General features: G+C 69.4%; 54 protein-coding genes and 5 pseudogenes (2 of these 59 cut by a window edge). 28 read left to right on the forward strand and 31 right to left on the reverse strand.

What is annotated here, in order from left to right; translation table 11 throughout:
• Positions 1–3006: the 3' portion of an NACHT domain-containing protein gene (locus tag LE181_RS02335; protein ID WP_225659184.1), read on the forward strand. 321 nt of this gene lie to the left of the window's left edge; the window shows 3006 of its 3327 coding nt (coding positions 322–3327); its start codon lies beyond the left edge, outside the window; its stop codon occupies positions 3004–3006.
• A gap of 385 nt (positions 3007–3391) precedes the next feature.
• On the opposite strand, the gene LE181_RS02340 is transcribed toward LE181_RS02335, so the two are convergent.
• Positions 3392–4231 carry an endo alpha-1,4 polygalactosaminidase gene (locus LE181_RS02340; RefSeq protein WP_263868353.1) on the reverse strand — a complete coding sequence of 280 codons (840 nt, stop codon included), beginning with the start codon at positions 4229–4231 and terminating at the stop codon, positions 3392–3394.
• A gap of 78 nt (positions 4232–4309) precedes the next feature.
• On the opposite strand from LE181_RS02340, the gene LE181_RS02345 reads away from it, so the two are divergent.
• Positions 4310–4504 carry a hypothetical protein gene (locus LE181_RS02345; protein ID WP_225659186.1) on the forward strand — a complete coding sequence of 65 codons (195 nt, stop codon included), beginning with the start codon at positions 4310–4312 and terminating at the stop codon, positions 4502–4504.
• A gap of 561 nt (positions 4505–5065) precedes the next feature.
• Here the strand turns inward: LE181_RS02345 and LE181_RS02350 are convergent.
• Positions 5066–6031 (reverse strand): alpha/beta hydrolase family protein, encoded by a 966-nt coding sequence (locus LE181_RS02350; RefSeq protein WP_225659187.1) that lies wholly within the window; start codon positions 6029–6031, stop codon positions 5066–5068.
• A gap of 167 nt (positions 6032–6198) precedes the next feature.
• Between LE181_RS02350 and LE181_RS02355 the strand changes: the two genes are divergently transcribed.
• The 4 genes and pseudogenes from LE181_RS02355 to LE181_RS02370 all read left to right on the forward strand — a co-directional run bounded on the left by LE181_RS02355 (position 6199) and on the right by LE181_RS02370 (position 9702).
• Complete coding sequence (locus tag LE181_RS02355) at positions 6199–6795, forward strand: TetR/AcrR family transcriptional regulator (protein ID WP_225659188.1); 597 nt, start codon at positions 6199–6201, stop codon at positions 6793–6795.
• 359 nt (positions 6796–7154) lie between these two features.
• A pseudogene (locus LE181_RS02360) lies at positions 7155–7458 on the forward strand (IS5/IS1182 family transposase); the annotation flags it as partial.
• 693 nt (positions 7459–8151) lie between these two features.
• Positions 8152–8919, forward strand: a complete 768-nt coding sequence (locus tag LE181_RS02365) for a dienelactone hydrolase family protein (protein WP_225659189.1) — start codon at positions 8152–8154, stop codon at positions 8917–8919.
• Between the two features lie 117 nt (positions 8920–9036).
• The gene (locus LE181_RS02370) at positions 9037–9702 is read left to right on the forward strand and encodes an MBL fold metallo-hydrolase (protein ID WP_372458217.1); all 666 of its coding nucleotides are present in this window, start codon (positions 9037–9039) and stop codon (positions 9700–9702) included.
• Positions 9703–9830: 128 nt separating this feature from the next.
• Here the strand turns inward: LE181_RS02370 and LE181_RS32055 are convergent, their stop codons facing one another.
• From LE181_RS32055 to LE181_RS32065, 5 genes are all read right to left on the reverse strand, one after another.
• Complete coding sequence (locus tag LE181_RS32055) at positions 9831–9962, reverse strand: hypothetical protein (protein WP_263868319.1); 132 nt, start codon at positions 9960–9962, stop codon at positions 9831–9833.
• A 458-nt stretch (positions 9963–10420) separates the two neighbouring features.
• Positions 10421–10795 (reverse strand): hypothetical protein, encoded by a 375-nt coding sequence (locus tag LE181_RS02375; RefSeq protein WP_225659190.1) that lies wholly within the window; start codon positions 10793–10795, stop codon positions 10421–10423.
• A gap of 360 nt (positions 10796–11155) precedes the next feature.
• Positions 11156–11551, reverse strand: a complete 396-nt coding sequence (locus LE181_RS32370; RefSeq protein ID WP_225659191.1) for a peptide deformylase — start codon at positions 11549–11551, stop codon at positions 11156–11158.
• A gap of 314 nt (positions 11552–11865) precedes the next feature.
• Positions 11866–12399, reverse strand: a complete 534-nt coding sequence (locus LE181_RS02385; RefSeq protein ID WP_225659192.1) for an NUDIX domain-containing protein — start codon at positions 12397–12399, stop codon at positions 11866–11868.
• Between the two features lie 87 nt (positions 12400–12486).
• Positions 12487–12612 carry a hypothetical protein gene (locus LE181_RS32065; RefSeq protein WP_263868320.1) on the reverse strand — a complete coding sequence of 42 codons (126 nt, stop codon included), beginning with the start codon at positions 12610–12612 and terminating at the stop codon, positions 12487–12489.
• A 150-nt stretch (positions 12613–12762) separates the two neighbouring features.
• Between LE181_RS32065 and grxD the strand changes: the two genes are divergently transcribed.
• Positions 12763–13137, forward strand: coding sequence for a Grx4 family monothiol glutaredoxin (gene grxD, locus LE181_RS02390; protein ID WP_225659193.1), 375 nt, complete (start codon positions 12763–12765; stop codon positions 13135–13137).
• Positions 13138–13607: 470 nt separating this feature from the next.
• Here the strand turns inward: grxD and LE181_RS02395 are convergent, their stop codons facing one another.
• Both LE181_RS02395 and LE181_RS02400 read right to left on the reverse strand, forming a co-directional pair.
• Positions 13608–15593 carry an NACHT domain-containing protein gene (locus tag LE181_RS02395; RefSeq protein WP_225659194.1) on the reverse strand — a complete coding sequence of 662 codons (1986 nt, stop codon included), beginning with the start codon at positions 15591–15593 and terminating at the stop codon, positions 13608–13610.
• A 350-nt stretch (positions 15594–15943) separates the two neighbouring features.
• The gene (locus tag LE181_RS02400; RefSeq protein WP_225659195.1) at positions 15944–16366 is read right to left on the reverse strand and encodes a hypothetical protein; all 423 of its coding nucleotides are present in this window, start codon (positions 16364–16366) and stop codon (positions 15944–15946) included.
• A 100-nt stretch (positions 16367–16466) separates the two neighbouring features.
• Here LE181_RS02400 and LE181_RS32070 point away from each other — a divergent pair, with 100 nt between their 5' ends.
• From LE181_RS32070 to LE181_RS02410, 4 genes are all read left to right on the forward strand, one after another.
• Complete coding sequence (locus LE181_RS32070; RefSeq protein ID WP_263868322.1) at positions 16467–16589, forward strand: hypothetical protein; 123 nt, start codon at positions 16467–16469, stop codon at positions 16587–16589.
• 24 nt (positions 16590–16613) lie between these two features.
• Complete coding sequence (locus tag LE181_RS02405) at positions 16614–16982, forward strand: hypothetical protein (protein ID WP_225659196.1); 369 nt, start codon at positions 16614–16616, stop codon at positions 16980–16982.
• A 20-nt stretch (positions 16983–17002) separates the two neighbouring features.
• The gene (locus LE181_RS32075) at positions 17003–17128 is read left to right on the forward strand and encodes a hypothetical protein (RefSeq protein WP_263868324.1); all 126 of its coding nucleotides are present in this window, start codon (positions 17003–17005) and stop codon (positions 17126–17128) included.
• A gap of 677 nt (positions 17129–17805) precedes the next feature.
• Positions 17806–18375, forward strand: a complete 570-nt coding sequence (locus tag LE181_RS02410) for a hypothetical protein (protein ID WP_225659197.1) — start codon at positions 17806–17808, stop codon at positions 18373–18375.
• A gap of 78 nt (positions 18376–18453) precedes the next feature.
• On the opposite strand, the gene LE181_RS02415 is transcribed toward LE181_RS02410, so the two are convergent.
• From LE181_RS02415 to LE181_RS02435, 6 genes and pseudogenes are all read right to left on the reverse strand, one after another.
• The gene (locus LE181_RS02415) at positions 18454–18738 is read right to left on the reverse strand and encodes a hypothetical protein (RefSeq protein ID WP_372458220.1); all 285 of its coding nucleotides are present in this window, start codon (positions 18736–18738) and stop codon (positions 18454–18456) included.
• Positions 18718–18876, reverse strand: a pseudogene (locus LE181_RS32570) (peptidase inhibitor family I36 protein); the annotation flags it as partial. The gene LE181_RS02415 and the pseudogene LE181_RS32570, both read right to left, overlap by 21 nt.
• Positions 18877–19002: 126 nt before the next feature.
• Positions 19003–19908 carry a Fic family protein gene (locus tag LE181_RS02420; RefSeq protein ID WP_225659198.1) on the reverse strand — a complete coding sequence of 302 codons (906 nt, stop codon included), beginning with the start codon at positions 19906–19908 and terminating at the stop codon, positions 19003–19005.
• Positions 19909–20155: 247 nt separating this feature from the next.
• Entirely contained in the window at positions 20156–21415 is a 1260-nt protein-coding gene (locus LE181_RS32375) for an SMI1/KNR4 family protein (RefSeq protein ID WP_225659199.1), read from the reverse strand.
• A gap of 88 nt (positions 21416–21503) precedes the next feature.
• Positions 21504–21884, reverse strand: coding sequence for a hypothetical protein (locus LE181_RS02430; RefSeq protein WP_225659200.1), 381 nt, complete (start codon positions 21882–21884; stop codon positions 21504–21506).
• 49 nt (positions 21885–21933) lie between these two features.
• Positions 21934–22086 carry a macro domain-containing protein gene (locus LE181_RS02435; protein ID WP_225659201.1) on the reverse strand — a complete coding sequence of 51 codons (153 nt, stop codon included), beginning with the start codon at positions 22084–22086 and terminating at the stop codon, positions 21934–21936.
• Between the two features lie 262 nt (positions 22087–22348).
• Here LE181_RS02435 and LE181_RS02440 point away from each other — a divergent pair.
• Both LE181_RS02440 and LE181_RS02445 read left to right on the forward strand, forming a co-directional pair.
• Positions 22349–23136, forward strand: a pseudogene (locus tag LE181_RS02440) (Tn3 family transposase).
• Positions 23129–23401: a hypothetical protein gene (locus LE181_RS02445; protein ID WP_225659202.1), complete on the forward strand. Its 273-nt coding sequence runs from the start codon at positions 23129–23131 to the stop codon at positions 23399–23401. The pseudogene LE181_RS02440 and the gene LE181_RS02445 overlap by 8 nt, the downstream one beginning before the upstream one ends.
• A 310-nt stretch (positions 23402–23711) precedes the next feature.
• Here the strand turns inward: LE181_RS02445 and LE181_RS02450 are convergent, their stop codons facing one another.
• Complete coding sequence (locus LE181_RS02450) at positions 23712–24101, reverse strand: hypothetical protein (RefSeq protein WP_225659203.1); 390 nt, start codon at positions 24099–24101, stop codon at positions 23712–23714.
• A 1056-nt stretch (positions 24102–25157) separates the two neighbouring features.
• Here LE181_RS02450 and LE181_RS02455 point away from each other — a divergent pair.
• Positions 25158–25670: a lactococcin 972 family bacteriocin gene (locus tag LE181_RS02455; protein ID WP_225659204.1), complete on the forward strand. Its 513-nt coding sequence runs from the start codon at positions 25158–25160 to the stop codon at positions 25668–25670.
• A gap of 841 nt (positions 25671–26511) precedes the next feature.
• Here the strand turns inward: LE181_RS02455 and LE181_RS02460 are convergent.
• Positions 26512–26622, reverse strand: a pseudogene (locus LE181_RS02460) (IS5/IS1182 family transposase); the annotation flags it as partial.
• Positions 26623–26897: 275 nt separating this feature from the next.
• Here LE181_RS02460 and LE181_RS02465 point away from each other — a divergent pair.
• Positions 26898–27416, forward strand: a complete 519-nt coding sequence (locus LE181_RS02465) for a hypothetical protein (protein WP_225659205.1) — start codon at positions 26898–26900, stop codon at positions 27414–27416.
• Between the two features lie 634 nt (positions 27417–28050).
• Entirely contained in the window at positions 28051–28269 is a 219-nt protein-coding gene (locus tag LE181_RS02470; protein WP_225659206.1) for a hypothetical protein, read from the forward strand.
• Positions 28270–28486: 217 nt separating this feature from the next.
• Here the strand turns inward: LE181_RS02470 and LE181_RS02475 are convergent, their stop codons facing one another.
• A complete protein-coding gene (locus tag LE181_RS02475) occupies positions 28487–29107 on the reverse strand; it encodes a DUF7691 family protein (protein ID WP_225659207.1) in 621 nt (206 codons plus the stop codon).
• Between the two features lie 1516 nt (positions 29108–30623).
• On the opposite strand from LE181_RS02475, the gene LE181_RS02480 reads away from it, so the two are divergent.
• Both LE181_RS02480 and LE181_RS02485 read left to right on the forward strand, forming a co-directional pair.
• Positions 30624–31190 (forward strand): hypothetical protein, encoded by a 567-nt coding sequence (locus LE181_RS02480; protein ID WP_225659208.1) that lies wholly within the window; start codon positions 30624–30626, stop codon positions 31188–31190.
• 236 nt (positions 31191–31426) lie between these two features.
• Positions 31427–32212, forward strand: a complete 786-nt coding sequence (locus LE181_RS02485) for a MerR family transcriptional regulator (protein ID WP_308103050.1) — start codon at positions 31427–31429, stop codon at positions 32210–32212.
• Between the two features lie 905 nt (positions 32213–33117).
• Here the strand turns inward: LE181_RS02485 and LE181_RS02490 are convergent.
• From LE181_RS02490 to LE181_RS02515, 6 genes are all read right to left on the reverse strand, one after another.
• Positions 33118–33207, reverse strand: a complete 90-nt coding sequence (locus tag LE181_RS02490; protein ID WP_308103054.1) for a DUF1905 domain-containing protein — start codon at positions 33205–33207, stop codon at positions 33118–33120.
• 204 nt (positions 33208–33411) lie between these two features.
• Positions 33412–33594: a VOC family protein gene (locus tag LE181_RS02495; protein ID WP_225659210.1), complete on the reverse strand. Its 183-nt coding sequence runs from the start codon at positions 33592–33594 to the stop codon at positions 33412–33414.
• Positions 33595–33679: 85 nt separating this feature from the next.
• Positions 33680–34612, reverse strand: coding sequence for an oxidoreductase (locus tag LE181_RS02500; protein WP_225659211.1), 933 nt, complete (start codon positions 34610–34612; stop codon positions 33680–33682).
• Entirely contained in the window at positions 34609–35214 is a 606-nt protein-coding gene (locus tag LE181_RS02505; RefSeq protein WP_225659212.1) for a TetR/AcrR family transcriptional regulator, read from the reverse strand. The genes LE181_RS02500 and LE181_RS02505 overlap by 4 nt, the downstream gene beginning before the upstream one ends.
• Positions 35211–35666 (reverse strand): ester cyclase, encoded by a 456-nt coding sequence (locus tag LE181_RS02510; RefSeq protein WP_225659213.1) that lies wholly within the window; start codon positions 35664–35666, stop codon positions 35211–35213. The genes LE181_RS02505 and LE181_RS02510 overlap by 4 nt, the downstream gene beginning before the upstream one ends.
• Before the next feature lie 575 nt (positions 35667–36241).
• A complete protein-coding gene (locus LE181_RS02515) occupies positions 36242–36670 on the reverse strand; it encodes a cupin domain-containing protein (RefSeq protein ID WP_225659214.1) in 429 nt (142 codons plus the stop codon).
• A 601-nt stretch (positions 36671–37271) separates the two neighbouring features.
• On the opposite strand from LE181_RS02515, the gene LE181_RS02520 reads away from it, so the two are divergent.
• On the forward strand, positions 37272–37511 hold the full coding sequence (locus tag LE181_RS02520; RefSeq protein WP_225659215.1) for a hypothetical protein: 240 nt from the start codon (positions 37272–37274) through the stop codon (positions 37509–37511).
• Between the two features lie 431 nt (positions 37512–37942).
• On the forward strand, positions 37943–38872 hold the full coding sequence (locus LE181_RS02525; protein ID WP_225659216.1) for an ADP-ribosylglycohydrolase family protein: 930 nt from the start codon (positions 37943–37945) through the stop codon (positions 38870–38872).
• Between the two features lie 80 nt (positions 38873–38952).
• Here the strand turns inward: LE181_RS02525 and LE181_RS02530 are convergent, their stop codons facing one another.
• A complete protein-coding gene (locus tag LE181_RS02530; RefSeq protein ID WP_225659217.1) occupies positions 38953–39507 on the reverse strand; it encodes a hypothetical protein in 555 nt (184 codons plus the stop codon).
• Positions 39455–40591: an ISL3 family transposase gene (locus LE181_RS02535; protein ID WP_225659218.1), complete on the reverse strand. Its 1137-nt coding sequence runs from the start codon at positions 40589–40591 to the stop codon at positions 39455–39457. Before LE181_RS02535 ends, LE181_RS02530 begins: the two co-directional genes overlap by 53 nt.
• A gap of 387 nt (positions 40592–40978) precedes the next feature.
• Here LE181_RS02535 and LE181_RS02540 point away from each other — a divergent pair, with 387 nt between their 5' ends.
• Positions 40979–41470, forward strand: coding sequence for a DUF2975 domain-containing protein (locus tag LE181_RS02540; protein ID WP_225659219.1), 492 nt, complete (start codon positions 40979–40981; stop codon positions 41468–41470).
• On the forward strand, positions 41470–41691 hold the full coding sequence (locus LE181_RS02545) for a helix-turn-helix domain-containing protein (protein WP_225659220.1): 222 nt from the start codon (positions 41470–41472) through the stop codon (positions 41689–41691). The genes LE181_RS02540 and LE181_RS02545 overlap by 1 nt, the downstream gene beginning before the upstream one ends.
• A gap of 74 nt (positions 41692–41765) precedes the next feature.
• Here LE181_RS02545 and LE181_RS02550 read toward each other — a convergent pair whose 3' ends face one another.
• Positions 41766–42428 carry a response regulator gene (locus tag LE181_RS02550; protein WP_225659221.1) on the reverse strand — a complete coding sequence of 221 codons (663 nt, stop codon included), beginning with the start codon at positions 42426–42428 and terminating at the stop codon, positions 41766–41768.
• The gene (locus LE181_RS02555) at positions 42425–43576 is read right to left on the reverse strand and encodes a sensor histidine kinase (protein WP_225659222.1); all 1152 of its coding nucleotides are present in this window, start codon (positions 43574–43576) and stop codon (positions 42425–42427) included. The genes LE181_RS02550 and LE181_RS02555 overlap by 4 nt, the downstream gene beginning before the upstream one ends.
• Before the next feature lie 294 nt (positions 43577–43870).
• Here LE181_RS02555 and LE181_RS02560 point away from each other — a divergent pair, with 294 nt between their 5' ends.
• The 4 genes and pseudogenes from LE181_RS02560 to LE181_RS02575 all read left to right on the forward strand — a co-directional run bounded on the left by LE181_RS02560 (position 43871) and on the right by LE181_RS02575 (position 51442).
• Positions 43871–45337, forward strand: a complete 1467-nt coding sequence (locus LE181_RS02560) for an alpha/beta hydrolase family protein (RefSeq protein WP_443742916.1) — start codon at positions 43871–43873, stop codon at positions 45335–45337.
• Between the two features lie 28 nt (positions 45338–45365).
• Positions 45366–45657: pseudogene (locus LE181_RS02565) on the forward strand (transposase); the annotation flags it as partial.
• A gap of 168 nt (positions 45658–45825) precedes the next feature.
• The gene (locus tag LE181_RS02570) at positions 45826–49755 is read left to right on the forward strand and encodes a WD40 repeat domain-containing protein (protein ID WP_225659224.1); all 3930 of its coding nucleotides are present in this window, start codon (positions 45826–45828) and stop codon (positions 49753–49755) included.
• A gap of 646 nt (positions 49756–50401) precedes the next feature.
• Entirely contained in the window at positions 50402–51442 is a 1041-nt protein-coding gene (locus LE181_RS02575) for a vWA domain-containing protein (RefSeq protein WP_225659225.1), read from the forward strand.
• An 88-nt stretch (positions 51443–51530) separates the two neighbouring features.
• Here LE181_RS02575 and LE181_RS02580 read toward each other — a convergent pair whose 3' ends face one another.
• The 3 genes from LE181_RS02580 to LE181_RS02590 form a co-directional block, all read right to left on the reverse strand.
• The gene (locus LE181_RS02580; RefSeq protein WP_225659226.1) at positions 51531–51947 is read right to left on the reverse strand and encodes a contact-dependent growth inhibition system immunity protein; all 417 of its coding nucleotides are present in this window, start codon (positions 51945–51947) and stop codon (positions 51531–51533) included.
• A gap of 427 nt (positions 51948–52374) precedes the next feature.
• Positions 52375–52977, reverse strand: coding sequence for a GNAT family N-acetyltransferase (locus tag LE181_RS02585; protein ID WP_225659227.1), 603 nt, complete (start codon positions 52975–52977; stop codon positions 52375–52377).
• Between the two features lie 674 nt (positions 52978–53651).
• The gene (locus tag LE181_RS02590) at positions 53652–54107 is read right to left on the reverse strand and encodes a hypothetical protein (protein WP_225659228.1); all 456 of its coding nucleotides are present in this window, start codon (positions 54105–54107) and stop codon (positions 53652–53654) included.
• Between the two features lie 504 nt (positions 54108–54611).
• Here LE181_RS02590 and LE181_RS02595 point away from each other — a divergent pair.
• Positions 54612–55955, forward strand: a complete 1344-nt coding sequence (locus LE181_RS02595) for a phosphatase PAP2 family protein (RefSeq protein WP_225659229.1) — start codon at positions 54612–54614, stop codon at positions 55953–55955.
• A 137-nt stretch (positions 55956–56092) separates the two neighbouring features.
• Positions 56093–56318, forward strand: partial view of a hypothetical protein gene (locus LE181_RS02600; RefSeq protein ID WP_225659230.1) — the 5' end (the start) only. Its footprint extends 263 nt past the window's final position; the window shows 226 of its 489 coding nt (coding positions 1–226); the start codon lies at positions 56093–56095; its stop codon lies beyond the right edge, outside the window.

The raw sequence follows: 56318 nt of genomic DNA on the forward strand, positions 1-56318 counted from the left end.
CGCCGCGGGCCGCTGCCCGAAGACCTCGACCGGGTGGCGGAGGACCTCGCGGCGGCGCTCGCCGACGAGTACGCGCGCGACGAGCGGCAGTCCCGGGTCCACGACCCCGTGCCCATCCCCGTCCGCTGGTCGGCCGCCGACCCGCGAGTGAGCGACCACGAGGCCAACATCCTGGGCGCGCCCGCGACCACCGATCCCGCACCGGCTCCGGCCCCCGACCGGGACGGCCGGTTCGACGCCATCGGCCACTTCTTCACCTCCCTCCCCAACGGCCGTCTGGTGATCCTGGGCGCGCCCGGCGCGGGCAAGTCGGCGCTGGCGCTGCGGCTCGCCCGTGCGCTCCTGGACGACCGGGTGCCGCTGACGGCCGTACCCGTGCTGCTGCCCCTGGCCTCCTGGAACCCCACCGAGCAGGACCCCTGGCACTGGGCGGCGCGCCGGCTGGCTGCCCTGCACCCCTCGGCGGTGCCCACCCACCACACCGCCCACGACCTCATCACCAGCGGCCGGATCCTGCCGATCCTCGACGGCCTGGACGAACTGCCCGCACCCACCCACGCCAGGGCACTCGCCCGGCTGCGGCGCAGCCTGAACGCCCCGGCCCGGCTCGTGCTGACCTGCCGGAGCGAGGAGTACGAGGCCGCCGTCGCCGACGCGGCCACGGTGCTGCCGGCCGCGACCGTCGTGCAGCTGACCCCGCTGGGCATCGACGACCTTCGCGCCTATCTGCCGCGCACCGCCCCGCGCACCGGTCCGGCCCCGGCCGCGCCGACCAAGTGGACGCCCGTCCTGGCCGAGCTGTCCGCCGGCGCCGGGCCGCCGCAGGCCGCCGTGGTGCGCTCGGTGCTGAGCACGCCGCTGATGGTGAGCCTGGCCCGCTTCGTCTACAGCGAGACCCACGCCGATCCGCGCGACCTCCTCGACGGCCGTCGCTTTCCCGACGCCTGCGCCGTCGAGCGTCACCTCTTCGACGCGTTCCTCTCCGCCGCCTACGAGGACTCCGCGGGCGGCCTGTGGAGCGGCGCCCAGGCCCGCCGCTGGGCCGGGTACCTCGCAGCGCACCTGCGGCGCGGCGGTGAGCAGGACATCGCGTGGTGGCGGTTGACGGAGGCGGTGCCCTGGTGGCTGCGCTGGCCGGGAACGGGGCTCGCGGTGGGCGTGGCGGCTCTCGCCGTGGGACTGACCGGTTACGACGATCCGTGGTGGCGGGAGTGGCTGCCGCTGCCCCCGTGGGCGGCGGTGCTCCTGCTCGGCTCGCTCGCGGCGCTCCTCGACTGGGTGCGCTCTCCGGCCGTCGATGCGCCGCGCCGGTTGCGGGTGCCGGCTCGGGAGGAGGTGCAGGGGTGGTGGCGGGCGTCGCGGTGGATGCGGTGGTCGTTGCCGGCCGTGTTGACGGCACTGGCCTTCACCGGCGTGTTCACCCGGCCCGGCTGGGTGCTGCTGCCCCTGGCCCTGCCGGCTCTGGCCCTGCTGCTGTGCCTGTCCATGGGCTTGCTCGCCCTGCTGAACTGCCGGGCCGATCCCGCCGAGGCGCCGGAACCTGTCGCGCTGCTGCGGGCGGACCGCCGTACCGAGCTGGTGCTCGGCCCCCTCGCTCTCGTCCGGCACCGGCGTCGGCGGACCGCGACCGAGGTGGTGCTCGGCTTCACCTTCCTGCTGGTGATCATCTGGCAGAAGGAGGTGGCGATGACGACCACCCTCACCTGGCTGCGGACGGCGGCGCTCGTGCTGTTCGCCTGGGCGCTGTGCGCATGGTCGGGGTCGGCCGGCGGCGGGCTGGCCGTGGCCCGCCTCTGGTTCTCCTTCCACGGCACGCTGCCCTGGCGGGTGATGACCTTCCTGGACGACGCGCACCGCCGGGGCGTACTGCGTCAGTCCGGCGGGCTTTACCGCTTCCGCCACATCGAGCTGCGCAACCGGCTCGCGGAGGCGAACGGCGTCACCGCGGACGGCACGGCCGCCCGCCCCGCCCACGAAGAGCCGCACCCGCCCTCGTTTATCGGCGTGTACGCCGTCAGCAGCTGTCTGATGTCGATGAGCCTCATGGCGTCCTCGATCGTCTCCCTGGACTTCACACCGAAACCCGAGCCCACCGCGTGCGAACTGCTCCCGGTGAAGCAGGTGCGGCAGGTGGTCACCGACCCGGTGCAGGACGACAGAGGACCGTCGATCTGTCGCTACGAGGAGAGGTCGCCCTTCCGTCCCGCGCGGGAGGTGTTGCTCGACCGGGACTGGGAAACCCCCGGACAGACGGACAAGGACGAGTGGAAGCGCATGCGGCGCTACATGAACATCCCGGGCACCTCCACCTCCGACCTCCCGCGACTCGGGGACGAGGCCCTGCTGCGGGTGTCCCCGTCCACGGACCCGTACGGCGCGCCGGAGGCCATGGTCGCCGTGTGGGCCGGGCACATGATCGCGCAGGTGACGTACAGCGAGGAATACGCCACGACCGGCAGGGTGAGCGCGGTGGCCCAGATCCTCGCCCGGTGGGTACTGCGAGCGGGCCATGTCCCGGACGACCGGATCGGTGCCGCAGGGCCCGCACTGGCCGACATCCCTCCGGCCAAGCTGCCGCGGCGGACGCGCACCGACGGCTACCGGCGTCCCGAGCAGTCGCTGTACGGCGCGGTCTGGGGTGCCGACGAGCACTCCGTGATCCAGGCACACCCCGAGCTGAGCATTCTTGTGCGGATGCCACCGGGCTCATACGGGTGCTGGCCGCAGATGGGAAAAGACAACGTCTTCCGGTGCAGCGGCAGGTCCCTGGTCGTCGACATCGTCGACCGCCCCGCCACCCAGCCGCCCGGCCCCGGTCCCGACCCGTCGTACACCGTCCGGGATCCTGGGGGCGGCCGGTACGAGATCTCGATCCGCGTGACGCATACCCCGGCGGGCCTCCGCGCGCGCGAGATCCAGGTGCGTGTTGAGGCCGACGCCGGGCAGGCCGAGGTGGCACAGAAGATCGTCAACAGCGTCTACACCCAGACGCTGCCGCGCGGCTGATCCGCCGAGAGACGAGCCGCGACCGGGCATATCGGGGTAATCAAATCATCGACCGCAAAAACAAGGATTTGGCTGGCTTACAGCGATGCGGCTACTGCGGGTTTCACGGGCCCAGGAAGTCCTGGTGCGCTCGCCCGAGTTGAGCTCGACCCGATCACGACCGTCGTTGCCGTCCCGGTACGGCCCGACCTGATGGTAGGTCATGGTGACGCTGTAGGTGCCGCAGGCAGTCGTCGAAAGCAAGGCGCTTGGAAGGCGGGAGACCCAGCGCCGTGCGGCGGCCGAGCAGCAGCGCGAACAGCTCGGCCGACTGGTTATACGGGGACCGGGTGGCTCAGTACATGACCGGGGGCAGCATCTCCCGCGGCGCCGCATCGGAAGGCGTTCAGCAGGACTCGTATACGTAGCCGCGCTTACCGGCAGGGCTGACTTCCCGATCGCGCAGGGTGATGGACAACTCCTTCCCCCACGCCCGGCAAGCAGCGGTGAAGTCCTTCCTCCCGTACTCGATGTCGAAGACCCTGGCACCGTAGGCGCGGCTGAATTCGGCACATTCCTTGTAGCGTCCGCATTCTTCGACGACGGCGAAGTCGAACCCGATGCGCGTGTGCTGGGGAAGGAGGTCAGTGGTGTTCTTCTGGCCGATGGCCAGGTTCCGCTTGTGTGCGCGGGTGGCCAGGAGACGAGCGAAGGCGGCCGCGTGCTGGGAGGTGAGTTTGCCGTCGGAGCGCTCGTAGGAGTCGAGGTTGTCCGCCTCGACCGCGTCGTAGTGCGCTGCGGCGCAGCCGTCGATCCATGGGCCGATGATGTTCATCAGGGCTTCGCGCTTGACCGGGGTCGAGATGTCCAGGAGGGGTTCGTCCCAGTCCTTGTCGACGATCAGGTGGCCATCGTCGTTCTTCAGGAGAAGGTCCGGATGCTCCTTCTTCCACCAACCGACGGCTTCGCCCGGTTGCGTCTGGAAGGCGTTGACGTAGCAAATGTTGTAAAGCCCGTCGGCAGGCCTGGCCTCACGGTCACGGGAGACAGCCCGCACCTTGCCGGCAGGCGGGTACGCGCCGCCGAGTTGGTAGTCGAAGACGGCGTCGGGGCTCGGTCGACGCACGTTCGCCGGGGCTTCGGCGTCCGGGCCCTCGGTAGTGGGGTGCGTGGTTTCCTGGGGGTCGTCGCCCCGGTCCGTTCCCGTGGCAGAACAGGCTGTGACAAAGAATGTGGACAGGACCATGGCAGCGCAAGCGGCGCGGGTGCGGAAAAGGAACACGAACGCACCCTATGTTGACACTGGCGTAAGCCTGCGGCTGCTGTGAAGGACACGTCGGCCGCCCGCACCCTCGGCGAAGCCCACGAGGCTCTTGCCGCCGCCCCGCACTTCGGGCAAGCCTTCGGCGAACTCCGCCGCACCGTCGCCGCCCTACGCCCCTACGCACGACGCGCCCCCGTCAGGGAACTGCGGCAGGGCCCTGACCGCGCTGCCCGTCTAGCCGGCCAGGAAGCGTGACGCGCCCGATGACCTCGGCCTGCCACTTCTGCGTCTGCAGGTGGAGGTGCTGCGGGGCCTCGTGGACCGCGCAGCCGTGCTCGGCAACGCGACCCGCCAGTCCCTCGACGCCTCACAGCAGCCGCTCGGGCGTCAGCTAGGTGGTCCGCCGCCCTGGCGTGAGATCGAGCCCCATGCGCCGGTGCCACGCTCCGGAGAATGACATGTGGCTGGTCCAGCAACAGACGGCCGAGCGCGACGGCCCCCTACAGGGGCGGGACCAGCCCGCCCCTGGGGCCTGATCCAGCTGAACCGGGCGGACGGACCCGGGATGGCTCTGTTCACGAGTACCAGCAGCAGTTGTTCACCGGTGTGAGCAGTGTGCGCGGTCGGCTGTGATTCGAACAGTGCGGGAGTCTGGGCAGCGCGGAGGCAGCCGACTATGTGTGAGGGCCTGGATGCCGAGGCACCTCACACCGTGGCGGTCAGCTGCCCAGACACGGTCGTCGAGTACGAGCCCGCTGACTGTCCCTATGCGCCCCTTCCGCCTCGCGCGGCGAGGGTGCTTTTTCAGGGGGAGGCTTACTTGGATTCGACTCGTCCCACCGGGTCGGGACCGGTCGTCAGTGCCTCGCACGTGGTCTGCCACGTGGGGGCGCCGGGGTGGAGTTGGGTGCGGAGGTAGGCCGCGGTGAGCCTGGCGAGGGCGGCGACTCGCTCGGGGTTCTCGTCGGTGGTCTCGGCGGCGTCGTATCCGGCGATCCCGCCGAGTCCATGCTCCGCGTCGAACAGGGTGAGCAGGGTCTTGGGGCCTGGGGCGAGGGTGTAGGGGTCTGCGTGCCAGTCCGGCCCCATGTCCGTGAAGTGCCGAGGGTCGTCCTTGTCGCCGGCGACCACCAGCGCGGGTGCGGTCATGGTGGAGAAGTCGACGGCCCCAATGATCGGCCACTGCTCGGCCATGGGCCCGTTGAGGACGTCGCCGCCCCTGCCGGGCGCGGCGAGCAGTACGCCCGCCTTGATCCGGGGCTCGACGAGGTGCACCACGTTCCCGGTGTCGGGGTCGGTGAGCCCGGCACCCAGCAGGAGGGCGGCGGTGAAGCCGCCGAGCGAGTGTCCGACGAGGGCGACCCTGGTGTGGTCGATCCGTCCGGCGAGTTGCGGCACGGCGTTCTCGATCACGTCGAGCCGGTCGAGGATGTGGGTCATGTCCTCGGCGCGGGAGCGCCAGAAGTCGGGTGCGCCGGGGGCGTCGGTGACCAGATGGCTCAGTGTCCTGGAGGTGAGGTGGGTGGGCTGGACGACGACGAATCCGCGTGCTGCCCAGAAGTTGGCGAGCGGCGCGTAGCCGTTGAGCGAGGAGAGGTTGTTCGAGGGGCCGTGGCCGTGGGAGAGGAGGATGACGGGGAGGCTGGTTCCGGTCTCGGGTGCGGAGACGCGCACCTGGAGGTCCACGGGACGTCCGGGCACGGAGAGGACGACGGGGCTTAAGGACAGGACCGGGGCGGGCGTGCCCAAGGCGTCGGCGGTGGTGGCGGTGGATGTGCTCACGATGCGGGTTCCCTTCGGTGATGCCTGCGGCCCGCCGGTCCCCTGCGACCGGCGGGCGTACGAGACGGTCAGGAGCGGCCGTTTCGACTAAGCTGAAACGGAACACTGCTCCACTTAATATCCGGAGCAGCGCTCCGCTTTGTCAAGCCGTATCGGAGGAGAACGTGATGGCCACCGAGAGCCCTGCAGGGGAGCCGTCGTCCCGGAGCAAGCGGACCGACGCCCAGCGCAACCGGCAGACGGTGCTCACCGCCGCCGCCGAGGTCTTCATCACCTCCGGCGTCGACGCACCGATCCGCCAGATCGCGGCCCAGGCAGGCGTCGGGATGGGCACGATCTACCGCCACTTCCCGACCCGGGCGGATCTCGTCACCGCCGTCTACCGCCACCAGATCGAGGAATGCGCTGGTGCCGGCCCGGATCTACTGGCCAGTGCCGACTCCCCGTTCGATGCGCTGCGCCAGTGGATCGACCTCTTCGTCGACTTCCTGGTCACCAAGCACGGACTTGCCGACGCCCTGCAGTCCGACAGCGACCGCTTCGCCGCGCTGCACGCCTACTTCCTCGACCGCCTGCTGCCCGTCTGCGCCCAACTGCTCGACGCCGCGGTGGAGGCTGGCGACATCAGGCCCGGCACGCAGCCGTACGAGCTGATGCGCGGCATCGGCAACCTCTGCATCGGGCGCGACAACGACCCCCGCTACGACCCCCGACGCCTGATCGCCCTCCTCCTCCAGGGACTCCAGCGACCTCAGGCGTCATGATGCCGACGAGCGACATCACGACCTGGTCCGTCCCCGACTTCGAGCCTCAGTGACGCCGGTAGGTTCTTGGCGGTGGCGTTGGTCGAGAAGCAGAGCCTCGTGTCGATGTCCGACGAGGCGCGGTTGCGCTGGATGGCGCTGGGGGATACGGCTCGGCAGCCGGCCGTGGTTCTGCTCCATGGCGGTCCGGGCCTGCCGGACTACCTGGGCGATGTTGCCCCCGTGGTCGCGGACCTCGCGCCTGTGTACCGGTACGACCAACGTGACACGGACCGACCCCCATGGCAGGGTCCCCATTCCTTCGCTCGGCATGTCGACGATCTCACCGGGCTGCTCGATGCGTGGGACGTTCCCAAGGCCGTGCCTCCTCATCTCGCCGCACCCGCTCCCACTTGCGCAAACGCGGCATCAAAGCAGTCATCCCCGGAGAAGAAGGACCAGGCCGCCAACCGGAAGAACAAGGGTGCCAGAGGCGGCCGGTCTGCCAGTCACGACACGGACCTCTACAAGGAATGGAACACCGTCGAGCGCCTGATCAACAAGCTCAAGGCGTGGCGAGGCATCGCCACCCGATACGACAGGACCCCGGACAGCCACCTCGCCGGACTCCACCTGCGCGCCTCGATGATCTGGATCAAAGTCCTAACCCAGGACGCCCGTTGATCACAACTCAATACGCCCCCTAGGGCTCCGACGGGTTCGCCGGCTTGCCACGGTCCCCGGCCGTACATCGCACACCAGAAACGTAAGCCGGCACGTTCCCGGTTCCCGCAGCGTCACCATCGATCCCGCCTCGTGCCTGGATGCCCAGCTATGGGCATCGCTATGGGCATCCAGGTTGCAGCCGAGCCCGCGTACCGCGCTTGCCGCCTACCTCGGCGACACCGGGCAGGGGCAGATCCTCATCGACCTGCTCACCGACATGCCGGCCGCGCGCCCGTGACGGGAAGATCGAAACGATCGTCCCGCAGTGCCTGCCGGCCGCCTCGCCGCTGGCCGCCCCCACGGTCGGCAAGCACTCGCGCTGGACACGGACCGGGGACGGCACGGCATTCCCGGCTCCCCAGTTAGGCGGCGGTTACACCTACGGGTACGGCGGCGGAGGGCCCTTCGCCTTGGCCCAGTTCATCGCAGTCCTGCTCGACGACATGACCAACGCCGGCCCCGGGTACGGCGACGCCAGGCCCCCGGCCGGTCTCAAGCACGGGTTTGCCCGAGGTACGCGCCAAAGGGACAACGAGATGATCTTGAAGCCCTGAGCACTTGGCCCTCGTATTTCAGAGGGACACGCGCGCTGTTCTGCCAGCGGCAGAACAGCGGCCGGACCGGGCTCGATGATCACTACAGTCCAGTCTCATGACGACGATTACGACGCGCACGGTCGAGTACCCGGCGGACGGTTTGACGATGATCGGGCACCTCGCTCTCCCGGCCGGTGTCGACCGCCGGCCCGCGGTGCTGCTCGGACCAGAGGGCATGGGGCTCAGCGACGTCGAGCGCCGCCGGGCCGATGCTCTCGCCGAGCTGGGATATATAGCGCTGGCCTTCGACCTTCACGGCGGGCGCTATTTGGGCGACCCCGAGGATATGCTGGCCCGTTGCATACCGCTGCTCGCTGATCCCGACCGGATGCGGGGCATCGGCCATGCGGCGCTCGACGTGCTGTGCACCGAACCGCGGACCGACCCCGACCGGATCGCCGCCGTCGGCTACGGCACCGGGGGCGCAGTCGCACTGGAACTCGGTCGCGATGGCGTCGACCTGCGCGCGATCGCGACAGTCAACGCACTGACCACGGGCCGACCGGGCGAGGCAGCGCGCATTCGCTGCCCGGTGTGGGCCGGGGTCGGGTCGGAAGACCCGATCATGCCGCCCGCGCAACGGAACGCGTTCACCGCCGAGATGCAGGCCGCGGGCGTCGACTGGCGCCTCGCGGTCTACGGCGGCGCCTTGCACGCCTTCCACCACCCGCCGGTCGACCATCCCACGGTCCCCGGCGTCGGCTACCACCCACAGCACGCACAGCGAGCCTGGCGCGACGTCGTCGACCTGCTCGCCGAGTGCCTGCCCGTGACGGAGGACCTGGGGCATGACCCAGGTAAACGTGCCGGCCCCGGGCACTGACAGTCGACTCCCCTCAAGTCCGCACAGCAGAAACGCATTCGGACGGTTACTCGATGGCGGAGACGCATTCACAACTGCTGCTGCAAATACCGGATTTTCTGCAGCAGGGCCCCTGCCGTGATCACCGCGACCTGCGGCGGACCAATCCGGCCGCCGGGGCGAGACGTACGCATTTGCTGCGGCAGTACCGAAAGGGCGGGACGGCGCGACAATCGAACCGCTGACCGAACTCGGGAGCTGGGGCGCACTTCGGTTGCCGCGCGCTCGGGTCGTACCTCTGCCCGCCCCGCCGTCGTCGTACACCGCGGCGGTCGAGCGGTACCTCACCCGGACGGCGGCGAACTGACCATCACCGCCGTGCCGGCCGTCCACGGCCCCGAGGACGGTGAGCGGGACGCGGACGGCGACGTCAACTGCCAGGTCGTCGGCTTCGTCCTCGCCGGAGACGGACAGCCCACCGTCTACGTCAGCGGCGACAACGCCTCCCTGCGCACCGTCACCGAGATCGCCCGCCGCACCGGCCCCATCGACGCGACCGTCCTGCACGCCGGCGCCGCCCGCGTCCCCGGCAAGTTCCGTCAGCGCCCGGTCAGCCTCGGCAGCGCCCGCGCCGCCGCGGCCGCCGCCATCCTTGGAGCCCCCGTCAACATCCCCGCCCACTACACCGGCTGGGCCCACTTCACCGAAGGCCGCGAGGCCCCCGAGCACGCCTTCGACGACGCCGGCCTCACCTCCGTCCTGTGCATCGCCGACCACGGCACCTGGCTCTCTCTGAAGCCCTGACCACCGCTGATCCGAAAGAGCCCACGATGCCCCTCGTACGCATCGACATGATCGGGTTCCCGCCGGTATTGCTCCAGGATTGATTCCCAATGGGGTTGTCAAGCCGGTTGATCTTGGTTTCGGAGCCGTCACAGCACCCTGGCTGTCCTTGGTGGCGGGGTGGTCTGGAAGGTGCGGCCGTCGCGGATGAGGGCCCAGAGGGCGTTCAGGCGGCGCCGGGCGAGCGCCTGGTGGCGTGCCCGGCCCCGGTCCAGGGGCAAGCGTGGTGCGACCGCCTTGCACCGCAGGGCCGTGTACTCCGCAGGATGATCCGGCTCTGGCCCTTCCCAGGGACAAGGTCAAGAACCGGTCGGGATGCCTGTGCCCGTGCGGGGGCATCTCCCAGAGAGTCGAGGAGCTCGCCGAAGAGGTCATGGCGGCGGCGAGCGCAGCCCACGGGGCGGTGCTGCGCCCGCAGTGGTTCAAAAGGATCTTCAGTGCGACCTTGTGTTCTTGGCGTGAGAGGACTTCGCCGGCTGTGAGCTGGCGCAGGTGGTGAAGGGTCTGGTGGCGGGATTTGACGACGGCTCGGTAGACCTCGGAACGGGAGAGGATCTCTCGACCGGCGGTGGATTGGCAGGCCCAGGCGATGCGTGCCCTCAGCACGAAGGCGTTCCGATGGCGTGCCCGGCGCGGCACGGACTTCACACTCTGATGGCCGGGGTGGTTGCTCTACGGCTTAGCGCTCGCGGAATCCGCCGAGGAAGCGGCGGAAGACGCCGCCTTCCCGGGGAAGCGGGGTGGACGGCGGTGGAGCGGTGGGCCGCTCGCGGGCGATCGGCTGGTCGTAGTCGGCCCGGACGATCGCGTCGACGGTCTGGTCGACGTCGAAGTCCTCGGAACCCTCGATGCACGGCACGAAGCCGACGAGGACCCCGTCCCGCATGACCTGTGCTTCCAGGCCGGCCGTGTCGTCGGTGTCCCAGACCACCTCGCGGCCGTCGCGCAGGACCACACGCACGCCGATCTGGTAGACGCCTTCGCGGGCCAGGTAGGCATCCGTGCCCCGCTGCCGCAACGCGTCCACGACTCGAAGCGCTCGCTTCTCGTCCATGCGGCCACGATAACGCCGAGGGCGCTCGTGCACCGGAGTTCCTCTGGGCTGACCGGGTTCTGACTACGCCGAGCGTGTGCAGGCCGGCCCGCGCGAGCCGGGTGTCCACGGGGAGTCCGGCCCGCTGCTGCGGCCGACTCCCTTGGACGGTTGCCGGAGGCTGCACAGGCCGATGGTCCGCACGCTGCCGCTCGTGCGCGTGTGCACCAGGCCGTCCTCGCCGTGGCGGGCAGGAGCCCCTATACGCCCGTCTCGACCCAGTTCTTCACTGCCATGACCACGATCATGCCGGGGACCGGCGCTACTGGTCGTACGCCCACGCGCGGCCGGTCTGCCGGTACTCCTCCACCGGGATCGGCTCTACACGGCCCGCATGCGGGCCGTGTAGAGCAGACCGTCGAGGTGGTCGATCTCGTGGGCGACGAGCCGGGCGAGCCCGCGCTCGTACACCGTGGTCACCTCGGTGCCGTCCGGCTCGGTGGTCACCACCGTGTTCGTCAGGGGGCGCGGGACCATGCCCCGGACGTCGAAAAACGACAGGCACCCCTCGAACTGCTCGTCCATCTCCTGCGAGCGGGTGGTGATGTGCACGCGCGCGATCCGCTCCATCGCCGCGAACAGCGTCTCGACGGTCTGCTCGGCGGTGTCCTTCTCGGCGGGCAGGTCGAAAGGCCGGGCGACCTCGGCGAGGACGGGAGCGCCGTACTGCACGACGCCGAGGTCACGCATCTGCTCGCTGGGCCGCACGGTCGTCACGTCAGCTCCCTGTCGCTCGTCTGGGGTTCGGGCCGAGCCGATCGGAAGCGCCACTCCGAACGGTACCGAGCGTGCAGGGGCGGTGCGGAGGTCGTCCAGGAGAACAACCGCGTCCCGTTCCCATCCCGCCGCACGGGGGCGGTCCGCAGCGGGGATGCCTCGGCGCTCATGGACGTCTCGGTGCCCCACACGACCGGGTCGAGGGCGGACCACCGCCTGCTCATGCCCCCCAGGGTGCGCTGCCGCTGACCGGCGTGCATCTCCCGCCTGGGCCCTTTGGCGACCGTAGCCAGACATGTGTCGCACGCCCGGGGTCAGATCCAGGTGTAGTTCTCGTCCGTGACTGCGGGCAGGGACGCGTTGGTCACGGTGGCGTGAGGACTGGTCAGGCTCGCGAGGGCCGCCCCGATGGGCGGGAAGATCGGTAGATCAGTGGTCTTGCGGTAGTCCACCCACTCGATGACCCCGGTCTCGTGGGTGCCGTCCTCCAGCTCGTCGTGCTCCTCGGTGGCCAGGGTGGCACGGGCGGATTCATCGATGTGGAGACGGTAGAGCAGGTGGAGCTTGCGCGGGGCCGGGGTGGAGCCAGGACGGGATACCCGCTGGTCGACGACCCACAGCAGTTGGGGCTCGCTCGCCTGGGCCATGTCGAGCTCCAGTTCTTCGGCAAGTTCGCGCCGGAGGGCGCTGATCAGATCCTCGCCCGCCTCGACGTTGCCGCCCGGCGGGGTGTAGTGCACGGAGTCGGGGCGGTCGCGCCGGATGAGGGCGACGTCGTTGCCACAGAAGAGGACCGCTCCGGTGCGGATTTTGATGCGGGAGAACGGTTCCGGTGCTTGGGTCGTCATGGCCGCAGTATCGCGGCGGGGCGGCCGACTCCGGGCGGGGACCGGGGAGGTTCCCGCCGATGAGCGCCGACCGCCCCGTGGAGCGGGTCAGGATGTGGCCAGGCCGGGCAGGGCGAAGTCCTTCCGCCCCTGGGCCAAGCCGATGTGTTCGATGATGCCGTCGGGCAGCATGAGTGTGTGGCGCCGCAGGCGGCAGCCCGTCGCGCGCATCACGGGGGAGAAATGGGGTCTCGGTAGTCCCCCGCCCAAAAACAACGCTAAGCCGATAGACACAGGTCAGCGGATGTTCGGTCGGCTGGGTCGGGTGGGCCCGGCGCCCCGCCTGCCTGTAGGGGGTGCGCTTTCGTCTGTACCGATGGGTGGATGTACGTTCGGTTGTCCGCCGATACCTGCCTTTCTCAAATCGGCGGTATGGCGAAGGAAGGTCTCAGTCCAGAGGCGCGGCAGACGATCGACGACACGCTGGCCGCACATGACATCATGCTCTACATGAAGGGGACGGCGGCCTTTCCTCAGTGCGGCTTCTCGGCGCGCGTGGTCGAGTTGTTGAAGGAGATGGGCGTCGACTTTCATGTGGTCAACGTCCTTACGGACCCCGGGGTCCGCCAAGGCATCAAGGAGTTCTCCGGCTGGCCGACGATCCCGCAGCTCTTTCACAAGGGGCAGTTCGTCGGCGGCGCCGACGTCGTCAGCGAGAAGCACTCGTCTGGAGAGCTTCAGAAGCTGTTCGCAAGCTGAGGGCTGGGCCCGCGGCTTTCCTTCGCGCTCAGTGGCGGCCCTATCGGCTACGCGCCCGGTGCGATCGAAGTGAGTCCGTCGCTCGGTGTGCTCGGCAGCGCGTTCACGTCCTGGACGGTGGAGGCTCGGCAAGCGCATCCTGACCAGGCAGGCTCAGGGCCGGCCACTTTCGGGTGGTCGGCCCTGAGCGCACGTTAGCCGCAACACGATCTACAAATACGTCCCCGAGCTCAAGGGCAGCCGCATCGCGCTCGCCGAGGCGACCAGCACGGCAGCACTCCCCGGACCGGCGGCACCGGCCGACTGAACATCCGCTGACCTGCGCCTATCGGCCTAGCATTGTTTTTTCGGCGAGGACTACTGAGACCCCGTGCAGCCCATGCGGGCTCGGGTGTCGATGACGATGCCGCCGGTGGTCGCCGCCTGAGGCTTGGTGGAAGCGCCGGAGAGGCTCACAGCAACTATCTGGGCTACGTGCGTTCGGCCACCCATCGCTGGAACTCTCGGTGCCGGAATTGGTACGCGCCTCCGGAGGCACGCAGCAGGCCGCCCTCGTGCGCCCACTGCAGGAACCGTCCGAGCCGATAAGGGAGTCGGCCGCGCAGGCACAGCAGAAACACCAAGTACCTCCGGCCGCCGCCGAAGGACGACACCCCGCGCAGAGCCGCAGCCATCAGGCCGAAGGACAGCACGTCGAAGACCGGCACCGACGAGAGCACCAGCACGTCCGAGAAGGACATCACCCACCAGGCCGCTGTCATGGAGAGCCCGGCAATGACGAACACGGCGCACCCGAAGAGGAGATCGCCCCTCACTACGTAGCGCCATCTCACGGCCGCATTGACATCAGGCGGGTATGTGCCGGTGAAGGTGTGGGTGACGGCCGTTCCTCGCACGATCGCCACGCCCATAAGGACCGACCAGAACACGGCGAGAGCGGGCAGAAACGAGACGACCGAGGCGAAGCCCAGCACGTCGGTGAGCCACGCGACGGGGAGGGCGATCAGCCCGCCTAGCCCGCCGAGTACGAGCCCCGCCGGCACCGTGTCGATGACAAGGCGCAGTGTCGCCCCCGAGAAGATCCGCCCCCAAGGTACGCACATCGGGAAGTCACCCCCCTGCGCGGCGACGTCCCTCGCTACCAGCACGGCACCAAGCCCGGCGGCGGCGAGCAGCCAGGACTCCGGCCTGTCCCTGACGAGCACCAAAGGCAGCACGAGCCCGAGGAAACTGAGGGCGGCCACCACAGCGTCCGCGTAGCGCACGCGGTCGACTCCTGCGATCGGCCACAACCGTGGGCGGTGGATGTCGACGCGTTCCCCGGCAGCGGGGCCGCTGTGCAGGTGGTGTGCGATCACTGCGAGCCAGTCCTGGACCCGCTCGGCGTCGTAGCGCGGCGGGCGAAGGTCCACGACGGCTGGGATGAACAGGGAGAGCAGGTGGTCCTTGAGCGCTCGCACCGTGGAGTGGGCGAAGAGTTCCGACGGGTCACCGCGCCGGTGGTAAACGGCCTTGACGAGGAATAGCCACCACGGCGTCGCCAGGGTCTCCCGCAGCACCTCGGACGCGGGCAGGCCATGGGCGAACATCTGCCAGCGCTCCTCATCCTCGAACGCCGTCGTCAGATGCGCCGCAACATGCTCGTGGCTCAGAGGGCCGATGTCGACGCCGACCGCGTGCTGCAGACGTTCCAGCCGTGGCAGGGCGTCATAGTGAGCCGTGCGGCACATCAGGACCAACGGAAACTCCGAGACCTTGCCCCCGTGGTTGCTGAGCACCTTCAATGCGGCCAGGGCGCGCGGGGCTCGGGGGTCCGGCAGTTGTTGCCCGTCCGGCCCGTACACCGGATCGCCGTTCGCGTCGGTGAGGCCAGGGTCCATCTCGTCTAAGCCGTCCAGGATGGGCAGCACGAGCCCGTTACCCACCATCCATCGTGCCCGCTCCTCGGTGGTACCGGCCCTGATCACATGACCGATCAGGAGCTCCTCGAACGGAACCCTCATGTCCCATTCTGCCAGTGGCACCCGTACGGGCACGGGGTCGTCCGGCGTACGCTGGTTGATGAGATCGCGCACCAACGCCACTGACAGCACCGTCTTCCCCGCGCCAGGGGCGCCTGTGACGACAAGGCGTGGCTTCGAGCAGGCCCGGTAATATGCGGCGATGCCGGGCAGGCCGGCGTCTGCCGAAGGGCCGCTCCCCTCGACCTGTCCACGCTCCGGGCCTCTGCCGGGGAGCTCGTCACGAGGGCGCCGGGTGAAGGTGAGAGTGAGCTGTTCCTCGTCCTTGCCTACTAGGGCGCGAAACTGTTTCATTTCGGCTGCCAGAACCTTCTTCGCCAAAGTTTCGGCAGCGCTCTGAGCAAACTTCAGCGCGTCTTCCGGCTGCGGGAGAGCCTTGCGCGCAGCCTCCCAACCGGCCAGCGCGACAGCGAGACCTACAGCCGCGAACACCATCGATACGATGGAGGAGGTGCTGCTTGCGTCCTGTCCGCCCCGCAACAGCTGTACGAGTGCCCATCCTGCCGCGCACGCGATGACCAGACCCGTGACCAGCCACCTCAATGACCTTGCCATGCGCTTCCCCCTGGCCCCAGGCAAGCAGATCTGCCGGGAAAACAAAGGTAGTTGACACCGAGGCGGTCCCGTCGCGGTCCTTCGAAAGAATCTCGAGCCAACCTCCCGAAGCCCCACTTCGACCCGCTGAGGCCCAGCCGCCCCGCCAGCTGCCGGACGTCATCCGCCGATGCTCCGAGCGAGCGTCCGGCGAGCCGTCCTGGCACTGCCCGACCCGGCCGGTGGGGTTCTCACCGGCCGGTGTCGCGCCACACCTCGGCTTCTTCGTCCTCGGTCAGCTCGTAGTCCTCCGGGTATGCGGCATCTACGCGCTCCCGGGCGGCCTGAGCGGTGGCGCGGACCTCGCGGTTCAGCCTGGTGAGCAGGACGAGCGCCGGCTCCCGGGTGATCGGGGCGACGATGTCGCGGGTGCGGGCTGTGTCCCAGTCGGCGACCCGCAGCGCAGTGTCCACCAGCAGCTGGGCCTCGCCGACAGCAACACCCATGACGTCGTCGCCGACAGGGGCGGCCGCGATCAGGCGGTTGCGAATCACCCGCGCGTTCTCCCAGCCCCGCCAGACACCTTCCTGCTGGTCTGTAGTGCTGCCGCGGCTCGCCCTCTGGGTCAGCGGCGGGAAGGCCAGCACCAGCTCGGTCACAGCGCGCCAGTCCATGGCGCGCGCCGGTACCCGGGCCTCAGCAACGATGCGGGACCGCAGGCTTTCCACCCGCCATTTCCGCGAGATGCCTGAGCACCTCGATCAACTCCGGAGAATGGACGGCATCCACTTCGTTCCGCAACCGCTCCACCTGCTCCAGCACGCTTTGCCGCGTTCGGTCACGCCGCTGCTCGGCTTAGGCGAGCACGGCTTCGGCATTGGTGAAGTCATGGACTGACTGCTCGATGCCGCCCAGGATCTCGTGCACGGGGAACTCGCCCAGGTGCCCGCCAAGAAGCGCGTCGTGCCCGTGATCCTCTTCGACACCTTCGAGGACATCGGCGACCGCACCCATCGCGATTTCGAGCGCCTCCTCCAGCGGGTGGTGTGGCCGATGCCGAACGCCCTGTTCATCATCAGTGGGCGCGCCCGGCTGCAGTGGGCCGACGAGGCCCTGCAGGGCCAGCTCGACTTCACCGGCCCCCAGGCATGGCCCGGCCTGGCCGCCGCGACACCCCGCCCGCACCCACCCCGACGGTCGGAGGTCGGCAGATCCTGTCGGCGACTTCGCCCCCGAGGACTGCGACGACTACCCTCGCCCGCCGGCTCTCCCGCGACAGCCAGCCCCTGATCATCCCGGACATCCGGGCCGTGATCACCGCCCGCTCCCACGGCCTGCCCCTGCACCTGGACCTGGCCATCGCACGCTTCCTCGAACTCCGGCGCACCGGCCGCACCCCCACCGCCGACACTTCGACCGCGCCTTCCCTGCCCTGATCGCCCGCACCCTGTCCGACCTGACCGCCGACGAACGCCACGTCCTGCGCTCCGTCGCGCTCCTCGATGCCTTCGACCTGACCCTGGCCACCCGGGCCGCCGGCCTGCCCCACCAGGCGGTCGCCCAACGGCTGACCGAACGGCCCTTCGTCGACGAGAACCCGTACGGCCTGTGACCCTTCTCCCTCCACGGCGCCATCCGCTCCACCATCCGCACCGCAGCCGACCACACCGACGACCGCTGGACGGCCGACGACTGGCGCCAGGCCGCCGAGCGCGCCCTCGCCGCGCTCGGCGACCAGTGGACCGGCACGCTCGCCCCCAGCCACATCCTGCTGATCGGCTGCCTGCGCCAGGGCCTGCGCCTTGCCCGTGACCACCGCCTGAGCCTGGGCTGGCTCGCCGAGGCCGCCTGGGCCTACGTCGGCGACTCCGTGTGGGAGCCCCTCGCTCCGCCGGCTCCCGACAAGCCGACGCCAGCGGGATACACCCGGTTGCCGATGCCCTGGTCGAGCTGCTGTCCGCCCTCGCCCGCCGCCAGCACGAACACCGCACACGCACGGCCGACCGCCTCACCGCGGTCATCGACACCGGCCTGCTCCCCGCCGACCTGACCGAGATGGCGACCTACTGTCTCGCCAGGGCCCAGCGCGATCTCGGGCGCAGCGACGCGTCCCGTGCGGGGATGCAGCGCGTCGCCGCCGGCGGGCGGCCGTCTCGCCCCGGCCGCCCGCCGCGGCCTGGCCCACCTCGCCCGCCTCGCCGGGGACTTCCCCACCGCCCTGGAGACGGCCCGTACGCTCGGCTGGGAAGGCCGGCACCACCGCGCCCTCGGCGACATCTGGTGGACCCAAGGAGCCATGGACCGCGCCACCGCCGCCTACGAGACCGCCCGCGCCGAGGCCGAGCAGCACGGCATCGCCGGTGAGCGCGCCACCGCCCAGGCCCAGCTCGCCTTCGTCACCGCCTTCACCGACCCCCAACGCGCCGACGACGAGCTCGACCTCGCACTCGCCTTCCACCACGCCGTCCGCGATGCCAGCGCCGCCTTGGACACCGCGCTCTCCCGGCTCGAAGACGTCACGCAGGGCGGCGACTACTCCTACTACACCGCCATCGCCCACTTCATGGCCGCCCGCCCGCTCCCCGCCAGACCGGGCCCACCTGCACGGTGGCTGAACGGCGAGGAGGCCACCCGCGACCGCTGGCACACCCTAGTCACCGCCCGGCGCGGGGGGACGCGGTGATAGCCCTCGTCATCGTCATGGGGGTCGTCCTGGTGGCGATCGTGTTCGCGGCGTTCTACTCAGGCTGGTGAGGCAGTGTCACCACAGCTCCGAGAAGTTGACGGCCACATTCGCGTTGGACTGGTCGATGTCAGAGAATGCGCTGCCGTTGACCTGCGCCGTGTTGGACTGGTTCGAGGCGCCATTACCCACTGCCTGCTGCTGGGTCGTGGGGGAGGTCCCGTTGCTGTCGTCCCCGACGGCGTTGCTGTTGCCGTCAACGATGATGAGGGATGAAGTGCGGTCGTTGATCCCACTGCCGAGGCTCAGTGCGTCGCTTTTGAGTGCGAGGCTTTCCCCGTCGAAGTTGCGGCCGTCGAACAGCGTGACGGTCCACCCCTTCGGGACGCGCACGGAAGAGATGGTGTCGTTGAAGCTCTCATCGAGGACGTGGCGGCCAGGACCGAGTGCGGCGCTCTTGCCCTTGTGGTTGGCGTCGGAAAAGAAGACCACTTCGCTCATGCCAGCTCCCGATTACGTGGCGCATATGCACCCACGCATAGAGTAGTCGCAAAGTGGTGCAGGGGAGGGGCTGCCAAGTACTGTGCGAAAAGTAGCACTGGGAGCCGTCCGCGTGGTTGTGCCTGGTCAGGGGTGGGGCGCGTAAGGGTCCGCGTACGGCTCGGCGGCCTGCCGAATCTGGTCCTGCGCGCTCGCCATGCGAGGGCCTGGGGCGTAGTAGCGGGAGCGGGCCTGGCCCTGTGCTTCGAGCCAGCCGAGGCGGATGAGTTCGCGGATGTCGCGGATGGCCTGCTGCTCGGACAGGTCGGCGTCGGCCTGGTAGACCGTGCGGCGCACCTTCGAGCCCCAGATGGCCGGCAGCAGTGCGTAGACCACGCGCTCGTCGAGTCCGTCGCGCTCGGCGGCTTCGCCGAGGTGGATCCAGGCGCGGGAGAGTAGGTCGGTGCGGCGTTGGGCCTGCGGGGCCTGGCGGTGGTGGGCTTCGAGGCAGAAGCGGATCCACGGGTGGGTGTCGCGTTCGGGGGTCCAGGTGGGGCCGCCGACCTGTTGCAGGACGCGGTAGTAGGCGTAGGTGATCTGGGCACGGCCGAGCCATTCTTCGATGGAGGAGAACTCCGGCGGCAGCAGGCTCTCAGACTCCCGGGCGGAGATGAGAGTGGAGACGGCACGGGACATGAGCCCGTTGCCGTCCCTCCACGGGTGGATGTTCACCAGGTTCAGGTGCGCCGTGGAGGCCCGTACGTGGACCGGGGCGTCGAGGTCGCCGGTGTTGAGCCAGTCGATCAGCTCCCCCGTCAGGGCGGGCACGTCCTCAAAGTCCGGAGCGGTGTAGGCCGGGACCAGGGGGTCGCCGGGGCTGGTGACGAAGACCGGGCCGTCACGCCGGCGGCCCGGGCGCTTGTCGAGGTGGTGGCCCTGCATCATGAAGTGTTCGCGGCCGAACGAAAGCACGCGGAACGAGGGGCTGATCCGGCACGTCACGGCCCGAGTGCGCGAGGCGTGGGATCCGGCACCGGACATCATCTCGCGCATCGGCCACGGCATGCTGACCGAGACCGAGACCTACGGCGTAGCCAGGTCCTTCCCCACCCGACACACCTCGGGCCCGACTGCGCCACCGGCATCGGTGACGAGCTCGGGCAGGCGCTGCGTCACGCCGCCGCCACCCGGGCCGGCCGCCCCGATTGACGGGACTGCTTCGCCGTCCAGCATGATTCGACGTCGGTGGCGGCTTGCCTGTCGGCCCGCCCCCGCCGGGCGGGGACGCACCGTCATGCCTTCATCCCTCAGCCGCTTCGAGCTCGGGCACCGTACAGCGCAGATTGGCCAGGACCCATTTGTCCACCTCTGTGCGGAGCATGCGCTTCAGCACGGGCAGAAGACTTACGGCTTCCAGTGCGCGGACCGACTGGACGGCGTACCTCCGCACCTCTGCGTCCTGATCGGTGAGGGCGGCCCGCAGCAGCTCTCCACGGCCCGGATCCCCGAGATGCTTGAGGCGATAGGCCGCGTCTCTTCTCACCCTCGCGTCATCGCTGCCGAGCGAGGTCCTCAGATCGCCGATGCGCAACGCACCCGACCTGACCACGATGCGGTACGCGGCCCATCGGACCTCGGAATCGAGGTCGTTCAGCAAAGGACGGACAAGGCCGACCAGATCGGGGGGCGAGAGCTGATCCAGGGCGCAGAGTGCCGCGCCCCGCACATCCGGGTCGGTGTCCAGCAGGGCGTCCGCGCCCAGCGGCAGGACGACCTCGAGGCCGAGAGCTCCGGCCGTCTGCCAGATCCGGCTTCTGACGGCGGGCGAGGGATCGCTGCGCAGTGAGGTGAGCAGTGCGGGCGTGCCCTCGGGATCGAAGCGGGGCAGGGACATCAACGACCAGGCCGCGCGTGCCCGGCGGGCGGCGGGCTGGTCGGACCCGAGGAGGGAAAGGAGGTCCTCCTGGTTGCCGGGAATGTTCTCACCGAAACATGTGAGCGTGTAGCCGGCCGCCATCTCGTCCAGCCAGCGCTCGTACCACGACAGGAAGTCGGCATCCTCGGTCACGTAAGGCGGCACGTGTCCATCGGTATTGACGTAGGCGAGGCGGCCACGGGCGGGACCACTGATGATCAGGAAGGTGTAGTCCGCACCCCCGCGGCTCACCACGGTGATGACGCCCCGGTCGAGGTCTTCGTCGTTGTCGCAATACTCGCTCCACCAGTTCCGGCCGTATTCACGGTCAGGGCCCATCGAGGAGGGCCGCTGAAGGATGTCTGGTTCCACCTCGAGGATGCCGAGGTCCCATTCGGACAGGGGCAGGAGCCCCTGGGACGGGCCCGGCCCGCCGTCGCCGATCTCGGTGATGAACCGGCGGTAAGGACCGGGCAGGGACACCTGGTGCCTCTCCTCGAACGCCTCGACCTCGGCGAGTGCCAGCGGGGGGCGTGGAGCGAAGCTCGGGGGCCACGCGGTGTCCTCGACCGTCGGACTTCCCCGGTCCGGCCGCCGGGGACCCTTCGCGAGCTTGGCCGCTATGCGGGCCAGCCGTGCGTCCACGGCGTGCTCCCCGACGACCCGCTGCTCCCCCTGTGTCCTGTCCAGTCCCATGCCGGGAGGCTATCCGCCCCGGCCGGGCCGGCCCGTGTCAGATCGTGAACCGGCCGAGACCCAGCATCAGGACCAGCAGCAACGTCAGCACCCCCAGCCCGATGCCGCTCACCCGGGCGCCGCCTCGGGGGTGGAAGATGCCGACCACCGTTGCCAGCGTGGCGAGCGGCACCGCGTTCGTCGCGACGGCCATCAGTTCGTCGCCGAAGCGCAGCGGGCCCCGGATGCCGTCCTGGCACGAGTCGCAGGCGATGGCGAACAGCGGCCCCAATATCCCTACGAAGGCGCCGGCGACCAGCACGACCACCGCGAGGACGGCCAGCCCGGTCCAGTCGGCGGCCGTACGCCGGCGCCGATGGCCGGGGCGGTGGCCCGGTGCGGGTGCGACGGAAGCGGCAGCGGTGCTGGTGTTCTCCATACGAACGACACTACGAATCCGGTCTGCCGCCCCATATCCGTCTCCGTACTCAGATCGCCGGGAGCGCAGACCTGAGTACCGGAACGTCGTGGACGGTGGTGGTGATCCCGGGCGCGGCGAGGTGAGTGGTGAGGAGCGGTTCGACGTGGTCCCATGTGCCGCCGGCCAGGCCGCACCCGATCCCGGGCAGATGAACGTTCACGCTGCTGATGGCGAACAGACTGATCAGTCCGCGCGGCGGGCCCCGGAACGGGAGCGGTTGGCGATGCTGCCGCAGCTGGCTAGAAACGCGGCGTGACCTGGCTCAACGCCATCAACAACCAGGTCGCGGGAATCGCCACGATGGTCCCCACGCGACAGCTTCTACACCCTGGACACCTTGCTGAACCTCGACGCGGGGTGAAGCCGGAGACGGTGGCCACCGACAGCGCCTCGCACTCCGCCATGGCGTTCGGCCTGTCACAATGCCCGGCTTCCGCTTCGCCCCGCCCTTCCGCGACCTCTCGGATCAGCGGTTCTGGCGGCCCGACCTGCCCGATACGAGGAGCCGACCGACGGATACGGGCCGCTGGAGGACGTGGCCTGCCAACAAGGTCAACTTGAAGAAGATCGCCATGCCCTGGCCTGACATGCTCCGCGTGGCCGGGTCGTTCATCCACCACCAGGTGAGGGCCTATGACCTGCTGCGAATGTTCGGCTGCGCAGGGCACCCGACCCCCTGGGGGCTGCTTTCGCCGAATACGGGCGCATCGACAAGACGATGCACCTGCTCGAACCGGTCGAACCAGTCGAACCGGTCGAACCGGTCGATGAACACTATCGGCACCTGATGAACCGGCAGCTCACCGTGCATGAGTCCCGCCACCGGCTCGACCGCGCGCTCTGCCACAGCGGCCGAAACCAGATCCGCCAGGCATACGAGGGCCAAGAGGACCAGCTCGCCGCTCTCGGCCTGGGTGCTCAATGCCGTGGTGCTGTGGGAACGCCCGCTACCTGGACGCCGCCGGGCCGGTTCCGCGCCGAGGGCTACGAGATCAAGGAGGAGGACGTCGCCCGCCTCTCCCCGCTCAAGGACCGCCACATCAATTTCCTGGGCCGCTACCTGTTCCACATCGCCGCCCGCGGCCCCGGCCAGGGCCTGCTCCCCATCCGGGACCCCGATGCCGCCGAAGACAGCGAGGACCTGGCAGCAGAACATCAGGGCCCACATCAGGGCAAGGAGGCTCCCGACCCACAACAGCACGGTGAGTAACACGTCGCGGTCGAGTCCGGCGGCAGGCGAGCCCCCCGACGGTGGCGACGAACACCAGGGCGGTCAGCGCGGTGCCGAGGGCGATGCCCAGGTGGATGGCAGTGTTGAACAGACCGGAGGCGGCTCCGGCGTTCTCGTGCGGGACACGGGCCAGCGGCAGGTCGGCGAGCGGGCCGCTGACCATGCCGTGGCCGAAGCCGATCTTCATGAAGAAGAGCCCGCACAGCAGGCCGTGCATCGGCTGCGCGGCCATGCCACCGGATAACTGCCTGCCCCGGAACAGGAACAGGGGCACGAGCACCCCGAAGCCTGGAATCCGCGGGCCACCGTCGCCTTCTGGCACGACTCCGTTCAGTAGTCCGTCTGCCAGCTGCGGATCGCAGACGCGACCCTGACAGCCGAGGAGGTCCCGTGTGCGGTCACCGGAGGCGTACTTCTTCCAGGTTCCCCCGCTTGAGCGGCAACGGCCTTGAGGTGGACGGCGCTACTCGGATCCCAAATCCCCCTGAACCGTCACAGCAGCGATCACGGCCTGCCGTCTGCCGCCTCGGGGCACCGCATCGCACCTGCCACGCTTACTTCGTCGACCGGAGTGCCTGCACCGCGTCCGTCAGTTCCATGAGGCGCTCATGACCGGCTGGGGGCACCTGGAAGCCCGCTGCACGGGCCCGGCCGACGAACTCGTCCGGCAGAGTCAGGTGATAAGTGGTCACGTAGAACGAGAGATCTCCTCGCCACACCCACTCACCGTCGGTGAACAGGGAACCGCCACCGACAATGCTTTCGCCCGATCCCAGCACATCGTCCACCACACCCATGGACGCGAAGAGCACGTGCCCGCCGCGAAGGTAGGCCGCGATCTCCTGCTCGTCGGGGCGGGGCGCATCCCCCACGGCATCACGGATGCTGCCCACGGAGCCATGGCTTGCAGGCCAGGCTTCTGTGGGGAAACCGAGGACCTTCATGTGGGGCAGTTCCTTTCGCTGGGTTCGGTCGAGGTGGCCTGGCCGGTGCGTGTCCCGCAGTGCCCTTCCGACGAGTCCGCGGCGGCGCAGCCTCGGACAGAGCGGACAGCCCGCGAAGAACCGCCGGAGCACCGGCGAGGAGTCTGCCGGCTCTTCCAGGATGGTGAGGTGGCAGCATGACCCACCACCAGCCTTCCTCCCCGGTCCGGCGAAGAGCAACGAGGAAGGCCGCTCGTCCGCCAGAGGCTGGGCAGATCCCGGCGGACAGGTGGGTGAGCCGGGCCGACGGCTGAACTCGGCTTCAACAGCCCGCCGGCGGAGCCGCGCCGACCTGGCGGCCGAGCCTCTCGGTTCAGCCGTCCATCTACGCCCGGGCGAGACATCGTTCCTCCGGGGGGACCCGGCCTCTCCGCGTGTCTTGTCCATGGTGTGATGCGCTGGCCGCGAAGGCGCGCCACAACTACCTCTTGCCGACTGCGGGCCCGGCCAGCATCTCTCGTCGAGCGGGGTGCCGGTGACCACCAAGCGCAGCGGGGCGGCGAGACGGGCGAGGGGCGTCGATGGTGGCGATGTCCTTGTACGGCCACCAGCCTCCGACCAGGCGTGCCGTCACTGCGTCGGCGGGAATGCCGAAGACGATGCCGGGGCGCCGTCCCGCTCGGCCTCGGTGAGGCGGTTCCGGTCGTCGACCGCGAAGGCCCATGGCACTCCCAGGTGGATGCCGGCCCGGCTGAGCGGACGGGGTCCACAGAGAGCCTGGACAATCCCTCGTCTTTTCAGCCCAGAAGGCCCTTTCGCGTCCCGGCCAAGATCCGGACACCGCCGCAACTGAAACGGACGCAGGTCGGATATCGGCCACCGATCAGAACTGAAGGCGATGGATGACTGAGGCGCCGGGTTGAGCGATCTTATGCGAACTAATCGCCTTAAAGCGGGCGATGGCGGATGAAGAAGTATCCAGACGATGGCATACGGATCGGCTGGGTTTGAGCCAGCAGCTTCAATTCCCTTTACAAGCAGGCACGAGCCAACAGAGAATCTCTCCCGTTCTCAGGCATGGAACTCAAGGGAGGGGATTACGTGAACTTCACCGGTAGATCCATCCTTTTCGCCGTCGCGGGCGCAGCCATTGCGGCTGTAGGCATTGCGGCGCCGGCCACCGCGGACGCGCCCGCAACTGCCGGCGCCGCCACCTCCGGAGCCACCTTTACTGTCCACCACCGCGGGGACGGTGCCCAGCCGCCCGCAGGGCTGGGCAATCCCTCTGAATGGGGTGTGGCGACGTTCCGAACGGACGCTTCGGCGAACTCCGCCAGACCGTCGGAGGCATGCGTCAAGCCGTCCAGCGGCGGCACCTGGTGTTACGGCTGGTACACGACAGAAGTCAGCCCCGGCGTATTCAACAAGTACTGCTACTCGAATTACTGGCACAAGACGAGGGGGCACGCGTCCACAGTGAAGATCGCAGGCAACACGCGACGTGATCACGCCGCGGCCGACGAGACGTCCAACGCCCACCTCACTGCCGGCCTTGCCTACACCTGCTCTACCTACTACAGCGTCGATTAGGTTCTGATCTCTCCGATTCAAGGGATAACTCCCCGGTGGGTTCGGTAGATTGGTGCGCCACTCAGAGTGTGATCGGCCGCCCGCGCATCCTCGGAGTGGCGCCACCTCCCGCTCGGACTTACCCGTTGAACCGGGGAAGGGAAACCATGCGCCTTACGCATGCTCGCATTGTTCCGGTCACTGTATCTCTCGGGGTGGGTTTACTGCTTGGCCTAGTGGGCCCCGCCGCCGGGAAATGGGATAACCCCGTTTGCGTTGCCTTGAGTATCGTTTTTTCCAGCGGTTGGCCCTGGGCCTGCTATGCGTTCCTGGTAGGGTATTTTCGTCGATCGAAAATCGAGTCGGCGTTGCTGTCCTCTACGGGGTTGGCTATCGGCGTGGTCATGTACTACCTGTTCAAGGATGCGAACCCCACCATTCCGGCCGGAATGGAACCCGCCACTTCCATTCCGGCCGGAATGGAATCCGGCGCCTCCATTGAGGGGCAAGTTCGTGTGTGGGGATTAGCGGCTTTCGTGTTTGGTGCGCCAGTGGGACTCCTGGGGAATATAGCGCGGACGCCCGGAGTCGGGGGCCTTCCGTTCCGTCTGCTGGTTCCATTGATCGCCTTCTTCGAAGCCACGCAGCGATTGAGTACAGAGACGGTCTCGCAGGGTACAGTTTTCGTGATCACCTGGAACGTGACTCGCGTAGCAGCATGCGTCGTCGCCGTGGCTCTCATGGGACACACCATGTGGAGCTGGCGCGTTCGACGTAGCCGGGCCGACGGGCGAACGGACGTTGCAGCACCCGCACGGCGCCTCTGACCCCTCGCACTGACGTTATCCACAAGCCCGAAACGCCCGCGCCGCTGCTTGAGCTTGTTGATGCACCGCTCGACGGCATTCCATTGCTTGTATGCCTTGCCGTCGAAGGCCGGCGGGCGGCCGCCGAAGCGGCCGAGCCGCTTGCGGTTCGCGGCCGGATCCAAGCGGCCGCCCGCGGCCGTGAGAGCAACCGCCCCGGGGGCATGATCCGGTTCCGGCCCGTGCCCGGGGCCTGCGCCTTTCCTGTCCGGGCCTGTCCGGGACAGTCCCGGACAGGGCGCCGGGTGCGGTTCCTCTTGTCCGGGGGCCCCGGAGACCTCAGCATCTCGGCTGCACGGCAACGTTCGTTCGCATGCCCGTTCGCTAAGCACCTGGGGGTCTCATGAGAATCACCCGCACTACGGCAGCGGTGGTGTCCTTCGTGTCCGTCGCTGCCGCGGCGGGCCTGTCGGCGGTGCCCGCGGCGGCCGCGCACGCCGGACCGCAGGGGGCGCAGCGCGTCAGCGTGGACGAGTACGTGAGGTCGGGGGGTGACCCTTCGGCCTTGCGGACGGGGGCGAAGGCGCCTACGTGCTGGAGCAAGCAGTTCACCGACTCGCTCTCCATCTGGTTCCCGGTCAAGGGCGACGTGAAGTTCGCCGTCTACGGCTACACCGGCAAGTGGTGTCTCAGCGGCAGTTCGCTGTGGCGCATGGCCATCATGAACGCGTACACCCAGAACACCGGCGCCGGCACGGTGATCTACGACTCCAAGTCCCACCGCACGATCGGCCGGACAGTGTGGAACAACAAGTACGCCATCGGGGTCGAGCAGTTCGGCATGGCCGGGACGGTGTCGGTCCTGAGCTTCACCAAGTCTTTCTCGTTCGACCGGTGCATCCGTTCCTGGGGCGACCGCAGCGGCCGGAGCTGGCAGAGCGGGTCCTGCAACGTCACATGAGACCTATCTGCCGGTAGCCACCCGAGGGCCGGACCCAAGCCGTGGCCGCCGCGCACGAGGACGCTCATACCTACGACGCGCCGACAGGACCGTGAGCACGTTCGGAGAAAAGGACAGGACGGACGGGGAATCGCACCAGCGCAGGAGATCTTTACCTTCTGGGCGAGGAAGCCGTCCGTCCTGTCGCGCACCGTGGTGCCCATGCAAGCGCCGGTCCGCTTCCGGGCCGATTCCTGGGCGAACGGCGCCCAAAAGCCAGGGCAAGTGCACCGCTTGTCGTGCTGGGGCCCGGTCGCTGGGTTCCGCTGCTGGTTTGCAGATACGACCGGAGCATGTTCTCGGACATGCCCGCGTGCCGACCGGCAGTGCGCGGCGATCAGCAGGTACGCCATGTTCGAGCCGCTCTCTCGTGTCACCTCCAAGAACGAGCCGGCTCCGCGGTCCACTCTTCACCAGCCGCACCGGTCGCGCCCTCGGCGGTGACGCCGACACACGCCGCCAACAACGATCCTCTTCCGAAACGCCATCCTCCGCAGCGTCGCCGCCCTCCACCCCGCACTAAAAGAGGTCGTCCCTGCCCTGTCCACCGACGCAACCGCCCGCTCCCCCACCCTTCGCGGCTCGGCCGGGAGGCATGTCGGATGCCGTTCGTCCTGAGCCGGAGGCCGAGCGGGCGCCGGCGTACAGGCAGATGGGCCGACGCCCGGCCATCATCGGTCTCGTCCTCCTCGTGCACGTCTTCATGGTGGCGATCCCGGTGGTGGCGGGTATGGAGACAGCCTCGACCTTCTGCGACAACCGCGACCGGTGCACCGAAGCGTTGGCAGAAGCGTCAGATGGTGCCGGCCGGTGACGGCGACCTTGGCCGCAACGGGCATCATCGCCGCCCTGCTGCCCAGCCGTTTGGCCGCACCACGTTCGCGATGACCCGTCTCCAGTACGCGCTGTTGGCCGCCCCGTTCATCCTGCTCCTCAACGCATGTCCCGGGTTGTCACGCAGTCCGCTCCAGGGCGCAAGGACGTGTGGGAATGCAGCGGTCGTCATCCGGCCCGTGTGCGGGGGCTGCGTCTCAGGAGCGGAATCCGATGATGCCGAAGCCGGGCCGGGCCTTCGCGTGCTGCATCCAGCCCAGGCACTGCATGACGGCCTCGACGACTTCGGGCTCCAGCGGCGGGGCCTGCCCCGACTCGTCGACTGCCCGCTTGGTGGCCTCGAACTGTTCCAGCGCCTGGGTGATGGCCTCGTGCGTCCACTGGCCGCAGCTCGGCGTGTAGGTGTACGGCAGGGGGTCGGGCAGTCCGCCGTGGCTGAGCGCCGCCACGGACACGGCGGTGATGCCCAGGGCGGTCAGGCCCTGGTCGACCACCGACAGCCAGTCGCCCCGGTGCGGTGTGAAGCAGGAGTTGTCCAGGAACGAGCCGGTCAGTGAGCACAGCCGGTCGTAGGCGTAGCCGTACTGGAAGGCGTGGTCCTGGTCGTCGCTGAAGGGGCCGCCGTAGACGACGGCGCGCAGTGCCTCGTATGCCGTAGGGGCGCCTTCCTTGATGGCGTGGCTGAAGTAGTCGTCGTCGCGGGCCAGGCTGTCCCCGAAATTGGTGCGGATCACCTCAAGCAGCTGATCGTCGCGGGATCCGACCAAGGCGCGCGTAGCGGTCACGTCGAGCAGGTAGATGCTCAGGGAAGAACTCATGAGACGGAAATCTAGAGGGAGCCACTGACAACGCTGCAGCCAGCAGCTGACCGAGGCGCAGCCCGGGTCTGAGTATCCCGGCCCGTCCACCATGAGCACCGGTACGCATGCTCCCGGCTTCTTCAGGGTGATGAGGTGGCTGCATGATCCATCACCAGCCTTCCTTCCCGGTCCGCCCGGGAGGTATCGATGAACGCTGCCTGTCCATCGAAGACCGGGCAGGCGCCGGCGGGCGTATCGGCGAGCCGACGCCTGGCCATCGTCCAGCCTCTCCTGCTGATCGAGGCAAAAGCCGGTACCGTAGTGGCGTGGTATCAGCGGCGTCCGCCAGGCCGGGCAGCCGAGGCCGGGCCATCCAGGCACGGCCGACGGGCGTTGCGAAGCCCACCAACCGCGGGCACGGTTGGCGGGCTCCTTGGAAGGAACTACGGCATGCAGTCCCTCACCAGTACCTATGGTGAGGGGCTACAGCCGGGTCATTTCGCCTCCAGCCACCACCGGAGTGCCGCAATGGCGGTGGCGCCCAGCATGGGCGCTGACCAGCGGTAGATCCGGTAGAGCCGGGCCCGTAGGCGAGACCGGTCCTTCTTCATTCGATGGCGCACGTGCTGCGCCTTTCTCCCGGGGTGGGCATCGCCCACCGGTCACCCTCTCGACGGAGGGCTGACCATGGGCGCGGCCACCCGGTGCTCCCGGGGGCCGCGCCCCAACCAGCCCCCCGGAAGGGCAGGCTGACCGTGGCGGGCGCCCCGGAAAGACCGGCACGTCACTGCGTCATCGCCGCGAGCATAGCCGTGACCACGCCCAGGCGATAACGGAACGTGGCAACTCGGCTACTCGTTGTACTGGACATGGCGACCTGGTCGGCAGTTCGCTTGCCTCCCCTGTGCCCGGCCCGGTCTCGCGGTGCTGCCCGGCGGTGGGCACGGACATCAGCAGTCGCTCCTGCTGACGCTCCGCGCGCATTCCGCTTCGCGTGCGTGATGCCTGCGGCCTCCGGTGCCCGGGTGAAGTCTGAGTACGGGCGCGCGTGCGCCTGCAGGAAGGGACCCGGCGAGAGTGACTCTCGGCGGGCCGCACGATGTGCGCGGTGGCATCTGCGAGCGTGGGCACCCTGCTCGACGGGGCCGCCGTCCGAGCCGCCCACCTCGGTGGCGATCCAGCCCTCCGCATCCGACGTCAGCACGGCCCGCGCCCAGCGCCTGGAGGCCCACGGCACCACCTGGTCCTTCCAGCGGACCGCTACACCTGCACGCTCCCCACCGGGATCGGTCACCACCCGGCTGGCGCGCTGCGGGAGCTGGACGGTACAACGACGTGGACGGTCTGCTGGGGCTGCTGCTGGGCAAGGAGGCGTTCGCCCGCTTCCCGGACCACGACGTGACACCGTGCACCGGATCGGCGCCCGCACCGAGCAAGGGTGACCAACGAACCAGCCTTCTCGCCGAAGGCCGAGTACTGAGGCGAGGCCGGGCTGTCTGACGGCACCGCCCACCGCCTTGCGACACTGGACACCATGGACAAGATCAACCTGCCGCACCAAGGCTGGCGTCGCGCCAGCGTGCCGGTCAGCCACGCGCCCGACGGCACGGCGACCATCCTGGAGTTACAGGGCAACGTCCTGTCGTCGTACTTCGTTTACGGACTCGTCGACACCCTTGACCGGCTGCAGCAGGGGGACATGCTCTGCACCCTCAACAACTCCCGCCAGCGCGTACGCGCGGTCGTCCCCAAGGCGTACACCCATGTGAAGCTCCGTGCCCCTTCAGGAGGGGGCGGCGGCCTCCTGCGCTGGAAGCTGGGATTCCGACCGTCCACCACCTGCGCCGAGCTCAGCGATGCGGCACACGGCAAGCACCCCGACGTCCTGCAATACCGCGGACCGGCCGTGAAAGCGAGGTTCGAGGTCCATAAAGGTGGCTACGCGTACCTCCACCATCGCTCCTCCGACGGCGGAAAACAGCAGCTGGAGTACGTGTCCCTGGGACCGTACAGGGGCACGGTCGAGATCCCCGGGCCCGGGCTGATCGAGGTGGACTGCCTCACCGCCTGGTCACTCACCCTCACCCCCCTACAGGGGTAGTTGATTCTGTTCACGCGAAAAGTCAGCACTTCGACACTGGTTCGGGAGGCACCACGCCGTCCGGACCGGACGAGAACGCTCACGAGTTTCGGCAGCGTCGGGTTCTGCCAGCACGGCCGATCGTGATCACTGACCGCTGTCGCCGATCGGCGCGACCTGGAAGCCTGAGAGTCCGGCTTGAAGCTGCCGCAGCGGAAGCCTCTACCGTTCTGAACAGGGCCGGAGATTCCGGCCCTGTGAAGCAATCCGTGGGGGCGGCGACGGCCTGGCCGACAGCGGAGGTCGCCCGGATGTCGGGTGTGACGGCCCGGACACTGCGGCACTACGACGAGATCGGCCTGCTGCCGCCGGCCTGGATCGGCACCAACGGCCACCGCTACTACGAGGAGCGCCACCTGCTGCGGCTGCAGCAGGTCCTCGTGCTGCGGGAGCTGGGCCTGGGACTGCCTGAAATCGGCCGGATCCTGGCCGCGCAGGTCGACGAGCTGGAGGCCCTGCGGGGCCACCACCGTCGGCTGCTCGCCGAGCGCGACCGGCTGGATGCCCTGGCCGGCACCGTCTCCCGCACGATCACCGAACTGGAACAGTCCAGGAAGGACGGCACCGACATGATCAGCATCAGCCGGCCGGAAAATCTGTTCGAGGGCATCGGGCCCGCCCGGTGCATGAAGGTCCTGAGCGACTTCCCGGAGCTGGTCGGGGCCGCCGAACGCCGCACCTCGGCATTGAGCAAGGCCGAGATCGAGGCCGACGAGCGCGAGCGCACGGCGCAGATGATCCGGCTGGCCGAGCTGCTGGCCACCGGTAGGCCCGCCGGCGCCGATGAGGTGCAGGCCGAGATTGACACCCAGTACCGGACGCTGGCCCGGATCCGGGCAGCCACCGCCGAGGAGTACTGCGCGATCGGGCGTACCTGCGTGGAGAACGAGCACTGGCGCGCGGCGTACGAGTCGATCGCGCCGGGCCTGGCCGCGTACCAGCGGGCCGCCATCGAGGCCTACGCCGCAACCCGGCTGCGCTGAACCGGGAAGGGGCCGCCGCCACGGGGGTGTGGCGGCCCCTGTTCGCACCCGGGAGTCTGGACACACGCCTCCCCCCGGGTCATCGGCTCCGTACCTTCCCTGCCCTGTGCCACTGAACCTGAACCGACTGCCATCGACGAGGGGCTCAACGCCCTTTGTCAGTGGAGTGCGCTTTCCTGTCCGTCATGGAGCTCACGCAATCGATGCTGAACGAACTGCTGGAACAGATCGCCACCCCGAGCGGATCCCTGCGCCTGTCGCCGGACACCGACCCGCACATGCTCGTGGACAGGCTGGCCGACCGATACGGGGCAGGACGGATCCTGGTCCTGGACGGCTCCACGGACCCGACCGTGGACGAGTCCCGTGGCGCGGCTCTTCTCACTGCCCTCGGGGCCGGGGCGAGACGATCCAGGCCTGGGCCTACGGAGGTCAGTGGATCGGCGCCGGGACCGCGCGGGACGCGCAAGGGGTCGCCCGGCCCGTGCTGGCGGCCGCACCGCGACGAGTACAGCTGCCGAGCCCAGGGGGGACCGGCCGGGACGAGGACTGGGTTGAGCGGCTTATCGCCATCACCGCCTGGGCCTCTCCCCCACAGCAGCCGGACGTCGACTGGGCGCAGATCGAGGCAGAGGTGGGCACGCCCCTTCCCAGCGACTACCAATGCATGGTGGAGACGTTCGGGGAAGGCGCCTTCGATGGATACCTCGTGGACCTCCGCGAGAGGCAAGGTTGTCGTACGCGGCGCGGGCGACGGGGTCGTCGCCCAGGGCTCGGGCGAAGTCCGCAGGCTCGACGACGACGCCCGGCTCAGTGCCGAGCTCCAGCTCGACCTCGACCTCCTCGCCGATCGCGACATCCACGGCCCGCCGGTTGGCGTTGCTGAGGCCGAGCAGGTGGCGGCCTCACATGATGGCGACCCTGCTCTTCCAGGAATGCCCGTTGACCGTGATGGTCACTGGCGGCCGCGCGCCCCCGCCGAGCGCCGCTACCACCTCGGGCGGAACTTCCAGGCCCCGCAATAGGCTCCAGTGGCTCGACGCGGGCCCAAAACTTCATGATCTTTCTCCTGTTGTTCTGCCGGCTCGCCGCGGATCCGGCTCACTTTGGATCCGGCCCGCCCGGCTCCGATCGCCGCTCCCGCGTCCCACACCGGACCATCGCCGTGTCCTGGACGGCTGTGAGGCAGAAGACCGCGGCTACTCGGCGTAGGGCTGGTCGGTTCCCGGGGCGCTGCAGCCGAGACTCCAGAGATAGCCGTCCGGGTCGGCGAAGGTGCCGCCGTACCCGCCCCACGGCAGAGCACCGGCGGAATTCAGGATCGTGGCGCCGGCGTCCACGGCGGCGCCGACGAAGCCGTCGACGGTGGCCGGCCCGGACACCGTGACCGCGACTCACCGTAGGCGGCCCCGGGGGGCCACCGCCCGGTACTGCCGGGGGGCGGCGGCGTGGTGCGGGGCCGGTCGGTCAGTTGGTGAAGTCGTAACGGACTCCTGTGAGCTGCTCCGACAGGTCCCACAGGCGGCGGGCGGCCTCGGGATCCGTGGCGGACTCGGCCGGCTGTACGAGGGTGGGGTGGCCCTTCGCCTCGTTACGTCCGTCGGGTCCGATGAACTGCCCGCCCCTGGCATGCGGGGAAGCCGCCGCGTAGAGCTGGTTGAGCGCGCCGGTCTCGACGTCCTGGGCGACGAGGCGGTTGGTGACCTTGAGGATGGCCTTGAGCAGCCCGGTCGGCCCGGAGGACTGGAGGTTCGTGGCCGAGTAGCCGGGGTGGGCCAGGACGCTGCGGACCTGGACGGCGCTCGTACGCAGTCGCCGGTCCAGTTCGAGGCCGAACAGCACGTTGGCGTACTTGGACTGGGCGTAGAACCCGCGCGGTGAGTAGGACCGTTCGCCGTCGAGGTCGTCGTAGTGGATGGCTCCGTTCTTGTGGAGGGTCGACGTGACCGTCACCACGCGCGGGTCGCTTCCGGTCCGCAGCCGCTCCAGCAGCAGGCCGGTCAGTGCGAAGTGCCCCAGGTGGTTGGTGCCGAACTGGGACTCGAACCCCTGCTTGGTGAGCGTGCGCGGCGGCATCATGATCCCCGCGTTGTTGACGAGTACGTCCACGGGCGTGTCGAGGGCGTCGGCGAACGCGTGGACCGAGTCCAGGTCGGTCAGGTCCAGGGCGCGCAGCTCCACGGTGGGCTCGGTGAGTTCGCCGCGGAGCCTGTCCAGCGCGGCTCTGCCTTTGTCCGCGTTGCGTGCGGTGAGGATGACGTGGGCGCCGCGGCGGGCGAGTTCTCGCGCGGTGACGTAGCCCAGGCCGCTGTTGGCACCGGTCACGATGACGGTGCGGCCGGTCTGGTCCGGGATGTCGTCCGCCGTCCAGCGGGCGGGGACGGCGAGAGCGGTGGTCATCGGGCGTCTCCTCTTGGTTGCTGCGGGGTGCGGAGGAGGTCGTCGACGCTTGCCGCCAGCAGCCGGTGCAGGTGGGCGCGGTCGACGGGGAGTTTGCGGATGGCGTGCAGAGCGGCGAGGCCGTGCGCGGTGGCCCAGATACGGGCGATGCGGTCGTCGTTGGGGTCCGCGATCCCCAGGGCGTCCGCGATCACGGCGCCGACCGCGTTGCCCTCGGTGACGGTGTCGGCGGCGGGCACGTGGACGCCGCCGAGGCCGTACATCACCTGGTAGACGTCCGGCTCGTCGAGCGCGAAGTCCAAGTAGGCGGCCGCTGCGGCCTGGACCGACGTGCCGCCGGAGCGCATGGCGCCGGCGAGCCGGACGAAGCCGTCCTTGACGAAGGCCAGCAGGATGTCGTCCCGGCCCTTGAAGTAGCGGTAGGCGTAGTTGGCGGAGTAGCCGATCCGGTCGGCCAGGCGACGCATGCTCACCGCTTCCCAGCCCTCGGTGCGGGCCAGCTCACGAGCGGCTTGCAGGATCTCGGCCCGCGTTTCGGCGCGTTCCCGCTCCCGGCGCTGCCGGGACTTGGAGGGCTCGGGCTCCTGCCCGGGGGGCGTCATGACGCGTCGCCCTCTTCCCGGCTCGGCGCGCCGGCGGGTGCGCCGGGCGTGTTCATCGGTGCGAGCAGGCCCAGCTGGGTGAAGAACTCGAGGGTGTTGAGCTCGTCCCAGTGCTCGACCGCCATGCCGTCCCGTACCCGCCAGATGTCCAGCGACCGCATCTCCACCGGCCGACCGGTGGGCTCTTCGCCGAGCAGCGACCCGAGGTGGGTGGCACGGTAGGTGAACCTGCCGACCACACGGTCTCCGTCGACCAGGACGTCCTCGAGGGTCACACGGGTGTCGGGGAAGGCGGCGAACCAGCGGCCCCAGAAGGCCCGGTTGGCCTCGCGGCCGTCCTCGACGTACGGGTTGTGGTTGACGTAGTCCTCGGCCACGAAGCCGTCCACGGCATCGGGGTCGTGACCGTTCATCAATGCGGCGAACGCGTGCGCGACAGTCTGCTGAGACATCGGATCCTCCGGTCGTCGATGTGGTTACACCGTACACGGTGTGTACGGTGTAACCAATAGTGGATGCGATCTTGAGGCCGCCGCCAATACCCCTCCGCACCTGCAAGCGAGATCGCGACGGAAGGCCACAAGGTCACCCGGCATCAAACCGGCCGACTTCCACCACCTCCGGCGCGATGTCAGCACTCGCGGCACAGCGCAGCTGCCACCGGACGTCCGCGGGGAGGCGACCGGACGTGCGGGCCAGCGGGGCGAGACCGGAGGTCTCCTCCCTGCGCGAGCGCCGCCGGGCCTGTACGCGTGGGAGTAGTTGAGGTGCAGGAGGTACCGGTGAGATTGATCTTGCTCGGGCCCCTCCCCATGCCCTGGCGACGGCGGACACCACGGCCTGCAGAACGGCCCTCCGAAGCCGGAAACAACAGGGCGGAGTTTCGCCTGCGAACCACCCCGGCCGTCAGTGAGGGTCGAGGTTGCGGACCGCTTGAAGAGCTGCGTGGGGAGTCCACTGCAGCCCTAGGGGCGGCGTGGGGTTCGTCAGGCGCCGTTCGTTCATGGCACCCCGAGTTGGCCGTTTGTTACGAGGCCACTGTGCTGGTCGCTGAGCCGAAGGAATGGCTGTGACCAGCGGTGACACCGCCCTCATCGATCACCTTGTAGCCGGGGACAGAAGGCCAGCGGACCGTCAGCACCACAGACTCTTCCTCCGCGAACCAGGAGTGGTCAACGCCCCGGCCCCACACGACGTAATTCCCCTGCCGGGCCAGGAGAACACTGCGTCCAGGCAGCTCCACCCGGAAGCGCCCGCTGATGAGGACCAGCAGCGCGGTGCGCTCTTCGCCCGTCACCCACTGCCCCCGCTCATCGCCCTGCGGGTGGACGCCCCATTTGATCTCCACGGCCTCGCTGTGCCGAGGGTCGGAGGCGTCCTTGAAATGCCCCAGCAGCCACCCCCGGTCCAGCGCCGCGTCGCTGCCCGCATTGCCCACATACACACTGTCAGTCATGGCTCCGGAAGGTAGCAGCCGACCTCAACACTCACAGCAACAACAACCACCACTTTCGCAACACGCCCAAATTCCAGCGACGAAACCGTCAGGCGGCTCCTTCCCCCCATCAGCCTCGCGCCGGAGCAAGCGCGTCGCGAGCCCGTCGACAGGCACCTGGCCGCCGGGGGCCAGCTGCAGATGGGCCGTGGCGAACTCGCCCAAGAGGCACCTGGACGAACGATGCACAGGTCGGACGGCTTGGGGGACTGAATCGGGCGGTGCTCATCGGCATCATCGAGCGACCGGATTCCCCCAGGGGAACGTCCCCGGCCGCGCCGGTGGCGGCGCGGCCTCGGACAGGGCAGGCGGCCCGCGCAGAACCATCTGAAGCACCTACACCCGTCCAGCGTTCATCATCGGCGCAGCGTGATCGAATCCGCTCCTGGCACAATTCCCTGCTCAAGCAGACTACTGTGTGCCATTTGTGCCGGCCCGGTACCCCGTAGCCACTGCGGAAACCGCCAGCTGTGCCGCTGAACGTATTCGCCGGCCATTGCAAGCGGACTCGAACAGTCCACTCCACGTCAATGCCCGCGTTCTCGAAGGGAGCCCGGTAACCGTGACCGACCGGTCCGTCCTGCGTTACGCCGACCAGATCACAGCCGCCGATGTCGACGCCCTGGAGACATTCCTGTCCGCCCGGGTCCGTCCGCTGATTCCCGGACTGCCGGACGGCGACGCTCCTCGTGCCGCCCGCGGCTTCGCCACAGCGCTCACCGCACTGGCCGGGTCACTGCGCCACAATGTCCTCCACCAGCTGCCGGACGAGGAACCCGAGCGCTCTCGCCGTGCGCTGTAGGTCTGGAACATCTTGTGCATGATGGCCGCGCCCTGGTGTGACGCCGAGGGGTACGACCATCTTCGGTGGAGGCGGTTGGCATACGCGAGTGCCGCAGACGAGCAAGACTGGATGACCGTGGAGGAATGCCGGTAACAACCGGGGTGGAGCGCGTCGTCGACGCCGAGCCCGGCCTTCACCCAGCCCGCCGGCTGCGCCGCGCTGGACCTGATGGGCGAGCGCCTTAATTCGGCTGACCGTCTGTGTTGAGACTGGGCTTGGTTCCTTCCGGGCGCTGCAGCTGTCCGTTCCTTGTGCCTGGTGTAGTGCGCTGGTCGCCGAGCGCTTTGTTGGCCGCGTTGCTGAGGTCGAGGACGCTGCCGGAGGCGAGAGAGACGAAGAAGGAACAGCGCATCGCGCAGCCGTCGGCCCCGCACAGATAATCTGCGCTGATGAAGCGGATTCAGCGGGCCGCCGGCGCGGTCGTCGGCTCAGCGGTGGGTGATGCCCTGGGCGGCCCCTTCGAGTTCGGTCCCCAGGGGGCCTTCACCGCGCGCTTTCCCACGCCGGGTGCCGGTGGCGAGATGAGCGGAGGCGGTGGCTGGGACCCGGGCGAGGCCACTGACGACACGCAGATGGCCGTCCTCGTCGCGGAGTCCCTGCTGGAGCGGGGCGAATTGGATCTGCCGGATATCTTCGCCCGCTTCCGGCGGTGGGCGGCATCAGAGCCCAAGGACATCGGCTTGCAGACCGAAGACGTCCTGACCAACGGCATGCCCTGGGATCTCGCCGCCGCGACCCATTTCCAGGTCAACCAGCGAGCAGCGGGAAACGGCTCCTTGATGCGGGCCTCGACCTCCGCGGTCCACTTCGCGCCCGCCGGCCAAGAAGCCACCATGGACGCGGCCCGCCGCATCGCTGCCCTTACTCACGGCGACCGCGCGGCCTGGGAAGGCACCGCGATCTTCCACGAACTCATCCGCATCACGCTCGGGGACAACGACCCCCTCGCCGCGCTCCCGGACATCCTGGCTCTTGTCCATCCCGACCACCACGAGCGCTACGCCACAGTCCTCGCCGCCGACTGGCACCCCGATCAAGCCACCGAGTTCAACGGCGCCGTCTGGCCCTGCCTGGGCTCCGCCGTCTGGGCCCTGCGTACCACCACCGGCTTCGAAGACGCGATACGCGCGGCAATCGACCTCGGCGGTGACACAGACACCGTCGCCGCGGTGACCGGATGCATCGCAGGGGCGTACTACGGGCTGGACGCGATCCCCGCCCGCTGGACCCAGCCGCTCCATGTTCCCCTCCCGGGATTCGAGGGGCGGGTGCTGCACCTGGCAGATCTGCTCCACCTCGCACACCGCCTCGGAGGCTGAACCTCGACGCCGCCCTCGGCCGTTGATGGGGATCTTGGTTATGGCTCTGACCGCGATTGGTTGAAGGCCGCGGTAGGACCTCAGCGCTGGAGGTATGGGTGATCGCCGTCGAGCTCGCTCCGCGCCGCCTCCATGAAGGCATAGCGACTGTCACGCTTCGCGGGAGACTGGCTGTTCGTAGCGGCGTCGCGCATGTACTGGTGCAGCGCCTCGGTGTAGTTGTGGGCGCTTTGCGCTGTCTCGTGCGAGCAGGTCAGCTCGACCGACTTCTTCGCCAACCACAAGTCGTGCAATTGCTCGTCTTCGGGGGCATCGGTGGTCGGCAGTCCGAGATTCCTGCGGTCCAGCACCAGCTCGACCCGCTGTGCAGCAGCCAGAAATCCGAGGATGGCGTCCTTGCGCTCGTGATACCGCGCGTCCGCTCGACGCTGCTGATCACGTTGAACCTCGAAGCGCGTCGCCAGATGCTGGCCAACGAGAGTGCCCAGCGTCCCCAGAAGGACGCCGACCAAGGCGAGAACTGTCCCGCCAGCAGCTCCATCCATGCTCACAGCTTGCTCGACGACGGCCAGCTCCTCAAAGTCATGGCCGGACGAGAACCCGGGTCCGGAGGAGCCGGAAAGAGGGTCGGCCATACATTGCTCTCTTGAGCGTTTTCACCCGGTTGACGTGGCCTTCGACCACACCTGAGCTCCAGGGCACGGTGAGGCCGGCGGTGACGGCGTCGAGGTCGTGGCGGAGGAAGCCGGCGAAGCCGCTCATGGGTTTCGGGGCGTCCTGCTCGGCCTGGTGGATCCACTCCCCCAGGAAGTGTCGACACTGGTGGCGGACGAGGTCGGCGAAGGTGCGGGCGAGGTCGCAGGCCCGGGCGATGTCCGGGCAGGCGAGCCGGACCTGACGCAGCCGCTCCTCCTGGCTCTCGGTGAGTCTCTCGTGGGGCCGCATGATCCATGAGGTGATCTTGCGGAGCTTGGGGATGTCTGTGCGGATCGGTTCGGCGGTGCCTTCCCGACAGGTCTTCTCCACCGCGGCCGGCAAATTCTGAGGCAGATGCCACCTGCCGGCGACCTCCAGGGCGCCAGGAGCGGCTTCCTTGACCTCGCGGGTGTAGGCGGTGGCCCGGTCCCGGCAGATGATCTCGGCTCCGGGATGCTTTCGCAGCCGGGCAGCGAACGTCTCCGAGGTGCGGTCGGGCAGCACGTCCACGACCTGCCCGGCTTCGACGTCGACCAGGATCGTGCCGTAGGTGGGGCCTTTGCGGAACGCGAACTCGTCGACGCCCAGCACTCGCGGAGCCCGATCCGGCACCGGTGGTGCCTCCAGCAGGTCCAGCAGCCGGGTCCGTCCTGCGGCCGGCCGTAATCGTTGGCAGAGTCGTTCGTCGGCGCGGCCGCCGAGTTCGGCCGCGATGGTCCGCAGCCACCCCTTCAGCCCGATGCTGGAGCGGCGGTATCGCTCGGTCAGGCCGTCGACCTGCTCGGCGAATGCCTTCCGCGAACAGTTCCTCCGGTCGCAGAAGTACCTCCGGACCCGCAGCCGCACGACGACGCGTTGGTCGTTCGGAGAGCCGTCGCTGGTATGAGCTGTGCACCCGGCTGGCACGGTGCCAGCAGTCCGGGCACCGGCTCGGCCGGCTCGTGGACACCGCCTCCACCGCGAGCCCGTCCGGAGCCCGACTGACGCGTTCCACTCGCACACCCAGCCCGGCGAACAGCACATCCTTGACCACGTCGACCGTCACAGAGGACAACACTCCGAAGAAACGATCTTGCGTTCCCGTCGCCGACCTGGGGATTCACGGAACTCCGGTCAGAGCCGCGGGGGTCACCCGGGTGGTACGGCGGGGCCGTGCGGGTGGGGCCATCCCTGCTTGCGCAGGGAGCAGGCTGCGTGGCCCCAGTACCGGGAGTCCAGCGCTACAAAGGGGGCCGGGCAGGACACAGCCGGATGACGTCCGACTTGTGACTGAGCGAGGTCGGCCCCGCAAGAGCGAACACCTTCGCATGGCGCCATGGTGCGAAACCGCCGCCCGTCCCCCGACCCAGACCTTGCTCCACCTATCGATATTCGATAGATTCCCATCGTAGGTCGATGGAATGGTGGGTCATGGGAAAGCTGACAGTGCGCGCGCTGCGCGCCGTGCTCGGGGTCGTACTCACCGGCACCGTGTGCGTACAAGCATTGATGATGTGGGCATTGGTCAGCGGGAGCGACCCGGAGGACGGCTCGCTCCCGCTGACCCCGCTGCGCGTGATCACCATCCTGGGCATCGGCACGGCCCAGGTCGCCCTGGTCTGTGTATGGCGACTGGTAACGATGGTGCGACGCGGAACCGTGTTCTCCCACGCCGCCTTCCGGTACGTGGACGTCATCATCGGCGCGATCGTTGCGGCTGCTCTCGTGTGGTTCACGGTCACGGCCCTCAACGCGCCCGGCCAGCGGGACGACCCGGGCGTCACCCTCATCATGGGCGGGATCGGCGTGGCCATCCTGGGAGTCGCGCTCATCGTGCTCCTGCTGCGGATGCTGCTCGCCCAGGCCGTCGCCCGCGACGTGGAAGCGGCCCAGATGCAGGCCGAGTTGGACGAAGTGATCTGATGCCGATCGTCGTCCACATCGACGTGATGCTGGCCAGGCGGAAGATGTCCGTGGGCGAGCTCGCAGAACGCGTGGGGATCACACCCGCCAACCTGGCAGTACTCAAGAACGGCCGTGCCAAGGCAGTACGCTTTGCAACGCTCGCTGCGCTCTGCGAGGCGCTCAAGTGCCAGCCAGGCGACCTGCTGCGCTGGGAGGCCGAGGACACCACGGGCGAATGAACCCGATCGCTGTGGAGGTCGCGCGCTGAAGCGCGTCGTGCCTCCCCCACCGGCGCCACCGCCCTCAGCCGGCGTCAGGCCGGGGGGACCAGGCGGTTGTCGTGGGCGAAGACCACGGCCTGGATCCGGTCGCGGAGTTCCAGCTTGAGCAGGATCCGCCCCAGATGGGACTTCACGGTCGCCTCCGCGAGGTACAGGGCGGCCGCGATCTCGGTGTTGGACAGGCCGCGACCGACCTCGACGAGCACCTCGCGCTCCCGGGCGCTGAGCCGGTCCAGCCGCTCGTCGCGGACGGCGGTGCCCCCGTCGGCCAGGTGCGGACGGAAGTCCTCCAGCAGGCGCCGGGTGATCCGCGGGGAGAGCACCGCGTCGCCCGCCGCGACGTTGCGGATCGCGGTGAGCAGTTCCTCGGGCCGGGTGTTCTTCAGCAGGAAGCCCGAGGCCCCGGCGGCGAGCGCGGCGAAGGCGTACGCGTCCAGGTCGAAGGTGGTCAGGATCAGCACCCTGCTCCCCGGGGAGACCTCGACGACCTGCCGGGTCGCCTCGATCCCGTCCGTCCCGGGCATCCGGACGTCCATCAGTACGACGTCGGGCCGCAGCTCCCGGGCGAGGCGGACGGCCTGGGCGCCGTCCGCGGCCTCGCCGACCGGCGCCATGTCGGGCTGGGCCTCCAGGACCGTGCCGAAGGCCATCCGGAGCAGTGCCTCGTCGTCGGCGATCACGATGCGGATCGTCATGCGGCGTCCGTTCCGCCGCTGTTGAGCAGGAGCCGGGTCCGCACGCCCCAGCCGCCGCCCGGAAGCGGTCCGGCCCGCAGCGTCCCCCCGTAGGCGGCCGCGCGCTCGCGCATGCCGGGGATGCCGTGGCCGGACGCGGCGGCGGGAAGCGCCGGCCGGGGGCCGCTGTCGGTGACCTCCACGCCGACGCTCCCGGACGAGCACTCGACCAGGACCGTCGCGCGGGTACCGGCGGGGGTGTGCTTGAGGGTGTTGGTCAACGCTTCCTGCACCAGGCGGTAGACGGTGAGTTGTGCGATGGCCGGCACATGGGCGTGGCCGCCGCGGACCTCCAGGCAGGTCGGCAGCCCGGCGGCGGCCAGCTGGTCGGCGAGCGCCTCCAACTGGGCGATGCCGGGCAGCGGGTGGCGCTCGGCGTCCGGCTCGTCCGCCCGCAGGACGCCCAACGAACGCCGCATGTCGGTGAGGGCCTGCCGGCCCGTCTCGGAGATCTGCAGCATCGCCGCGGTGGCCCGGTCCGGGGACCTGTGCTGCGCGTAGACGGCGGCGTCGGTGAGCGCGACCATGACGGACAGGTTGTGGGTGACGATGTCGTGCATCTCGCGGGTGATCCGGGCCCGCTCCTCGGCGACGGCCAGCAGCGCCTGCTGCTCCTGGTGCAGCGCCAGTCGTTCGGCCCGCTCCTGCACGGCGGCGAGGTAGGCCCGGCCGGTCCGTACGTTCACCCCGAGGACGGCGGCGGCGACCACCATCGCGGAGAGCGCGACGAACGGGGTCAGGAACGCGCCGTCCGGTGCCCAGCGCAGGCAGGCCAGCACGGCCCCGCCCTCCACGACGGCGGCGGCGAGCAGCGTGCCGCGCCGGCCCGTGTGCGCGGCCGCCGTGTACAGGGCCACCAGCAGGGCGATGTCCGCGGGCAGTTGGACGTCGACCAGCCACTGGACGAAGGCCGCGGCCACCACGGCGGCGAACACCGCGAGCGGGGCCCGGCGCCGCCACACCAGGGGCAGCGCCAGGGCGGCGGTGAGCGCCGCCGCCACCGGCAGCTCCCGGGCCGGGTACGTGGTCACGACGTTGAGCAGGAGCAGCGCCGGCAGCACCGAGTCCCACACCAGGGGCGGTATCCGGTCCCGGTGGCGCACCGTCACACCTCTTTGCCGATCGGTCGTCGTGGCGGCCCGGCCGGGGACGCCACCGCGTACAGCCGCAGCCTAGGCCGCGGGTCCGCCCCGCACATGAGCCCGGCGTCGGAGCGCACCGGGGCGGGGTACGACCACAGGAGGAGAGCCGCCACCTCCCGCGGTCGCAGGCCGGCCGCCGGTCGGGGGTGCCCGGTTGCCACTGCGGTCGCACCGCAGCCCGCACCGGTTGCGACCCCGGTCGCAGTCGGCGGCGACCCGGGGCCGATGCGGCGGCGCGGACCCGGCGCCGAGCATGGCCGGGTGACCGAAACCATCCCGGGGCTGTTCCTGTCCCTTCCGGAAGTCCTCGTCCTGCTGGGCGCCGTCGCGCTGCTGGTGGCGCGCTGGCTCCCCCCGGCCGCCCGCCGGCCCGGCACCGTCGCGGCCGGGGCGGTCCTCCTGCCGTCGGCGATCGTGCTGGGCATCGTGGGGATCCGCTGGCAGATGCTGCCGGTCCTGGCCGGCGCCGCCGTCGCCTCGGCGTTCTCCCTCCCGCCCCTGCTGCGGCGCCGTACCGGCCGGCCGGCGCGGCGGGCCCGCTGGTGGCTGGCCCTGCCGGGATCGCTGGCCTGCGCCGGCCTGATCGCCACCGGCCCGGTGGCCGCCTGGGCCTTCCCCGTGCCCGTCTTCCCCGAGCCGACGGGCGACTTCGCGATCGGCACCCGGGTGGTGCAGTGGACCGACCCGCTCCGCCCCGAGAGCTTCACCGCCGATCCGGACGACCGGCGCACGGTCGTGGTCCAGCTCTGGTACCCGGCACAGAAGAGCCCTGCAAGCGTCCCCCGGGCCCAGTACCTGGGTCGCACCAAGGACGAGGCGCGGACCGTCTCCGAGGCCCTCGCCGACGGGGTCGGCCTGCCCGGTTTCCTGGTCGACGGCGTCCCGAGGGCCCGCAGCCGCGCGGTCGTCGACGCCCCGGTGGCCGGCGACGGAGAGCGGCTCCCGGTCGTCCTCTTCTCCCCGGGGTCGGGCGGGGTGCGAACCCAGAACACCGCCTGGGCGGAGGAGCTGGCCAGCCACGGCTACCTGGTCGCCGCCCTCGACCACCCGTACGACTCCGCCGTCGTCGTCCTCGCCGACGGCCGCACGATCCGCGCCACCACCGCCTCCACCGGGGACCGCGACAGGGACGAGGAGCTGGCCGCCGGCTGGACCGCCGTCCGGGCCGCCGACCTCGGCTTCGTCCTCACCCAGCTGGAGCGACTGGACCGCGGTGAGAGCGCCGACCCGCTGACCGGACGCCTGGACACCGGCCGCGCCGCGGTGACCGGCCACTCCCTGGGCGGAGCCGCCGCCCTGCAAGCAGCCAGGAAGGACCGCCGGTTCGACGCCGTCGTCGACCTGGACGGCTACCCCCACGGCCCCACCACGCCCGCCCTGCAGCAGCCGACGCTCGCGCTCACCCAGGAGATCACCGCCGGCACCGACCCGCGCTACCTGCCCCGGCTCACCGAGGCCCTGGAGCACAGCACCGCGACGAGCTACCGGCTCGCCGTCCCCGGCGCCGGGCACCTCACCTTCATGGACGGCCCGCTCTATCTGCCGCCGGTGCCCTCGATCGTCGGCACCCTGGGCCGCACCGAGAGCCCGCGCGTCGTCGCCGCGGCCACCCTCGCCTTTCTGGACGCCACCCTGCGGGGCCGCCCCGGCGACCCGGCCGACACCCTCCGGGCCTACGGCACGGTCTCGTCATCACGGGCCCGGGGAACCGCGACGCCGACCCCGTGATCGGCCCTGCGCGCGTGCGTCGATTGATCTGCTCGTTCTTCCCGGTACGGGGCGGGGAGAACGCGGTGATCTGTCGGACGCGGAGTGGAAACGGTTGCGGCCGTTCCTGCCGGTGAGTCACGGTCGGTGCGGGCGGTGGCCTGATCACCGGCAGGTGATCGACGGGATTCTGCACCGGGTCCGGACCCGGGTGCACCGGCGCGATCTGTCTTGAGCGGTTCGGGCCGTGGAAGACGGTCTATGAGCGCCCTCGGTTGTGGTCGGCCGACGGCACCCGGGAACGTCTGCTGCAGCAGGTCCAGGCCGCGGCCGACGCGGCCGACGGCCACGATTCACGCTTCGTCAACAGCACGAAGCGGCTGAAAGCGCATACACCCCTCGGTCTCCGTCTTCAACACCCGATGAGATGATTCCTACCCAGTGTCAGCAGGTGTGCACTCAGCAGTAGATGCGCGACCGCCCCGGTTATCAGGAAAGGCCATGAGACAGTGATAAATGGGGCAACGCCCTGCGGTGACGCCGATGGGGTCCTGGCTGCCGAGCCGGCTCAACCCGGTGAGCAGCTGCGGCGACTGCGGCGCGAACGGGGAGTCTCGCTCCTGCAGCTGTCGCAGCTCGCCTTCTACAGCAAGGGGTACCTGAGCCGGGTCGAGAACTGCGAGAAACCGCTCACCCTGGGGCTGGCCCAGGCATGTGACCAGGCACTCGGCACCGACGGCGCACTCGAACGCCTCGCGCGGGCAACGGAGGCCAAATCGTCCCGCGGGCCCCATTCACCGAACACCGGTGTCTGCCCGTACCGCGGGCTGTCCTCCTTCGGCCCCGACGAGGCGCAGTGGTTCTTCGGGCGAGAGGAAAGCGTCGCCGATCTCGTGGCACGGCTGGCCGAACGGCTCACGGGGCGTGAGAGAGGGCCACTGATGGTCGTGGCTCCGTCCGGGGCCGGCAAGTCATCACTGCTGCGGGCGGGGCTGCTTCCGGCGATCGCGCGAGGTGCACTGCCGGCGCGGGGTTCGTCTGCGTGGCCGACGGCGGTCCTCACCCCGGGCGAGCGCCCTTGGGGGACGCTGCTGGTTCAGCTGGCGGCCATGAGCGGCATTGCGCAGCCTGTCCTGGCCGACGCGTGGGAGAAGAGCCCGGAGTCATTCGTGGAGGCGGTGAGATCCGGGCTGCGCCTACCGCACGGGGACGATTGCGAGGGTGGCAGCGGCGCGGCCCACGGCGGCGCGAGCGATGTGTTGACCGCTGGGCATCCCCTGGCGGGCGGGGGTTCCGGGGGCGAGATCGGGCTCGTGCTCGTGGTCGACCAGTTCGAGGAGACTTTCACTCTTTGCCAGGATGACGAGGAGCGAGCCGCCTTCGTCACCGCGCTGTCGACGTTGTCGGCCGACGTCGCACCCCTCGCCCTGGTCGTGCTCGGAGTACGAGCGGACTTCTACCACCGCTGCCTCGCCTTCCCCGGCCTGGCACTCTCGCTGCAACGAGGGCACGTGGCCCTGGCACCGATGAACGAGGGGCAGCTTCGCGATGTCATCACCGGTCCGGCGCAGCGGGCCGGGCTGGCCGTCGAACCTGGGCTGGTGGAGATCCTCCTGCGCGACGCGGGACTGACGCCCGGCGCCCCGGGGCGCGGTGGTTCGCTGCGTGCCGGTGCCCTTCCGCTCCTGTCCCATGCCTTGCTGTGTACGTGGCAGCACCGCGACGGGGCGTCCCTGACGGTGGCCGGCTATCAGTCGACCGGGGGCATATCGGGTGCCGTGGCGTCCACGGCGGAACGTGCCTACCTTTCCCTGGCCTCTCCTCGTCAGGAGGTTGCCCGCCGCGTTCTCCTGCAGCTGGTGAATGTCGCCGGCGAGCGGGTGACGAGTCGGCCCGCACGACGGGCGGACCTCCTGGATCCGGAAGCGGACGCCGGCGCTGAGGACACGGCCGCCGTGCTTGAGGTGTTCACCGGTGCGAGACTGCTCACCCACGACGCCGACCGGGTGGAGCTGGCCCACGAGGTGTTGCTGTGCACATGGCCCCGGCTGCGCCGCTGGGTCGACGACGACCGCGCCGGCCTTCACCTCCACCAGCGGCTGGCCGAGGCTGCCTCCGCATGGGAGGAGGAAGGCCGTGACGGCGGACTGCTCTACCGCGGCGCCCGTCTGGCCGCCGCGAAGGAGTGGGCGACCGCTCCGGGGCGCCACACCACGATCAGCACCGCGGCACGAGCGTTCCTGGACGCCAGCATCCGTCACGACGACGTGAAGAGGCGGGCGAGGAAGCGCCGACTGACGCGTCTGAGGACGCTGGCGTCGGTCCTCGCCGTGCTGCTCGTGCTGGCCCTGACCGCCGGCACCGTGGCCTTCCAGCAGTGGCAGTCCGCCCGGAACAACCATCGTCTCGCCCTGTCGCGGGAATCGGCTGCGAGAGCGGAGCTGCTCGCCCGGGAGTCCCCCGAGGCCGCGATGCTCTCGGCGCTCACGGCCTACCGTCACGCACCCACCGTCGAAGCCCGCAGCAGCCTGCTGAGCACGTACGCCCGTCACCGATCCGACGACCTCAATGGCCACCGGGCCACCGTCAACACCGTCGCCTACTCCCCCGACGGGCGCACCCTGGCCACCGGAAGCGACGACCACACGGTGAAGCTGTGGGAGGCCGGCTCGGGCAAAGCCCTGGCCACCTTCCGGGGACACACCGACAGCGTCAACGCGCTCGCGTTCTCCCCCGACGGACGGACGCTCGCCTCCGTCAGTCACGACCGCAGCGCCAAGCTGTGGGACGTCGCGACGCACAAGACGCTGGCCACCCTCCTGGGCCACCAGGGCGCCGTCCTCAGCGTGGCGTTCAGCCCCGACGGACGCACCGTGGCCACCGCCGGCCACGACCGCACCATCAGGCTGTGGGACGTGGCGACACACCGGCAGACGGCCGCACTCACCGGGCACACCCAGCAAGTGATGGGCCTCGCCTTCTCCCCCGACAACCGGACGCTGGCCAGCGCGTGCAACGACCACACCGTCAAACTGTGGGACACCGCCGCCTCGAAGGAGTCAGCGACGCTGGAAGGACATACCGACGCGGTGATGTCCGCGGCCTTTTCACCGGACGGCCGGACGCTGGTCACCGCCGGCGTGGACCACACCGCACGCCTGTGGGACATCACCACCGCTCGTCCGCTCGCCACGCTCACCGGCCACACCGGGACAGTGGCACGCGCCGCGTTCTTCCCCGACGGCCGCACTGTGGCGACTGCGGGCCACGACCGCACCGTACGCCTGTGGGACACCGCCACCGGGGAGACGACCGCCACCCTCGCCGGCGACCAGCCCCTCAATGGGCTGGACATCAGCCCCGACGGCCAGCGACTCGCCACGGTGTCGGCGAAGCCATACGAGCCCGGCGTCGGCGAGCGCACCTCCGGTCCCGGGCCCGACGCCGGCATCTGGGATGTGGCTGACCGCCGGATGACGACCGCTCTGGGCACCTCCCAGACACCCTTGCAGGTGGCGTTCGCTCCCGACCGCCGAACACTGGCCATCGGCGACGCCGACGGCACGGTAAGCCTCTGGGACGCCAGTGGACGCCAGCTCCTGGCCACTCTCACGGGGCACACCGAGGCCATCACCGGGCTGGCGTTCACCCCCGACAGCCGGACACTCGCCAGCGCCAGCACGGACCGCACCGTACGGCTGTGGAACGTCGCCTCCCGGCGCGCGGAAGCCACCCTCACCGGCCACGAAGGTGCCGTCCTCGCCCTGGCCTTCAGCTCCGACGGCCGTCACTTGGCCACGGCGGGCGCGGACCGTACGACACGTCTGTGGGACACCCGCTCGCCTCGGCCGGACGCCGTGCTCAGCAGGGACACCGACAACACGGTCACCCTTGCCTTCAGCCCGGACGGCCGCACCTTGGCCACTGGCAGCCTCAACGGCTCGGTAAGGCTGCTGGACATGGCCTCCCGCCATGTGGTCGCCGTCTTTCCCGGACAGTCGGCCACCACCTGGGCGGTGGCGTTCAGCCCCGACGGCCGACTCCTGGCCACCGCAGGATCCAACGGGGACATACGTCTGTGGGACACCGCCACCCACCACCGGACCGAGACCCTTACAGGCCACACGGGAGTCATCAAGGCCCTGGCATTCTCGTCCGACGGCCGCACCTTGGCCAGCGGCAGCGCCGACCGTACGGTCCGCCTGTGGAGCACCGGCACTCACCGGACCATCGCCACCCTGACGGGCCATGACGACACCGTCGTCTCCCTCGCCTTCCTGTCCGACGGTCGTACGCTCGCCACGGCGAGCCTGGACCGCACCAGTCGCCTGTGGGAACTCGCACCGGACGACGTCGCAGGCCGCATCTGTGCCCTGAGCACCACCCAGGAGTGGCACACCCTCATCGCCGATCTGCCCCCTGGGGCACCCTGCCCGTGACACCCCGCAGCCGGTCCGCCCGGGCAGGCGCGTACCGGCTGCCCGCGCAGGCAGAACGAGGCTGAACAAGCAGGCCGTCAGCCCATCATCGGGGTACCCGTTCCCGGCTTCATGGTCTTCTCCGCCATGGGCACCTGGAGCTCACCGCTCTTGTCGTAGCCGGCCAGCCGATAGTGACGAGCAGCAGGCCGTCCAGCAGCCGCCCATCAGCCCTGCGTATGCCCCGGTAGCGGGCCCGCCGAGCTCGCGGCATGGGTCCGCCGCCTTCAGAGCGTTCGGGCTCGCTGCCCTTGACGGCCGGGTTCAGGGTGCGGGGGTCAACAGCCTGCGGCCGCCCATACATGGCGGGCATGCCGCGGGTGTGGGCAGGTCCGGCCGGGAGCAGCTGTGAGGGCTGCGGGAGCCGGGCTTGGGAGGGGGCAGGTCACGGCCGCCTCGCCGATGAATCTGCCGGGTGCAGCGGTGCACGCAGATGCCTCGGGCTGTGACGGTGCCCGGGGGCTCGTGCGGCCTCCTGGTGGCGTCCGGGCTGGTCCGGGCTACGGCTCCTGGGCGGGCGGGCGCTTCATGCGGTCCTGAGCCGGGGTCGATTGTCAGTGGTGGGTGAGACGGTAGGAGCACCGAGTCGGAAAGAGGGGGAACGGTCATGTCCGTATGCCAGAACTACATCAATCACGTTGCTCTTGTGCTGGATGCCAGTTCGTCCATGTCACGCCTGAGCCGGAAGGTCATCGAAGTCGCCGACCAGCAGATTGCCTATCTGGCACGCCGGTCGGAGGAACTGGACCAGGAGACCCGCGTGACGGTGTATGTCTTCGCGGACCAGGTGGAGTGCGTCATTTACGACAAGGACGTGCTGCGGATGCCGTCCTTGAAGCAGCTGTACCGGGTCGGTGGGATGACGGCCCTGCTTGCGGCCACGCTGAAGTCGCAGCGGGAGCTGGCGCAGACGGCTCAGCTCTACGGCGATCACAGCTTCCTGACGTTCGTGCTGACCGACGGGCAGGAGAACGCAAGTCATCGCTGCGTGGATGCCCCTGCCGGAAATCCGCGTGAACTGGTGCAGGCTGTGGCCACGATGATCGCGGAGCAGGAGGACAACTGGACGCTGGCGGTTCTTGTACCGGACCAGATGGGCAAGCGCGAGGCCATGCAGTGTGGTTTCCCGAAGGACAACATCGCCGTCTGGGATGCTACGAGCACGCAGGGCCTGGAGGAGGCCGGGCAGGTGATCCGGCAGGCCACCGAAAAATTCATGGCGGGGCGTGCACAGGGCATCCGGGGATCGCGTGCAGTGTTCTCCACGGCTGCAGAGGCGGTCAACAAGAAAACCATCGAGGCAGCCGGTCTCACCCCGGTGGATCCGTCGGAGTACCAGCTGATTCCAGTGGCTCGTGACGCGGCGATCCGGGACTGGGTCATCGAATGCGGGCATGCTTACCGTACGGGTTGTGCGTTCTATCAGCTCAGCAAGTCGGAGAAGATCCAGGCGCGGAAGCAGATTGCGGTGCTGGAGAAGAAGACGGACCGGGTGTATACGGGGCCGGAGGCCCGGGCCCTGCTCGGGCTGCCGGACGTGGAAGTCCGGGTCAGGCCGGACCACAACGACGACTTCACGATCTTCGTGCAGAGCACGAGTGTGAACCGGAAGCTGGTACCGAACACGCGGCTGCTACTGATGAACTGATGCCTTGGGTGCCGTCGCCGGTCCGGCAGGCGGGGCGTTGTTGAGCGGATCCCTCACCGGCTTCTTCTTCGTCCGGTCAGCAAGGTGATCAGACGGGGCGCCCGGCGAAGCGGGCCAGTTCCTCGGCTGCGCCGCCTGGCAGTCCGGCGACCGCTGCCTCCGGCAGACTCGTGACCACCGTGCGCAGCCGCTCGCGGAGGTCCGGCAGCACCACCCAGGCGGAGGCAGGGGCTTCGACGGCCGCGAGCAGCAGGTCTCCCTCGTAGAAGTACGCGTCCAGCAGTGGTTCGTCGGTCAGCAGGCGCACTGCGAGGGGAAGGACGTACGGCAGGGCCACCTGCTGCGAGATGAGTGTGCGCAGGTCGGCCGGTCTGAGTTCTCGCAGCGGTATGCACCGCAACTGGTGCACCGTGCGGACCAGGTGGGTCGCATCGGCAGCCGGAGCCGTCCAGCGGGGCGGGTCCAGTTCGTCGAGGGTGCGGTCGAGGTGCAGCAGATTGTCCATAGGTGCATTCTCAGCCCTGGGACCTCATTCGTCCGGCCGCCCGGCCTCCGCCCTGGTGGCAGGAGTGCCGGATGCGGGGTGGGGGGCGGCGGGCCGGCGGCGACAGCGACGGCCGCGCTCCGAGAGAGCTCGACGTCCACGGTCCCAGCGGCTACGGCCGCGTCCTGGACAGCGCAGACGTCACCGCCGGCAGGAGTCCCGCGGTGGCGCGGCACATCGTCGGCCGGGCCCCCGGCCACCGGCCACCGGCCACCGGCCACCGGCCACCGGCCACCGGCCACCGGCCACCGGCCACCGGCGCGAGAACGGCCCGTCAGGCGCTTCGTGCGGGCATCCGCTTCTGTCGGCGATGGCGGCGGAGGTGGTGGTGGTGTTCTGGTCGGGGCGGTGCAGATCGCGGGGGCGGCGATGGCCGGGTTTGGTCCTGCTAGTGGGTGTTTGCGCGTGCCTGCCGCCACATTGACCAGAGGGTCGGGCCGCCTCCGGGTACGTGGATCTCGTCCCGCACGGTGAAGCCGAAGCGCTCGTAGAAGCCGATGTTCGCTTGCTTCGATGATTCGAGGTATGCCGGCAGCCCAGCCGCATCCGCCCTGGCCAGACCTGAAAGGAGCAGGGCAGCGCCGTGGCCGGCGCCCTGGGCTGCCGAGTCGGCGCCGAGTACCGCCAGGTACCAGTGGGGTTCCTGGGGAGTTGCTTTGCCGACCAGTTCCAGCATTTCTCCCAGCCGGGCCGCGTGCTCGCCCAGCAGCCCGCTGATACGGGCCAGCGTCGCCTCGTCAGGGTGCTGCTCGGCAATGCCGGGCGGTGTCCAGAAGGCCGCTGCCGCGGTCGTGCGTTCACAGTGGCCCAGCGGGCCGTACTTGTGCGTGAGCATGATGTCGAACCACTGGGCGAGACGGTCGTCGCGCCCTTCTTCATCAGGGAAGAGCCACAGCATCATCGGATCGTCCGCGAAAGCGCGGGCCAGGATGCGGGTGATGTCAGAGGTGTCGCCAGGCTCGATGGGCCTGGGGGTGTTCGGTGACTGCATGCGGTCAACGTAGGTTCCACGATCCTTTTGGTGCATCGGTCATTCTGCCGATTACCCAGGCACCCTCCGGTGCCGGCCGTTCAGAACCCCGGTCGCCGGCCGTTGCAGAAGTGCGTGGGGACCGCGCAGATGCTGTTCCTGGCCGGGCAGCGCGGTCAAGACCGAGGCAGCGGCTGACTGCGAAAGCGGGCCGCCACTGGCCTGCGCCGTGCCGGGCCGGTTCGTATTGGGGCCGCCGGGCTGGTCCAGCGGCACCGTCGATTCGCATCGGGCCGCTGGATCTGATCTCCGGTCTGTCCGGTCGAGCGTGAGCATCCTCCCGGCGGCGCCGAACATTCCCCCGGAGAACCTGCTCCTCGTCGCGGACCCCCGATGATGGCGCAGGAGACGGCCGGCCCCCGCAGCAGCAGCCGGTCGGCGGCGGTCTGCACCATGGCATTGCGGGCCGATGCCCGGCGGGACGGCGCCAAGCCGTGTGCCGGCGCCGCCGTATGGCCGGGGCCAGCTGATGTGCGGGGGTCCGCTGCACCGCGGGCGTGTGCGGCGCAGGGCCGGTGGTCGACGCCGTCAGGGCTCGCGGCGGGCTGCGGCAGCCGCGTTCGCTGTGCCGCACGGGACCGGGAAAGGCGGAGCAGAGGTGAGAACGCCGGGAGAGAGGCGCATCAATCATCGTCTTATCCCGGCAGGCCCGGGTTCAAGGTCCTGCGCAGACTCTGGAAGGAAAGGTCACCGAGGAGCGGTGACAGGGGTGAGCGCCGGTGCCAGAGCTCGTCGAACCGGTGCAGCTGTGCCCTCAGCTCGCGTGCTCCGCGGCGTGAGAGCGCCTGCATGATCATGTCGAGGAGGATGCGGGCCTCAAGAGGATCGCCGCAGCAGTCGTACAGGCAGGCGTGCTCGTCGTGGTGTGTGAGGTCGCGCAGGGGAAGGCGTACGTGGTCCTTCCACAGCCTCACAGCCTGGCCGGCGTCGCCCGGGTGGAGATAGGCGCGGGTGCGTTCGAGGCGGGAGATCTCCGCCAGCGTCCGCGCGGACAGGCCGTCGATGACGACGGACGGGCTGTTGTACGGGGCGTACGGTCGGCGCCGGCGTGCACGCGCGGCGCGGACCTGGTCAGGGCGCCTACGCGGCATGGCCCTTTCGGTTGATCGGCATGCCGGGCAGGATGCCACGTCCGGGCGTCAGCCCGCACCGGAATTTCCCCCTTCCTGCTGATGCGGGGTGGCGACGGTACGGCATCCGTCGGCCATCCAAGGCATCGGCAGGGCGCAGGGGCCGGATCCCGGTGGCGCCACCGAGGGCGCACGCATCATCATCCCGGCGTTCCCTCAGCCCGGGGAGGAGCCCCCTGGCAAGGGCCGCCTCCGCCTCGTGCGCGCCGCTCGTTGCTGCGCCGCGCGCACCAGGCCACCGGGCACCGGACCGAGGCGGCCTTCGGCCACCCGTGACCGGCGACACTCCCCCACAACCGCTCCGATAGCATGTTCGGCCTCACAAGCATCGCCCTCATCGCCCGTCCCGCACCGGAAAACCATGCCGTCCAGCACGATGAGTAACCCATTTAGCCAATATCCAGCAAATCGGCCAAACAATTGATATCTATATCATCGCGGGTACTTTCGCGAATTAACAGCAGAATGACGTTCGCCGCAGGGCTCCGGCCCCGGGCGATACTGTGGGCCACCGCGGCTGCAGTGACCCTCGGGTTCCTCATCACGCTGGAAATCGCCGCACGTCACTACGGCCTGCCGGGCCCGGTCACCAACCAGGCGAAAGAAGTAATCTTCGCCCCCAAATCAGGGCCACTGCTGTACGCCAGCATGGCGCTGATGATGGTGGTGCTCACCTGGCGGCAACGGTTCATCGCCGCCGGCGCCGCAATCGGCATCGACGTCATCTTCTTCCTCGTGCGGTGGGCCGCCGACGCGAAGATGATGTTCGGCAACGGCGCACTGTGGGTCATGCTGGGCTGTGCGGTCATCGCCCTCACACGCCGCACCGGCCAAGAACGCACCCTGCTGCTGAAGGGCGTCGGACTGGGCCTGCTGCTGGTGGCCGGCCGCAAGACCGGCGACACCTGGCTCCTCATCACCTCCAAGACCCGCCCGAACGTGCTCGACGCGTATGTGGCGACCGCCGACCACGCACTGGGCAACCCCTCATGGCTGGCAGGCCGGATCGTCAGGGCCACCGGCACCGTCGGCACCCATATCCTCGACTACGTCTACATCCAGCTCGCAGTCGCCGCGGTCGCCGTCGCGCTGTACCAGCTGCGCAATGTGGCGGCCGAACGCCGCTTCCCGCGCCACCACCTGGTGCGCACCTTCCTGGTGATCGGCCTCCTCGGCCCGGCCATCTACATGATCTTCCCCGTCGTCGGCCCCGTCTTCGCCTACGGCACCGGCGCCTTCGGCACCGGCGGCGAACACTGGGCCATCGCCAACATCTGGCCGAACACACCACCACCCCTCAGTGCGCCGCACCCGGTGCTGTACGACGACATCACCCCGCGCAACTGCATGCCCAGCCTCCATACAGCCTGGGCCACTGCCATCTTCATCCACACCCGCAAAGGCCCACGAGCCCTGCAATACGCAGGCACCTTCTGGCTCGTCGCCACACTCGGTGCAACACTCGGATTCGGCTACCACTACGGCGTGGATCTCATCGCCGGCGTGGTGTTCGCGGTCACGACCGAGGCGGCCCTGCGCTCACACGAACGCGGCTGGGACCGGAGGGCAATCCAGCTCGTTGCATACGGCACAACGGTCTTCGCTGCGCTCCTGGCGTCATACCGCTACCTGCCCGTGCTCATGGCCGAGAACCCGTGGTTTTTCGGACCACTCCTCATCCTGGCAATGACCTCAGTGCTCTACAGCTACGCGCGGACCACCAAACACTGGGAACCGACAGCACTCAAACCCATGCCTGCACGACAACAACCGGAACCGCAACCAGAACCAGAACCAGAACCAGCCTGAATTTCTGTTGCAAAGGTCGTGAGCCCACCCCCTCCCGGCCTCCGGGCGTGACCCCGGCCCGTCGTCCGTGTTGATGGGGGTGGGCCCGTACAGGCCCCCCATCAGCACGGGCTCCTCGCGAGCGCCAAGGAGGGCACATGAACACCGACGCGTACAAGCACTGGCAAGAACTCCAGGTCTGCCGCCCCAGCGACGTCCCGCTGGCCACACCGCTGACATGGCTCGCCGAGAAGCACCAGGAGCACGCCGACCGGCTGACCAACCGCCTGCTCCCAGCCGAATTCCGGCAAGAAGAGCAGGGCACTGCCGATGACGCCCTCGCGGTGCTCGCGCTGCGCGAGGCCATCCGCCGCGAGACGGACT

Source organism: Streptomyces sichuanensis (assembly GCF_020328095.1).
GTDB lineage: Bacteria > Actinomycetota > Actinomycetes > Streptomycetales > Streptomycetaceae > Streptomyces > Streptomyces cinnamoneus.

Excerpts from the sequence above, each read along its gene's own strand:
- LE181_RS02385 (WP_225659192.1), bottom strand. The coding sequence starts at position 12,399 with ATGACGACCCAAGCACCGGAACCGTTCTCCCGCATCAAAATCCGCACC.
- LE181_RS02580 (WP_225659226.1), bottom strand. The coding sequence starts at position 51,947 with ATGGACAATCTGCTGCACCTCGACCGCACCCTCGACGAACTGGACCCG.
- LE181_RS02540 (WP_225659219.1), top strand. The coding sequence starts at position 40,979 with ATGGGAAAGCTGACAGTGCGCGCGCTGCGCGCCGTGCTCGGGGTCGTA.
- LE181_RS02475 (WP_225659207.1), bottom strand. The coding sequence starts at position 29,107 with ATGAGTTCTTCCCTGAGCATCTACCTGCTCGACGTGACCGCTACGCGC.
- LE181_RS02365 (WP_225659189.1), top strand. The coding sequence starts at position 8,152 with ATGACGACGATTACGACGCGCACGGTCGAGTACCCGGCGGACGGTTTG.
- LE181_RS02420 (WP_225659198.1), bottom strand. The coding sequence starts at position 19,908 with ATGCGCGAGATGATGTCCGGTGCCGGATCCCACGCCTCGCGCACTCGG.
- LE181_RS02480 (WP_225659208.1), top strand. The coding sequence starts at position 30,624 with ATGGACAAGATCAACCTGCCGCACCAAGGCTGGCGTCGCGCCAGCGTG.
- LE181_RS32070 (WP_263868322.1), top strand. The coding sequence starts at position 16,467 with ATGGACGGCATCCACTTCGTTCCGCAACCGCTCCACCTGCTCCAGCAC.
- LE181_RS02340 (WP_263868353.1), bottom strand. The coding sequence starts at position 4,231 with ATGGTCCTGTCCACATTCTTTGTCACAGCCTGTTCTGCCACGGGAACG.
- LE181_RS02395 (WP_225659194.1), bottom strand. The coding sequence starts at position 15,593 with ATGGTGTTCGCGGCTGTAGGTCTCGCTGTCGCGCTGGCCGGTTGGGAG.
- LE181_RS02535 (WP_225659218.1), bottom strand. The coding sequence starts at position 40,591 with ATGTGCTGTTCGCCGGGCTGGGTGTGCGAGTGGAACGCGTCAGTCGGG.
- LE181_RS02595 (WP_225659229.1), top strand. The coding sequence starts at position 54,612 with ATGACGTTCGCCGCAGGGCTCCGGCCCCGGGCGATACTGTGGGCCACC.
- LE181_RS02585 (WP_225659227.1), bottom strand. The coding sequence starts at position 52,977 with ATGCAGTCACCGAACACCCCCAGGCCCATCGAGCCTGGCGACACCTCT.
- LE181_RS02470 (WP_225659206.1), top strand. The coding sequence starts at position 28,051 with ATGTCGGATGCCGTTCGTCCTGAGCCGGAGGCCGAGCGGGCGCCGGCG.
- LE181_RS02505 (WP_225659212.1), bottom strand. The coding sequence starts at position 35,214 with ATGACGCCCCCCGGGCAGGAGCCCGAGCCCTCCAAGTCCCGGCAGCGC.
- LE181_RS02355 (WP_225659188.1), top strand. The coding sequence starts at position 6,199 with ATGGCCACCGAGAGCCCTGCAGGGGAGCCGTCGTCCCGGAGCAAGCGG.
- LE181_RS02500 (WP_225659211.1), bottom strand. The coding sequence starts at position 34,612 with ATGACCACCGCTCTCGCCGTCCCCGCCCGCTGGACGGCGGACGACATC.
- LE181_RS02430 (WP_225659200.1), bottom strand. The coding sequence starts at position 21,884 with ATGGAGAACACCAGCACCGCTGCCGCTTCCGTCGCACCCGCACCGGGC.
- LE181_RS02400 (WP_225659195.1), bottom strand. The coding sequence starts at position 16,366 with ATGGACTGGCGCGCTGTGACCGAGCTGGTGCTGGCCTTCCCGCCGCTG.
- LE181_RS02375 (WP_225659190.1), bottom strand. The coding sequence starts at position 10,795 with ATGGACGAGAAGCGAGCGCTTCGAGTCGTGGACGCGTTGCGGCAGCGG.
- grxD (WP_225659193.1), top strand. The coding sequence starts at position 12,763 with ATGTACGTTCGGTTGTCCGCCGATACCTGCCTTTCTCAAATCGGCGGT.
- LE181_RS02575 (WP_225659225.1), top strand. The coding sequence starts at position 50,402 with ATGTCCGTATGCCAGAACTACATCAATCACGTTGCTCTTGTGCTGGAT.
- LE181_RS02550 (WP_225659221.1), bottom strand. The coding sequence starts at position 42,428 with ATGACGATCCGCATCGTGATCGCCGACGACGAGGCACTGCTCCGGATG.
- LE181_RS02590 (WP_225659228.1), bottom strand. The coding sequence starts at position 54,107 with ATGCCGCGTAGGCGCCCTGACCAGGTCCGCGCCGCGCGTGCACGCCGG.
- LE181_RS02545 (WP_225659220.1), top strand. The coding sequence starts at position 41,470 with ATGCCGATCGTCGTCCACATCGACGTGATGCTGGCCAGGCGGAAGATG.
- LE181_RS02455 (WP_225659204.1), top strand. The coding sequence starts at position 25,158 with ATGGAACTCAAGGGAGGGGATTACGTGAACTTCACCGGTAGATCCATC.
- LE181_RS02450 (WP_225659203.1), bottom strand. The coding sequence starts at position 24,101 with ATGAAGGTCCTCGGTTTCCCCACAGAAGCCTGGCCTGCAAGCCATGGC.
- LE181_RS02525 (WP_225659216.1), top strand. The coding sequence starts at position 37,943 with ATGAAGCGGATTCAGCGGGCCGCCGGCGCGGTCGTCGGCTCAGCGGTG.
- LE181_RS02530 (WP_225659217.1), bottom strand. The coding sequence starts at position 39,507 with ATGGCCGACCCTCTTTCCGGCTCCTCCGGACCCGGGTTCTCGTCCGGC.
- LE181_RS02510 (WP_225659213.1), bottom strand. The coding sequence starts at position 35,666 with ATGTCTCAGCAGACTGTCGCGCACGCGTTCGCCGCATTGATGAACGGT.
- LE181_RS02515 (WP_225659214.1), bottom strand. The coding sequence starts at position 36,670 with ATGACTGACAGTGTGTATGTGGGCAATGCGGGCAGCGACGCGGCGCTG.